Here is a 56,269-nt window from a genome sequence, read left to right as displayed (position 1 = left end):
CAATCGTCTGGCCCTGGACGAGCAGACCCGCCAGCGCCTGATCGCTGCCCTGCACGCTGACGCTGCAGCGGCGCCACGCGAACGCCTGACGCCTCCGCGCGATCAGGAGCCACCGCGCGACTACGCACCGAAGACCCCGAACTCGCCGGGCATGCTCGATGAGCATTACGGGTTGAAGAAATAATCAGTCTTCGCTGACAAACAAAAAGCCCCCGGACAGTGATGTGTCCGGGGGCTTTTTTGTGTCTGTAATCTTCGGTGTTTGTAGCGGCCCCTTCGCGAGCAGGCTCGCTCCCACAGGGGAATGCATTTCAAATGTGGGAGCGAGCCTGCTCGCGAAGGGGCCGACACAGGCCAGACATAAAAATGCCCGATCACAGGACCGGGCATTTTTTCATTCAGGCATTCAGTTACGGATACTGCTGAACCGTACCCGGCTGCTGTTGCTGCTGACCACCATACTGCTGACCCGGAATCGCTTTCAGGTTGACTTCAACGCGACGGTTCTGCGCCCGGCCATTGACGTCACCGTTGCTGGCAATCGGGTTATCCGGACCGGCGCCACGGGCCGACAGGTTGGCACCGCTGACACCTTGCGAAGTCAGGTAGGTTGCCACGCTCTGCGCACGACGCTGGGACAGGTCCATGTTGTGCTGGCGGGCGCCGGTGCTGTCGGTATAGCCAACGATTTCGATCTGGTTCTGGCTGAACTCTTTCAACGAGCCCGCGAGATTGTTCAGCGGCTGATAGAAGCTGGAGGCGATGTTCGCCGAATCAGTGGCGAACGTAATGTTGCCCGGCATGATCAGCTTGATCTGATCGCCCTGGCGCTGCACTTCAACACCAGTGTTGGCCATGCTCGCGCGCAGTTTCTTTTCCTGCTGGTCGGCGTAATAACCGTAACCGGCAGCGGAAGCACCGACCACAGCGGCGCCGATCAATGCGCCTTTGCCGCGGTTGTCGTGACCGATGGCGGCACCGGCCAGTGCGCCGGCGAGTGCACCGAGGCCACCGTATTTGGCGGTTTTGCTCATGCCTTGCGAGCCACCGTCGGCCTGGCCCTGATTGTCATATGGGTTAGGCGAGGCGCAGCCGGACAGCAAGGCCACGGCAGTAGCGACAATAATCAAACGACGCGTGGTGAACATGGAGAGCTCCTGGTTTTTCGCATTCTGTGGTGCAGCGGCCACTGGGTTAAATGGACCTGCGCGGGCGTTTGATCATGACAATGCACAAAAATTCCGCCGGGCACTCGTGACAAAATATTTAGGCGCGCACAAACGGGTTTTCGCGCATTTCATCACCCAGACGCGTATCCGGCCCATGTCCGGTCACCACGGTCGCGTCCTCGTCCAAGGTGTATAGCCGCTGCTTGATCGAACGCACGATGGTCGCCTGATCGCCGCCCCACAAATCCGTGCGCCCTACGCCGCGACGAAACAACGTGTCGCCCGCTATCAACAGCTTAGCCTCGGAAAACCAAAAGCTCATGGAACCGGGTGTATGTCCCGGCGTGTGCAGGGCAACGCCGCAACCGCAGGCCAGTTCTTCATCATCGCTCAACCAGCGATCCGGTGACGGCACCGGGGTGTACGGGACACCGAACATCTGACACTGCATTTCGAGGTTGTCCCAGAGAAACTGGTCTTCCTTGTGCAAGTGCAAGGTCGCACCGGTTTTTTCCTTCATCTGCCCGGAGGCGAGGAAGTGATCGAGATGCGCGTGGGTGTGAATGATGCTGACGACTTTCAGGCCATGCGCATCGAGACGCGCCATGATCAGGTCGGGGTTGCCGCCCGGGTCGACAACGATGGCTTTCCTGGTAACGGGATCGCCGATGATCGTGCAATTGCACTGAAGGGGACCGACGGGGAAGGTTTCGCGAATCAGCGCGGTTGTGGCAACAGACATAAACATCCTCGACAGACGGTAATTAGCGTTTGCTCAGGATTCTACTGCAAGGGCCGATAAAGAACGCCAGGCCAGATATTTGGCGCCATTAATCAGAAAATAATGGCTCAATGATATCAAACGCACAAAATCTGGTGCAAAATCGCATTTTTTGTAGCGGTCGCATTCAGGAAGGGCCGCATAGTACTCAGGAAATTCCGCATGCCAACGCCCAAGACTTACTCCTTCGCCTTCCCTGCCTCATTGACTGGCAACGCTATCGTCGACAGCCTTATTTCCGGAAAATTCTGGCTGGGATCCGGCTGGAGTCCATCCGGGGCGACTAATTTGAGCTACAGCTTCATGGCGCCGGTAACTTCTTACTTCGTCACCGACTACAGCCCAAAAAATGAATACAACGCTCTGTATGAGCTGACGGCGGCACAGAAAACCGCAATAACCGGTGCGTTGGGTGCCTGGAGCGCGGTTGCCAACCTCAACTTCACGTTGACCAGCGACACCCTGACCAACGTTGGCGACCTGCGTTTTGGCGGCTATCGGTTGATGGATGACAAAACAGCGGCCTGGGCCTATTTTCCTGAGAATCTGCCTGCGGGTGGCGATGTCTGGGTCGGCGAGGCAACCAATGACCCGAATCCCGTCAAAGGCAGTTACGACTTCATGACGTTCGTGCATGAAATCGGTCATGCGCTGGGCCTCAAGCATCCGTTCGACACCAGTGCTACCAACAAGACTCTGCTGGACCCTTCGCTCGACGATGTGCACTTCACGGTGATGAGTTACAACAGTAACTATTCCTATCAACCGACCACACCGATGGTTCTGGACATCTTGGCGATCCAGAGCCTGTACGGCGCCAATATGACGTGGCAGGCCGGTGACAACCTGTACAAATGGGCGGCGGACCAGTCGATTTTCGAAACCATCTGGGATGCCGGTGGCAACGACACGATCGATGGCAGCAATCAACTTGCGCCCGTCAGCATCAACTTGAATGAAGGCGCCTATAGCCAAATCGGAAAGGCGTTCGTCGATTACAACACTCTGACAGCGATCAACGACGGCCTGGCGATTGCCTATGGTGCCAAGATCGAGAACGCGGTCGGCTCTGTCTTCGATGACATCCTGACCGGTAACGCACTGAACAATACGCTCAATGGCAATCTTGGCGCTGACACCATGATCGGTGGCGACGGCATCGACACCTACTACGTCGACAACATCGGCGATGTCGTCATCGAAACCGATACCTCGCTGACCGCCATCGACCAGGTGTACTCCTCCATCGACTACACCCTGGGGGCCAACGTCGAGCAACTGATCCTGATCGGCAACGCCATCAACGGCACCGGCAACTGGACCAACAACACCCTCATCGGTAACGCCGGCGATAACGTGCTGGACGGCCGCCTGGGTGGCGACACCATGATTGGCGGTCTGGGCAACGACACCTATATCGTCGACAACGTCTACGACAGCACGATTGAAACCAGCACCCTGGCGGGCGAAATCGACACTGTACGCGCCTCGATTGACTGGACCCTGGGCGCCAACCTGGAAAACCTCATACTGACCGGCAATGCCAACCTCAATGGCACGGGCAACTCGGTGAACAACGGCATCATCGGCAATGATGGCGATAACGTCCTTGACGGTGGCGTGGGTGCCGATGTGCTGGTCGGCGGTCTGGGCAACGACACTTACATCGTCGACAACGTCTCCGACATCGTAAGGGAAAACAGCACCCTGATCAGTGAGATCGATACCGTGCGCTCTTCGGTGGACTGGACCCTGGGCGCCAATCTGGAAAACCTGGTGTTGACCGGCTCGGCCATCAATGGCAACGGCAACGCACTGAACAACACGCTGACCGGTAATGCACTGAACAACGTGCTCAACGGCGGCCTCGGCGCTGACACCATGATCGGTGGCGACGGCATCGACACCTACTACGTCGACAACATCGGCGATGTCGTCATCGAAACCGATACCTCGCTGACCGCCATCGACCAGGTGTACTCCTCCATCGACTACACCCTGGGGGCCAACGTCGAGCAACTGGTCCTGATCGGCAACGCTATCAACGGTACCGGCAACTGGACCAACAACACCCTCATCGGTAACGCCGGCGACAACGTGCTGGACGGCCGCATGGGTGGCGACACCATGATTGGCGGTCTGGGCAACGACACCTACATCGTCGACAACATCTACGACAGCACGATTGAAACCAGCACTCTGGCGGGCGAAATCGATACCGTGCGCTCTTCGGTCAACTGGACCCTGGGCGCCAACCTGGAAAACCTCGTACTGACCGGCAATGCCAACCTCAACGGCACGGGCAACTCGGCGAACAACGACATCGCAGGCAACGATGGCGATAACATCCTCGACGGTGGCGCGGGTGCCGACGTCCTGGTCGGCGGTCTGGGCAACGACACTTACATCGTCGACAACGTCTCCGACATCGTAAGGGAAAACAGCACCCTGATCAGTGAGATCGATACCGTGCGCTCTTCGGTGGACTGGACCCTGGGCGCCAATCTGGAAAACCTGGTGTTGACCGGCTCGGCCATCAATGGCAACGGCAACGCACTGAACAACACGCTGATCGGTAATGCACTGAACAACGTGCTCAACGGCGGCCTCGGCGCTGACACCATGATCGGTGGCGACGGCATCGACACCTACTACGTCGACAACATCGGCGATGTCGTCATCGAAACCGATACCTCGCTGACCGCCATCGACCAGGTGTACTCCTCCATCGACTACACCCTGGGGGCCAACGTCGAGCAACTGGTCCTGATCGGCAACGCTATCAACGGTACCGGCAACTGGACCAACAACACCCTCATCGGTAACGCCGGCGACAACGTGCTGGACGGCCGCATGGGTGGCGACACCATGATTGGCGGTCTGGGCAACGACACCTACATCGTCGACAACGTCTACGACAGCACGATTGAAACCAGCACTCTGGCGGACGAAATCGATACCGTGCGTTCTTCCGTCAACTGGACCCTGGGGGCCAATCTGGAAAACCTGGTGCTGACCGGCTCGGCCATCAATGGCAACGGCAATGCACTGAACAACACGCTGACCGGTAACGCACTGAACAACGTGCTCAACGGTGGCCTCGGCGCTGACACCATGATCGGTGGCGACGGCATCGACACCTACTACGTCGACAACATCGGCGATGTCGTCATCGAAACCGATACCTCGCTGACTGCCATCGACCAGGTGTACTCCTCCATCGACTACACCCTGGGGGCCAACGTCGAGCAACTGATCCTGATCGGCAACGCCATCAACGGCACCGGCAACTGGACCAACAACACCCTCATCGGTAACGCCGGCGACAACGTGCTGGACGGACGCATGGGTGGCGACACCATGATTGGCGGTCTGGGCAACGACACCTATATCGTCGACAACGTCTACGACAGCACAATTGAAACCAGCACCCTGGCGGGCGAAATCGACACTGTACGCGCCTCGATTGACTGGACCCTGGGCGCCAACCTGGAAAACCTCATACTGACCGGCAATGCCAACCTCAACGGCACGGGCAACTCGGTGAACAACGGCATCATCGGCAATGATGGCGATAACGTCCTTGACGGTGGCGTGGGTGCCGACGTGCTGGTCGGCGGTCTGGGCAACGACACTTACATCGTCGACAACGTCTCCGACATCGTAAGGGAAAACAGCACCCTGATCAGTGAGATCGATACCGTACGTTCTTCCGTCAACTGGACCCTGGGGGCCAATCTGGAAAACCTGGTGCTGACCGGCTCGGCCATCAATGGCAACGGCAACGCACTGAACAACACGCTGACCGGTAATGCACTGAACAACGTGCTCAACGGCGGCCTCGGCGCTGACACCATGATCGGTGGCGACGGCATCGACACCTACTACGTCGACAACATCGGCGATGTCGTCATCGAAACCGATACCTCGCTGACCGCCATCGACCAGGTGTACTCCTCCATCGACTACACCTTGGGGGCCAACGTCGAGCAACTGATCCTGATCGGCAACGCCATCAACGGCACCGGCAACTGGACCAACAACACCCTCATCGGTAACGCCGGCGACAACGTGCTGGACGGCCGCATGGGTGGCGACACCATGATTGGCGGTCTGGGCAACGACACCTATATCGTCGACAACGTCTACGACAGCACGATTGAAACCAGCACCCTGGCGGGCGAAATCGACACTGTACGCGCCTCCATCGACTGGGCCCTGGGCGACAATCTGGAAAACCTCGTACTCACCGGCAGCACCAACCTCAATGGCTCGGGTAACGCATTGAACAACAGCCTGACCGGCAACGACGGTAACAATTTGCTGAATGCCGGCGCGGGCAATGACCTTCTGATCGGCGGACTCGGGACAGATTCGCTGACCGGCGGCATTGGTGCGGACGTGTTCATTTTCAACGCTTGGAACGAGAGCGGCCTTGGCAGCCTGCGCGATGTCATCACGGACTTTAGCAGTGCCCAAGGTGACAAGATCGATCTGACCCACTTCGATGCCAACCTGCTGACCGCGGGCTTCAATGGTTTTTCCTTCATTGGCGCCAACGACTTCACCGGCGCAGGCCAGTTGCGCTTCGTCGACCAAGTGCTGTCGGGCAACGTCAGCGGCAACGTCGGTGCGGATTTTGAAATCCAGCTGGTCGGTGTCAACAACTTCAACGCCACTGATCTGGTGGCGTGATCTTCGTCGCGCTTGTACCGGCCGGTCTGTAGAAGAGACCGCAGCCACAAAAAACGCCCCGACTGGTTCGGGGCGTTTTTTTTATTGACTGGTACGGCGGCTAATCAAGAACACCTAGCTCCTTGGCCCGCGCGACCGCCTGAGTTCGACGCTCCACCCCCAATTTGCTGTTGATATGGCTGGCATGGGTTTTCACCGTATGAAGCGAGATGAACAATTGCTCGCTGATCTGCTGGTTCGAACAGCCTTGGGCGATCAGGCGTAGCACTGCAAGCTCCCTGCTACTGAGCTGTTCGGCGGCACCAGACTCAACGACTGGACGTCCCGCCGCAGGCGGAAAATGCTCCAGCAATTGCTGCCCTGATAATGTCGGTATCATCTGCAATTGCCCGCGCAACCAGTCCGCATGCCCCTTCACCAAGGTATCGAACGGTTGCAGCACGCCCCCCGCCGCCGCTTCCAGTGCCTGACTCAATGCTTTGCGGGCCTCAGTCTCTCGTCCACCCACCAACAGCAACGCCACTTTTTGCGTCAACGCCATCACACTGAGCAACTGCCGCCCGGTCTGCTGACCGTTTTCATGCAATACATTCAGCCGCCCTTCGGCGAGCATCGGATGCCCTTGAATCATGTCGAGCAACGCCTGTTGCAGTTCAACATGCAACGGCAACTGAGGATGAAACTCTGGCGGCGCAGCGGCGCGTTCACCCGTGTACGTCTGACCAAGCCGTGCGAGCCAGGCCTCGGCCAGATCAGTGCGCCCCTGCGCCAGCCACAGTTCACATTTGACCAGCGTGATCATCGCCAGATAGTAGATCGGCGGCACGTCCCAGATATGCATCAGGCGTTCGGCTTCGGCGAGTTCGGCAAAGGCCTTGGCGAACTCGCCACTGCTGCCGTCCAGTCGAGCGATGACGCAGTGGCCGATCAACACGCTGATATCGCGACAGGCCCGTGCCTCGCCGATCCCGGCCATCAAACGTGCGCGCGCGGCCTGAGGCTGCAAGCGCATGGCCAACAGGAAGCCCTCGTACAGGGTCAGCCGTGCGCGCACCGCGTACAGGCGTTGCGGCGATAGACCGCGCAGGCGCTCAAGACCCTGATGGACTTCATCCAGTGCGCGCAGAATTTCACCACGTGATTGCAACACCCGTGCACGGTCGTAATGGGCCAAAGCTTCGAACAGCGGATTGCCGACCCGTTGCGCCAGTTCAAGGGATTCACGGTTAAGACCGCGTGCACGCCACAGATCGCCGTCGGCGATGGCCAGATTAGACAGGGTCGATAAACACATCAGCCGCTGGCCATAACGTTTCGCCGGCAGGCTTTCCAAAGCTTCACTGCAGTATCTGAGCGTCAGCTCACGATGGCCGCGACCACGGGCAATGATTCCGCTAAGTGCCAGCCATTGCGCCAGCATCGACTTTTGCGCGGTGGCCGAAGGTGCCGGCAGGAAGCGGCTCAAGTGGCTGGACAACTCCTCGGCGGCATCGAGCTGGCAGGCCAGCCCCAGCGCCCAACTGTAGAGAACGATCAGCCGCGGCGTGCTGATCAGCAGGCTGTCGGGCAAATCCATTTTCCAACGCAGCAGCATGCCGACGTTTTGCTCGGCCAGCAGTTGCTCCTCGGAGAGGTTCTGCACCAGGTTCGCGGCGACATCGAGGTGACCGGCGCGCAACGCCTGTTCAACCGCTTCATCCAGCAGCCCCTGTGCGTTGAACCAGCGACAGGCACGCAAATGCAGCGTTGCAGTCGGCACCATCGCTTGCGCAATCGGCCGGCTGCGCAGCAGATCCGAGAACAGATGGTGATAGCGATACCAGTGACCGTGCTCGTCCAGCGGCACCAGAAAGACCTGATGCGCCAACAGGAAACGCAGGATCTCGGCGCTGTCATGAGCTTCGCGCACGGCATCGCACAGCTCACTGCAGAAGCGTTCCTGTGGCGCCGTCTCGTAGAGAAAGGCTTGCACTTCTGCTGGCAGACAGTCGATGACCTCTTCCAGCAGATAGTCGCGGATCAGCCCTTCACCGCCGTTCAGCGCTTGCGGTAACGCCGCATCGCTGCCGGCCTCAGACACCGCAAGCAGCCAGAAACGTAAACCGGCGACCCAGCCCTCGCTGCGCTGGATAAGGTTTTCCAGCGCTTCACCGCGCAGTGAGCTGCTGTGGCGATCAAGCAAGGTCAGCGCTTCGTCGTGGGTCAGGCGCAGATCCTGTTCATGCAACTCCAGCAACTGTCGGGACAGACGCAAGCGCGCCAGATGCCAGTCCGGGCGCTGGCGACTGGTGACCATCACCAGCAAGCCATCAGGCAGGTGATTGAGAAAAAATTGCAGGCAACGGTCAAGCACCGGGCCTTGGGCGAGATGATAATCGTCGAGCACCAGCAGCAGTGGTGCAGCGGAATCGAGGTGCAGCGCCAGCTCATCAAGCAAACCGTCGAGCCACTCTTCGAAGGCAAATGGCTGATGGCGTTGGCGCATTTTCAGCAGGCCGAGTGCGCGACTGCCCAGTTGCGGAAAGTAGTCCTGCAAGCCTTCGAGCAAACGCTCGAGAAAGCGGCCGGGGTCACTGTCGCGAGGACTCAGGCCGAGCCAGAGACTTTGCCATTGCGGCGGCAGACTCTGACAGAACTCCACCGCCAGAGAACTCTTGCCGAACCCGGCAGGGGCGCTGACCAGCAACAGCCGCCCACCGAGCCCGGCCTGCAGGCGCTCGCAAAGACGTGGTCGCAAGACGTAACCGTCGGGCAACGGAGGGCGAAAAAAACGCCCGTCCAATGCCGCGACAGCAACACTTGCGGGACCCGGAAGTGGGGACAGATCAGTCATGGCCGGCTCTTGTTCGAATTGCTGTTGGCGGCGTTGCAGATGTCCGCAGACTAGCCTTAAACGAACCGGTTATGAAGGTTGCTGCTACAAATGGCTACAAAAAGGCTACACGAACCTTTGAACCCAACCCCGTAGGGCTGCCGCAGGCTGCGATCTTTTGACTTTGACCTTTCAAAATCCAAAGCAAGATCAAACGATCGCAGCCTGCGGCAGCTCCTACAAAAGCGGTTCAACAGTGCGCCAGAAAAAGCAAAAAAAACGCCCCGAACCAGTCGGGGCGTTTTCACGAGGATGCGGCCTCGAATTACAGCGGGTTAGCGAACACCATCCTGACGCAGTGCGGCCGGGGTGAAGTCGCTGGTGGTGGCAGTGAAGCCGAAGTCATACGCACTCTTTTCCTCGTTCTTCATGCCCAGTGCCAGATAGCGGCCGGACTGCAGGTCGTAGAGGGTTTCCAGGGCGTACCACGGCACTTGCTTGTCGTAGTAGTTCTCGGCATGCGCTTCGGCAACGCGCCACAGTTGGCCACGACCGTCGTAGTGGTCGATCACCGCGGCTTGCCAGGTGTCTTCGTCGATGTAGAAGTCACGTTTGGCGTAGATGTGGCGCTGACCTTCCTTCAGGGTTGCTACCACATGCCACACGCGGCGCAGCTCGTAACGCGCCAGATCCTGATTGATGTGGCCGGCCTTGATGATGTCGGCGTACTTCAGTTTCGGATCGTCGAGCTTGTAGCTATCGGAGGCGATGTACATCTCTTTCTTGCCTTCGAGCTTCCAGTCGTAGCGATCCGGCGCACCGTTGAACATGTCGAGGTTGTCGGAAGTCCGCAGGCCATCCGCCGCAGTACCCGGACCGTCATAGGAGACTTGTGGCGCACGACGTACACGACGCTGGCCGGCGTTGTAGACCCACGCCGAACGTGGCTCTTTGACCTGATCGAGAGTCTCGTGCACCAGCAGCACACCACCGGCCAGACGCGCCGGCGCGGTCACTTTCTGCTTGAAGTAGAACAGGATGTTGCCCGGATTTTTCGGGTCGTAGTCCTTCATCTTGTCGCGGAACACGAACTGATCCTGGAAGTACACCAGGCTGTACGAGCCGTTCGGTTGCGGCGTGGCCTGGGTCACCAGACGGGTCACGCTGCCACCGCGATAGCGGGTGATGTGGTTCCAGATGACTTCCACACCGCTTTTCGGAATCGGGAACGGCACTGCCGTATCGAAGTTTTCCAGACCGTTGCCGCCGGACACCAGATTGGTGGTGGTGGCGTTTTTCTTGATCGCGGCGAACACGTCATCCGGCACGGTTGCGCCACGGTGGGACGGATAAACCGGCATCTTGAAGGTCTCCGGGTAACGCTTGAACATCGCGTATTGGCCCGGCGCCAGTTTGTCCTTGTACTTGTCGACATCCTTGGCGGTGATGGTGAACAGCGGTTGTTCGCTGGCGTAAGGGTTGGACAGGAAGCCCCGCGCATCGACGCTGCCGGCATTTTTCGGCAGCGGCTTCCACGCCGGGATCGAATTGTCGGCATTGCCGGCCATTTCCGCGCCCATCGGCGTCAGGCTCTTGCCCAGCTTGTCCGCTTCGGCAGCAGGCACCGCGGCCATGACGCCGGTCGCCAGCAGCGACAGGCCCAGAACACCGGCGTGGAACAGACTCTTTGTTATTTTCATAAATTCGTTCGTCCTGAATGCAGTGCTTAGAAGTTCACGCCGAAGCTGAGCGCAACGAAGTCGCGGTCATCCACAGTGGTGTACTTGCCGTCGAAGAAGTTGGTGTAAGCCAGGCTCGCGGTGTAGGTGTTCTGGTATTCGGCATCGACGCCCAGGCTGACCGCTTTGCGACCTTCCTCGAAGTTGCCGCCAGGGCCTGGCGAGTAACCGCTGACGTCGTGGGACCAGGCCACGTTCGGCTTGAGGTTCACACCGGCGAAGACGTCGTTGTATTCCCAGATGGCGCGACCGCGGTAGCCCCACGACATCGAGGTGGTGAAGCCGTCGTTATCGCAATTGCGGCTGCGGTTGTTCTGCGGCGAACCCGGTCCTGCACCGTTGATGGTGCTGGCGTTGAGAATGTTGGCGCAGGTGTTGGTGGTGCCAGTGGCCGGCAACTCGCCCGGGCCATACACCGGATCGCGGCCATAACGCTTGTCGGAACGGCTTTCCAGCCCGCCGACGTAGGTCGCGCCGACTTCACCGACGAGGGTCAGACGGCTGGCGCCCATGACCTGATCGAAGAAGTGCGTGAACGTTGTCTGGATCTGGGTGATTTCCTTGCGCTCGTAACCGTGCAGGTCTTGACCCGGCACGCCATTGAGTATCGAAGCGTTGGTCAGTGCGCCGCCGATCGGACGCACACCGGCGAACAGGATGTCGGTGGAGTTCAGTTGCACCGGCGCGTTCGGACGGTAGCTGATCTCACCGCTCCACGCCGTACCGGTAGGCAGGGTGGTGGAGAAGCTCAGACCGTAGAGGCGAATGTCTTCAGGGTATTCAATGAAGTAGTTCGAATTGCCCGCGACCAGCAGCGGTGCAAGTGCCGCAAACGGCCCCGGCAGCGCGCGCGCCGTGTTGTAGACCGATTGCGGCGCACCGGTGGCGCTGAAGATCGGCGCACGGCTGTGGTAGTTCATGAAGTAGGCGCCGAACTCGGTATCGAGCGGCTCGTACATGTACTTGAAGGACGCGCCCCACTGGCCGCTGTCACGCGCATCGCGGTCCGGGCCACGGCGCACCAGAACGCCCTCTTCGTTGACGCTGACGCCGTTGGCGGCCAATGGGCCAAGGGCCACGGCCGGGATTTGCGAACGCTTGTTCAGCACGCGCAGGTTGTCGTTGCAACCGTCGGCGACGATGTCCGGCTGCGAGAAGAACGTGCCGCAGTTATCGACGACGGTCTGGTCCCATTCCAGTTGATAGAACGCTTCGGCCGACAGGTTTTCGGTGAGGCTCTGGGACACGTAGAACATGTTGACCGGGATCAGGCCTTCCTTGATCTCGGCGCCCGGACGACGGAACGCGGAAACGTCGATCGGGTTGATCGAGTTGATGCCGCCGCCGATGAAGGTACTTTCACCCCAGCTCACCACCTGCTTGCCCAGACGCACGGAACCCGGCTGATCGGCAATCGCGTAGTTGTGGTAGACGAAGGCGTCGAGGATCTGCCCGCCGGACGACTTGGCGCCCTCTTTGCGACCCGAATCACTGATGTCCTTGAACTCGCGACTTTCATCCTTGAGTTCGAAGTCGTACCAGTACTTGCCACGGACGAACACGCCGGTGTCGCCGTATTTCAGTTCAAGGTCATGGATGCCCTTGAAGATCTTCGAAAAGGTTTCACCGCTCTTGAAGTTGGCGTGACCGTCATCGGACGTCTGCGACAGGCCGTGGCCGCCGTTGTTGACGCCAATGAGGTTCTTGTTAGGGCTCTGAGTAGACCAACTGGCACCGATCGACAGGGACGAGTCGAACTGGCCCTCGATTTCACCGACGTTGAAACTGACGCCGAATGCGGGCCCGGCGAGCGAAGAGGCAAGACTGACTGCCAGAGGCAGTTTCGCCCGGCGCCAGAACTGGTTTACTGAGGTCATCGACGCTACTCCATGTGCATTATTGTTATGGCAGTGAGTACTTTTAAAAACGCCTGAAGGACCGGGTGCCAGAGACAACCCGAAATCACTTCAAAGATGCATCGCCCCGATTTGTGCGTGTGCTCCGTTCTTAAAAATCCTTGAGCGGACTATAGCCAGCAGGTGGTACCGCTTGATCCCTCTAAAGTGTGATTTGCAGCTGCCGGCCACTCTGGAACAGTCCTTTCGCCAGACCGACGCATGTCGGCACGGCAAGGATGGCTGATTTTTTCGATTTCACAAGCCAAGCGCTTGCTTGGTGGGTCTGGCGCGCCGTTTTCGGCGCGCCAGCAGACACTTAAAGTGTCGAGAGGAAGGTGCTGTTGTTGGCCTGCCATTCGGTGATATCGAGGCGGATGCGCTTCTTGTCGAGCTTGCCGACACTGGTCTTGGGAATTTCGGTAACAAGGGCGATCTGACTCGGAATCGCCCACTTGCTCAAGTGGCCCAATTCCACGAACGGCTTGAGGTGCTCCTTGAGCTCACGTGCCCCGATCACATGCCCTTCGCGGATCACCAGCAAGGCAAACGGGCGCTCGCCCCACTGCGGGTCGGCGATGCCCACCACTGCTACTTCGCGTACCGCGACGTGACGACTGATCAGGTCTTCGAGGTCCAGCGAAGAGATCCACTCGCCGCCGGTCTTGATCACGTCCTTGATGCGGTCGCGGATGTCGATCACGCCCATGCTGTCGAGCGTGGCGACATCGCCGGTGTGCAACCAGCCGCCGGCCCAGAGCTCGGCGCCCTTCTGCGGCTCGTTGAAATAGCCTTCGGTGAGCCACGGCGCACGCAGCACCAATTCGCCTTGAGTCTCGCCATCGGCCGGGAGAAAGTTACCCTCGCCGTCGACAATCGCCGCTTCCACCAGCGGCCCCGGTACACCGGCCTTGATCCGGTAAGTGGTGCGTTCGTCTTCGGTGCCGGCCATCAACTCGTCATTGAGGTGCGCACAGGACACCAGCGGACCCGTTTCCGACATGCCATACGCGGCAGTCAGCTGAATGCCGCGCGCCTTCGCGGTTTCATACAGCGTGCGGTTGAGCGCACTGCCGCCAATGACAATTTTCCAGCCGCCGAAATCGGTGCCTTGCGCCCCTTTGGCATTGAGCAGCATCTGCAGGATGGTCGGCACGCAATGGGAGAAGGTGACCTTTTCCTTGCGCCACAGCTCCACCAGAAACTCGGGATCGTAGCGCCCCGGATAAACCTGTTTAAGGCCAAGCATGGTCGCCACGTACGGCAGGCCCCAGGCGTGGACGTGGAACATCGGCGTGATCGGCATGTACACATCGTTGGTGCCAAGCAGGCGCACGCTGTCGATCGAGCCCATGATCGTCGACACGCCCATGGTGTGCAGCACCAGTTGCCGATGGGTGAAATACACGCCCTTCGGGTTGCCGGTGGTGCCGGTGGTGTAAAACGTGGTGGCGACGGAGTTTTCGTCGAAGTCCTGGAAATCGTACTGCGGACTCGCCGCCGCCAGCAGTTGCTCGTACTCGCCGACCAGATTCGGCAGATCGGCGGTTTTCTCCGGCAGATCGGTCAGCAGCAGGGTTTTCTCGACCGTAGTCAGGTGCGGTGCGATCGCCTGGTACAGTCCGACGAACTCGCTGTTGACCAGCACAAAGCGGTCTTCGGCATGGTTCATGGTGTAGAGGATCTGCTCCGGCGACAGGCGCACGTTGATCGTGTGGATCACCGCGCCAATCATCGGAATCGCAAACATGCATTCCAGGTAACGATGGCTGTCCCAGTCCATCACCGCCACAGTGTCACCGGCCTTCACACCGGCCGTCGTCAGCACGTTGGCTAACCGCGCCACGCGCTCGATCAGGGTCGGGTAGCTATAGCGAATCTGGTCGCGGTAAATGATCTCGCGGGTTTTCTCGTAACGGGCCCCGGACATCAGCAGCCGTTTGATCAGCAATGGATACTGGTAGGCCCCATCGGCCGGGGGAATGACGCGAGTCTGCAACATAAGAATCCCTTTTCTGACTGCACGGTGTTGGCGTAGAGATTGGTACTCTAGAACCCTTATACGCCTGCCAAATCAGCCAAAGGAATGATTTGCAAAGCCGTACAAATGCTAGCTTTGCGCCAGCATTTGCCGGTTTTCGTCTTCGGTCAGGCGGTTTGTCCCACAGCCTCTTCAGAAGGCGTGCGTGGGAAAACCACCGCAGCGAGGAAGGTCAAAGCTCCGAAACCCGCAAGAATCAAGTACAGGCCTACAAAACCATGGCGCGGTTCGACATAGGAAATCAGTGGAATCGCCGTAGCACTGGCGCCGAACGATAAACAGTAACGCAGGGCGAACACCCGTGATTGCCACTGTGGGGCGACGAAGTTGGCGACCATCGCATCGTTGACGGTGACCTGCCCGAACACCACGAACATGAACGCCGCACCGAGGGCGATTACCGCCCAGCCGTCGGCATAAGCCAGCGCGAACAACAGCGGTGCCTGGCACAGCGTCAGGACAATGAACGGCCATTTCAGGCTGAGCCGATGCAACACCCGACCAATGCTCAACTGTGCAACCGCACCAAAGGCATAGGCCAGACTGACCACCACACCAAGGGTTTGCGGCGAGGCAAACAACTCATGCAAACGCTCCTGAAACAGCTTCGGATAGGTCATGGTGGTGGCGTTGAACACCACGCCGCCAGTGGCCGTCGCCAGCGCCAGCACGCCGAACACCATGAGCATGGAAATACGCTGGCCAGCGGCCCCCTTGAGTGGCGTGTGCGCACGCTTCGGAATCGGCTCTTCACGCACGTGCAAGGCGAAGCCAATCCCCAGCACAATCGCCACTGCGCCCGGCATCAGAAACGCCGAGCGCCAGCCGAACTGCGCCACCAGCAAGCCTGTGATCAGCGCCGAAAACGCCACGCCCAGATTGCCCCACATGCCGTTGATGCCGATTTCACGGCCACGGTTTTGCGCATAAGCCACCAGCATCGCCGTGCCGACCGGATGGTAAATCGCGGCAAAAATACCGATCAGGGTCAGGCCGATCACCAGCATGCTCGGACTGTTGCTCAGCCCGGTGAAGATCGCCGAAGCGCCGATACCGAAGAAAAACACCAGCATCATCTGCCGCCGGCTCCAGTGATCGCCGAGCCAACCAGCGGGTAGCGAACAGGCGCCGAAGGCAATGAAGCCGCCCAGCGACAAGCCGATCAGCGCGGCGTAATCGAGACCGAAGGCCTGAGTCATGCCGAGAACGGCGGCGGGAAAAATCAGCATGAACATGTGATCGATCACATGCGCGGCGTTGATATAGCGAATGACGTTTCTGGATTGATTCATGGCGGCACGCTTTACGTTGTTGTGTACCACCTATGCTAAGTTGGCGAAAAAGCGCATTCCTGCCACATAAGTCACTCAATCAGACATGTTGATCAGCCATTTCGAATACGGTCCGGTGAGCGCCTACCCCCGGGATTACCTGGACGGCGCGCACCAGCCGTTGCATCTGCATCGTGAGGCGCAGTTGTTGTATGCCGTCAGTGGCATCATGCGCGTGGTCACGGAATCGGTGCCTGGGTGATTCCACCGAGTCGTGCGGTGTGGATTCCGCCCGAGGTGGCGCACGAGATTTTCATGAGCGGCGACGTGCAGATGCGCTCGCTGTTCATCTCGCCCGCGCTGTCGCCGGCCGCCCTGCAACAATGCTGTGTGCTGGCGGTGACGCCGTTGCTGCGAGAGCTGATCCTGCGCGCGGTGCAAGGGCCGCCGCATGCCGACAATCCGCTGATTCAGCAATTGATGCTGGAAGAACTCGCCAGCCTGGAAAACCTGCCACTGCACATTCCGATGCCCACCGACCGGCGCCTGCAAAACATCTGTCTGGCGCTGCTGCACACGCCCGATCACCCCAATACGCTGGAAGACTGGGCGCAGCAGGTCGGCGCCAGCTCACGGACGTTAGCGCGGCTGTTTCAGCAACAAGTGCAGATGAGTTTCAACGCCTGGCGCCAGCAACTGCGCTTGATGGAAGCCCTGCCACGTCTGCTCGCCGGGGACAGCGTGCAGCGTGTGGCGCGGGATCTGGGTTACGGCAGCGCGCGGGCGTTCAGCGCGATGTTCCGCCGTTTGCTCGGGGAGAATCCCCGCGATTACCTCAACACACTGAGCAAGCTCAGCGAACTCGTGTAGGAGCTGCCGAAGGCTGCGATCTTTTGATTTTGTTGTAAAAAGACAAGATCAAAAGATCGCAGCCTTCGGCAACTCCTACAAAAGGCAATCAATGCATCTCGGTAAACGCGATTTTCACGCCGAGAGCGATCAGCACCGCGCCCATGGTGCGATCGAACCAGTGACCCATGCGGGCGAAACCGGCACGCACGCGTTGCTGGCTGAACAGCATCGCCACCAGGCAAAACCAGATGGCCGTCGCAACGGCGAGATAAACGCCATAACCGGCCTGCACCGCCAGCGGCGTGTGCGGGTTGATCACCACCGTGAACAGCGACAGGAAGAACAGCGTGGCTTTCGGATTCAGACCGTTGGTCACAAAGCCCGAGGTGAACGCGCCGCGAGCGGTGCGCACACCGGCCTCCTTGTGCAGATCATCGGTCACGGTTTTTGCTGGTTGCGCACGCAAGGCTTTGAAACCGATGTACAGCAAGTAAGCCGCCGCTGCCCATTTCAACGCGTTGAACAACACGATCGATTGCGACACGATCAGGCCGATGCCGAGCAGCGAATAACCGACGTGCAGGAAAATCGCCGTGCCTACGCCCAGCGCGGTCCAGGTACCGGCGCGACGACCATGGGTCACGCTCTCGCGCACCACCACGGCAAAGTCCGGGCCAGGGCTGGCGACGGCCAGCAAGTGGATCAGTGCAACGGTCAAGAACTCGGTCCAGTACATGGGGGCTCCTTTCGGCCAAGCGTATCAATTTGTTTCATCTGGTAGGCTCGGCAGATTACGCCCAACGCTCACAGCACAAAAGGTACAGTTGATGACGAACACGCGCCGCGCGGTATTCCTTGATCACCCTTCGCTGGATCTCGGCGATCTGGACCTCAGTCCGTTGCGCGAGTGTTTCAGCGATCTGCAGCTATTCGCCCAGACCTTGCCCGAGCAAGTTGCCGAGCGCCTGCAAGGTGCCAGCGTGGCGATCAGCAACAAGATCCTGATCGACGCCGCCGCGATGGCCGCCAATCCCGATCTGAAACTGATCCTGATCACCGCCACCGGCACCAACAACGTCGACCTTGCTGCCGCCCGCGCTCAGGGCATCACCGTGTGCAACTGTCAGGGTTACGGCACGCCGTCGGTGGCGCAGCACACGATCATGTTGCTGCTCAACCTCGCCACGCGTCTGGCCGATTATCAGAAAGCTGTCGGCGAAGGTCGTTGGCAGCAGGCCAAACAGTTCTGCCTGCTCGACTACCCGATTGTCGAACTGGAGGGCAAAACCCTCGGTTTGCTCGGTCATGGCGAACTCGGCGGCGCTGTGGCGCGGCTGGCCGAAGCGTTCGGCATGCGCGTGTTGCTCGGGCAGATTCCGGGCCGCCCTGCTCGCCCGGATCGTTTGCCGCTGAATGAACTGCTACCGCAAATCGACGCCCTCACCCTGCACTGTCCGCTCAACGAACACACTCGCCATTTCATCGGCGCCCGCGAACTGGCTTCGATGAAGCCAGGCGCGTTCGTGGTCAACACCGCCCGTGGCGGTCTGATCGATGAACAGGCGCTGGCCGATGCCTTGCGCAATGGCCACCTCGGCGGCGCGGCTACCGATGTGTTGAGTGTCGAGCCGCCGACCCAAGGCAATCCGTTGCTCGCGGCGGACATCCCACGCCTGATCGTTACACCCCACAACGCCTGGGGTAGTCGCGAAGCACGGCAACGCATCGTCGGCCAATTGACCGAAAACGCTCAGGCGTTCTTCAGCGGTAAGGCGCTGCGGGTCGTCAGTTGATAAACTGCGGCACTTTTTTTTGAGGAGCAGTTATGGATCCGCGCAGTGAAGTACTGCTTCGTCAGCCCGAGTTGTTTCAAGGTTCGCTGTTGCTGGCCGGTTTGCCCGCCGACGATTTGCTTGGGCGCCTGCCCAACGCATTCGGCTGGTGCTGGCATGCCGGCGACCAGGCCGCGCTGGACGCCCGTTTCGAAGGCCGCAGCCATTTCGGCGTGAACGTGCCGGAGCGCGAGTTCGACAGCGTCGTGGTGTTCCTGCCCAAGTCCAAAGACCTGACCGATTACATCCTCAATGCCGTGGCCTCGCGTCTGGCCGGGCGTGAAGTATTTCTGGTCGGGGAAAAGCGCAGCGGCATCGAAGGCGCATCCAAGCAGCTCAACCCGTTCGGCAAGCCGCGCAAACTCGACAGCGCGCGGCACTGCCAGCTCTGGCAGGTCACCGTGGCAAGCGCACCGGAAGCGAAATCCCTGGAGAGCCTGGCGCAGACCTATGAATTGCCACTGGCCGAAGGCCCGCTGAAAGTCATCAGTCTGCCGGGCGTGTTCAGCCACGGTCGACTGGATCGCGGCAGTGCCCTGCTGCTGGAGCATCTGGACAAACTGCCGAGCGGCCATCTGCTCGACTTCGGCTGCGGTGCAGGGGTTCTGGGCGCTGCGGTCAAACGTCGCTACCCGCACAATCAGGTGACCCTGCTCGATGTCGATGCCTTCGCCGCCGCCAGCAGCCGCCTGACATTGGCGGCCAACGGTTTGGAAGCTGAAGTGCTGACTGGTGATGGTATCGATGCCGCGCCGATGGGTTTGAGTGCGATTCTGAGCAATCCACCGTTCCATGTCGGCGTGCACACCGATTACTTCGCAACCGAGAACCTGCTGCGAAAAGCAGCCAAACATCTGAAAAATGGCGGCGAACTGCGCTTGGTGGCGAACAGCTTCCTCAAGTATCAACCGCTGATCGAAGAGCATCTGGGCGTCTGTGCAATCAAGGCCGAAGGCAATGGTTTCCGGATTTACCGAGCCAAGCGCGGCTGAAACCTCTTTTAAAAAAGAGGCTTGCTCAATCGGATTTGCCTAGGCAGAATCCGCTCCGTCCTAGGGGAGTAGTCTCCCACGAGCGCCATGCTCGTCCGGCATACGTCAACATACTTGATCCTCAGATCATGGCGTATGCGACCCAAGCGTCCGCAGCAGACGGATCGCAGGGTTTGACAAGACCTATGACACGCACACCTTACCCGGGGCGGGAAGGCTGTACGTGTCATAGCCGTGTCGACCCGCCCCTTAGGAAATCCTGATGCTGGACTCGTTACTCGTTCCCACCGCAATCGTTGCCTTGGCCGAAATCGGCGACAAGACGCAACTGCTCGCGCTGATTCTCGCCGCTCGCTTCCGCAAACCCTGGCCGATCATTGCCGGCATTGTCGCTGCGACCCTGGCCAACCACGCAGCAGCCGGTGCGGTAGGCGCCTGGTTCGGCAGTTTCTTCTCGAATGCGACACTGCACTGGATCCTCGCGGCGAGCTTCACAGCCACGGCGTTGTGGACGCTGGTCCCGGACAAAATGGATGACGATGAAACCAGCACCGCGCGCAAGTTCGGGCCGTTCCTGACCACGCTGATTGCGTTCTTCCTGGCGGAGATGGGCGACAAGACTCAGGTCGCGACGGTGATGCTCGCGGCGCAATACCCGGATCTGTGGCTGGTAATTATCGGTACCACTGCGGGCATGTTGATTGCCAACGTGCCGGTGGTGCTGGCGGGTAATTTTGCTGCGGACAAATTGCCCCTGACCTTGATCCGTCGCCTTGCGGCTTCGGCGTTCATGATTCTGGCAATCGTTGCGGTGTACAAGGCGATGCAGAGCAGCGGATGGGTTGGATAACGCTAACCGACGATACAAACTACCTATCAATATAAGGCGATCGATAGCTGTCAGAGTTGACAGCTATCGTCACCGTATTAACGGGCCTACATTCATGACTTCTGATCTCATTGAACTTCACAAGGATCGTAATCATGAGCAAGCCCAAGCATTACTCCAAACTAAGCAAGTCCGGCATCATCATTCCCTACATGCCTTTCAGCCATTCTTGCGCGTACAAGATAACCGTCGATGAATTTGATCCGAAGCGGGTGCATTTCCTGCTGACAGGGCTCACTGAAAACGGTCTGAAAGAATTGGCATTCCTGGACGGGAGAGCTGACCTGCTCGCTCAAAACTTTGGTGGTTACAGGAGTCGTGCTACTGAATACGGGAGTGACTCATCCGACAGTTACTATTGGACGTTTCCTGCCGCAGGCACGCCGACCCACTTCACAATTTCAGACGGTGCGGGAAACCCGTTCAGGATCAACTTCACAAAGAAAAACGCTCGAGAGTTCAAGTTCGAGTGCGAGTTCTTCCTCGTGTTTGGGAAAGATCATGACTACGACCCGCGCGGTAACTACATCTTCATCGATTATCTACTGCCCTCACCAGGCTCCGTGCTAAGAGACAACTTTGCCAAATGCATAGCCCGGCAAATAAAACGGGTCAAGGCGCTCTCGCTGTGAGAGCACCTTTTTTACTCAGGATTTCGGCGCCTGTTCGTACAACGGCATAACCTTCGGAATCGCCGCCTGCAACGAGGCGATCCGGCTGGTCGAAGCCGGGTGAGTGCTCATGAACTCCGGCGGCGAACCTTCCGACGCCTTGCTCATCTTGTTCCACAGAGTGATCGCGGCATTCGGGTTGTAGCCCGCACGAGCGGCCAGCTCCAGACCAATCAGATCAGCTTCGTTTTCGTTGGCACGACTGTTCGGCAGGGTCATGCCGTAGTTGGCCACGGTGTCGGCCAGCGCCAGGCTGTCCTGACCCAGACCGAGCAACGCACCCGCACCCTGCTTGGCCATTTCAATCCCGTAGGCTTTGGACATCGCTTCACGACCGTGCTCGCGCAAGGCGTGGGCGATTTCATGGCCCATGACCGCGGCAATTTCATCGTCGGTGAGTTTCAGGCTGTCGATCAGCCCGGTGTAGAAAATGATCTTGCCGCCAGGCCCGCAATTGGCGTTGAGTTCATCGCTCTTGATCAGATTGACTTCCCATTGCCATTGCGCCGCATCCGGACGGAAGTTCGGCGCCTGGGCGATCAGGCGGTTGGCAATCGCCTGAACCCGCTTGGCCTCGGGACTGGTCTTGTCCAGCACACCTTTGCTGGAGGCCTCGCCGACGGTCTTCTGATACGACTGGGCATACATCTGGTCGACCTCTTGCGAGGACAGCATGCTGAACATGTACTGCTTGCGCTCCACACCCACGGCACCGCCGCTGGTGGTGTTGACCGACTGACAACCGGCCAGCAACAGCGCTGCGCTCAGTGCACTTACAACCAATGTCTTGTTCATTCAAAAGCTCCCTGAAAACCTGCGCGTATCCTAGGCGGGTAATTGTATCGACGCCAGATACAACGGACGTGTTGCAGCGACTTTCAGACGTTTCCCGCCAAAACTGTCGTAAAAAATTCACAGCGTTCACCAAGCCCGCAGCAACTGCGTCGTGCACGGACCCATTTGCGACATCGGCTTGCAATTGCACCGGCTCGCACTCATGGCCCAATCCCGCCTGCCGATACATCAGCGCAGACGTCCTCTTGCGTGCGGAGCTCCCATGAAGTTCAAGTCGATCCAGTTTTCCGTCGCCGCCCTGGCCGGCGCCATCGTGCTTAGCGTGGTGGCCGCGCTGGTGCTGTATGCGCTGTTTTCCGGCGCCCGTACTCAAGAGATGGTGCAACAGCGCACCCAGGCGCAGTTCGAGCAAGTCATCGAACAGCGCCTGACTTCGCTGGCACAAACCCAGGTCAGCCAGATCCAGCGCGAACTCGAAGCACCGCTGCTGATTGCCGGCGGACTGGTACGGGTCAACGCCCTGCTCGGCACGCCGGGCACCGATGGCCAGCCGCGCCTGAGCGTCAGCCGCGAGCAACTGATCAGCCTGATCAAAGAGAACGTCGAGCAGAACCCGAAAATTCTCGGCACCTACATCGGCTGGGAGAAGAACGCCCTCGATCACAATGACGCAGCTTATGTGGGCACCAGCGTGGTTGGCATCGACGCGGCCAACGGGCGCTTCCTGCCGTGGTGGTTCCGCAACGATGACGGCACCCTCGGCCTGGACAAACTGGTTGACGTCGACGACCAGAAAACCCTGTCCACCGGTGTGCGCGCCAGCGAGTACTACCTGTGCTCGAAAGAGAGCAAAAAATCCTGCGTGATCGATCCGGCGCCCTACAAGGTCGGCGACAAGATCGTCATGCTCGCCTCCTTTATTGAACCGATCATGCTCAACGGCGCCTTCCAGGGCATCGTCGGCGCCGACCTGTCGGTGAACTTCATCCAGGAAATGCTCCTCGCTGCCAACCAGAAGCTCTACAGCGGCGCCGGGCAAATGGCTCTGATCGGCGGCAATGGCCGCATAGTTGCCTACACCAAAGACACCAGCAAATTCGGCGAAAAAGTCAGCGATATCCTCGATGCCGAGCAGATTGCCAACATGGCCAATCTCAAGCGCGGTGAAGTGACTTACTCGGTCAACAAGGACAAGGGGCGCATCGAGTTGTACCTGCCGTTCGGCATCGGTCAGACCGACGCGCGCTGGACGCTGATGCTGCAACTGCCGCTCAACGCCGTGATGGCGGATCTGCAAAAACTGCAGGCCGACCTCGATGCGCAACGCAAATCCGACACCTTCGGCATGGCCATGGTCGGTCTACTGATCGCCGGCCTCGGCCTGCTGGTGATCTGGCTGGTCGGCCACGGCATCGCCCGACCACTGAAGCAGATGGTAGCCATGCTCAATGACATCGCGCAGGGCGAAGGTGATCTGACCCGACGCCTGAGCAGCGATCGCAGTGATGAACTGGGCTCGATCGCCAAGGGCTTCAACACCTTTTTGGCCAAGTTGCAGGCGATGATCACGCAGGTGGTGACGTCGGTGCAGAGCGTCAGCGATTCCTCGGAGCACACCGCTGACATCGCGATTCGCACCAACATCGGTATCCAGAAACAAATGGCCGAGATCGATCAGGTGGCCACGGCGGTGCAGGAAATGACCGCCACCGCACAGGATGTCGCGCGTAATGCGACTCAGGCTGCGCAAGCGGCCAACCATGCCGATCAGGCGGCGAGTCAGGGCATGCAGATTGTTCGTGACACCTCGAACTCGATTGGCATGCTGGCGGTGGAAATCGGCAAGGCCGTAGACGTGGTGCAGACGCTGGCCAAGGACAGCGAGAACATCAATGCGATTCTCACGGCGATTCGCGGGATTGCCGAGCAGACTAACCTGTTGGCGCTGAACGCGGCGATTGAAGCGGCACGTGCCGGTGAGCAAGGTCGCGGTTTTGCCGTAGTGGCCGACGAGGTGCGCAATCTGGCGCAGAAAACCCAGAAAGCCACCGAAGAAATCCAGAGCATGATCCAGCAGCTGCAGCAGGGCACGCGCGATGTGGTGCGGGTCATGGAAGACAGCCAGAACCGCACTGATGAAAGCGTGCAGCACGCGGCGAAAGCGGCTGAGGCTCTGGAGACCATTACGCAGGCGGTGTCGGTGATCAACGACATGAATACGCAGATCGCCAGTGCGGCGGAAGAGCAGAGCGCGGTAGCCGATGACATCAACCGCAACGTGATCAATATCGGCCAAGTAGCGAATGAAGTGGCGGGCGGCGCGGATGAGTCGAGTTCGGCGAGTGCGGATTTGACCAAACTGGCGGAGCAACAGCGGCGGTTGATCAATCAGTTCAAGGTCTGAAAAGCCAAGAGCCCCCTCACCCTAGCCCTCTCCCAGAGGGAGAGGGCTAGGGTGAGGGGCTTTTGATCTACAGGCTTTAACCCGGGGTCAAACACTCCGGCCCATTGAGTTTCGGATCATTGATCAGATTCGCCAACACCCGCTCGCGCAACGCACCCGGCTCACTGGCCAGCAACCCCTGCAACACATGCAAAGGCGTTTCGGGATCCAGCCACGCCGCCTGCCCCACCTCATCAAGAATTAGCGGCCGCCGCTGACTCGACGCCGGTTGAGTAATCACCGCCGTGCTCAACCAGACCTGCTCCTGCACCGGATACGCCTCCCAGATCGCCGCAAAAAACAGTGACGAGCCCTCCCCCGGCGTCAGCCAGTACGGCCGCTTGCGCTGGGTCCCGCGCCACTCGTAAAAACCATTGGCCGGCAACAGGCAGCGACGCTGACGCAGCGCCTCACGAAACATCGGCTGTTCCGCAACGGTTTCCGCACGGGCATGCGCCGGCGTCTTCGACAGATCAGTCAGCCACGGCGGTGTCAGCCCCCAACGAGCGCGAGCCAGGGTGCGCTGGCCATCTTCACCGGCACGCAGCATCAACACCGAATCATTGGGGGAAATGTTCCACTGCGCCTGCTGATCGGCGGGAAAACCTGGCAGGGCCGCGAAATCGCGGTTCCAGCGAAACAGGGCATAACGTCCACACATGGGGCAACACGACTCTGAAGTAAAACGAAGCTCAGCCTAACAGACCAGCGTCCCGGGGAAGCTCTCCGGTTCATCGCCGGGCAGCGGCAGCGCGGCATTGTACGCGGTGATCAGCTCGCGGGCGTATTCGGCCTGATCGTTATCGACGGACAGTCCCAGCAGACCGAAAATCGGTAACTCGCCCGTGCCACCGAGCAAATCGCGGCCGATCAAGTGCGCTTCTATGCCTTCACTGGCGAGCATGCCCTTGAGCATTTCACCTTCCATCAGGTTTTCCGGCTCATAGATTCGCTGCATACGCGGCCCTCACTCGTTTTCGCTGAAAACTTCCAGAAACCAATCCTCTTCGTGGACCTGCAACACGAACGTTATCGGGCAGCAACACACCTGACAATCTTCGATATAGGTCTGATCACCGCCGGACAGGTCCACTGACGTCTCGACCGTTTCCCCACAATAAGGACATTCGTATTCAGCGGTTTCCAGCATCGCGGTCTCCCAAGTGACTTGTGCGTATAATCGCCGGTCTATTTGCAGGGCTATTTTTGTCTGGCTACTTTTTCAGACCGTGCCCCGCGGGTTTTCGATCAAAACCTTTACTTACCCTAGCCGTTTCCAACAAGAGAGCATGATGGGCGAATTCGATGCCATCCGACCTTACGACGACAGCGAAGTACCTGTGGTACTGGCAAGACTGCTCGGCGACAAGGCGTTTCTAGATATCCTCACCCACTTCCGCTTCCCGCGTTTTGCCGGTGCCTTCGGCTGGATGCTCAAACCACTTATAGCCCATCGGCTGCGTCGTGAGTTCGCCGACGTGACGTCGGTGGCGACGTTGCAGGACAAGGTCGAGTCCTACGTCGACCACACCATCGAGCGCGCCACCGACGGCGTGACCTACACCGGTGTCGAGCAATTCAAGTCCGGCAGCGCCTATCTGTTCATCGCCAACCATCGCGATATCGTGATGGACCCGGCCTTCGTCAACTACGCCGTGTACCACGCCGGCCTGCCGACGCCGCGCATCGCGATTGGCGACAACCTGCTGCAAAAACCGTTTGTCAGCGACCTCATGCGCTTGAACAAGAGCTTCATCGTCCACCGTTCGATCACCGGCCGTCGCGAAAAAATGGCCGCGTATCAACTGTTGTCGGCGTACATCAACCACTCGATCCGCAACGATTGCGCCTCGATCTGGATCGCTCAGGCAGAAGGTCGGGCGAAGGATGGCGATGACCGTACCGAGTCGGCGATTCTCAAGATGTTCCACATGAGCCGCAAGGACGAGCCGTTCGATGAAGTGATCCGCTCGCTGAATGTCACCCCGGTGTCGATCAGCTACGAATACGACCCGTGCGACCAGGCCAAGGCCCGCGAGTTGTACATCCGCGCCACCACCGGCACTTACGCGAAAGCGCCGGGCGAGGACGATGTGAGCATCGCCAAGGGCATCACCGGCTACAAGGGCCGCGTGCACGTGAACTTTGCCGCGCCGATCACCGAGCTGTTCGAAGACACCAAGCAATTGGCGATCGAGATGGACAAGCAGATTCTCGGCGGCTACCGGTTATTTCCGGTGCATTACCTGGCGTACGCGCAGTGGGCCGATGCCGATCCGCAATTGAATGTGCCTAAGGCTGTCGAAGTGTTCCCGGCGGATGAATTGGCCAAGGCGCAGGAAGAATGGCAGAGCCGGCTGGATGCGTGCCCTGCAGAGCACCGTCCGTATCTGGTGCTGCAATATGCGACGCCGGTGCGCAATCAGTACCGGGTCAAGGCTGGGTTGCCGCTGTAAGCGGTTTCCACCTGACGCAAAAACGGCGCCTTCGGGCGCCGTTTTTTATGCCTGAAGCTTTTAGAAGCGCGTGCTGATCCAGGAAACGACCAGGGCCAGAGCGAGGCAAGCAAAACCGAAGCGATAGAAAAACCGGTTCATGCGCAAAGTCGCCCAATCCAGTATCGGCTCGGCATTCGGCTGCGCCTGACGCTGGGCGGCAATGCTAGCCATCGCGCGCTGCTCACGGCGGCGAGTGGCGTGCAGCAGCCAGCTGCCCGGAAACGCCAACAACAGCGCCAGCAGGTTGATCAACTTGGCGGGATGGGCGGTAAACAGCGTCATCAAGTGCAGCGACATCACAGACCTCTATCTGAACCGGTATGGCAGACGCCAGATCGACGACTGCGGCGCGGATTCTACCCAAACCTTGCTCCCCTGCCCCAGCCTTTGCGACAAATTACCTGACAATCGACCGATGGCTGTCCTGTGTCACGGCATCGTCATGTGGATAGGCCACCCTGCGCGCCTCGAAACACACATGGAACGCGACATGCTTCACGCTGAAAACCAGGATCGTCTGTACCTCATCACCCCTTACGACGAACAACAGAGCCTCGTCGGCAGCCTTGCCTTCAATGTTCAGGATCGCCATTGGCTGGTGTATTGCGCGCTGGGCGGGCATCAGCATGCGGATTTGCCAGAGACGGATTTGCTGACGGGTGTCAGCGTTCTCGACTTCTACTCCCAGGCTGCCTGAGCAAAAAGCCCCTCACCCTAGCCCTCTCCCGGAGGAAGAGGGGACTGACCGGGTTGTTTGGTCGAGGTACATCGACCTGAAAAACTCGAGTGAACTCCGGTTCTGAAAAACCGCCGATCGGCTCCCTTTCCCCCTCGCCCCCCTGGGGGAGAGGGCTGGGGTGAGGGGGTACGATTTCATGCCCGACAAAAAAGCCCGAGGCCATAACTGATCCCGGGCTATTTCACATCCGCCGAAAACTTACTCAGCCAGAACCTGACCCACCGTCGGATCCTTGAACAGACGCGTCAGCGCATCGCTCAATACATCGCTGACCAGTTTGGTGTTGGTTTCCTGATTCGGCGCCATGCCGAAACGCTGGTCCAGCGACGCACCATAACGGCCGCTGTAGCGACGGTTGGCGTTCTGCACGTCGGAGCGGAAGGTCGCGCCGATGGTCGCTTCAGTCACGTACATGCCTTCTTTCGGCGACTGATACTTCAGCTCGGCCAGAGTCACGGTCAGCTGCGGAGCATTCGGTGCGTTGCTGGTCGGGGTGAAACCCAAGAGGCGCACGGCAGCTTCGGCCTGAGCCTGCAGCTTGGGCAGGATCTGCTCGCGCTGCACGGTGATGGCGCTGGTTTCCGGGTACAGGCCGCCGCGGGTACCGAGGGTTGGCGACGGCCGACCGTCGACCACACGCACGACCACTGGCTGGCCACGGCCGACCGCTGGCAGCTGGGTGGTCAGCTTCGGCTCCGGGTTCAGTTGTTGCGGGCTGTGGGCGCAGCCGGCCAGGGTCAAACCGGCCACAGTGATCAATCCGAACAACAGGCGTTGCAACATGCTCTTCTCTCCAGAATCAGGCACAAACAGGCCGGCAGTATAGCGGTGGGCCACTGCGGGTAACCAGCGCCCGGCAGTGAATACTGAAATGTCTGACAAACCCTTGGGAAAGCGGTTCCTGTCACAGATTATTCACCCGCCATACACGTTCACGTCACGGCACCTTGGCAACCTTGCAATCAGTCCCCCACAAGGTACTCAACCATGCGTTATCTGATCTCGTTGTTCGCACCGCGCCCGCTGCACCGCAGCTTCGCCCTGCTCGATCGCAACGGCCATTGCCAGGCATTCAAGCAGTGCAGCCTGCAACCAATGGGCGACGGTTGGGTGGAAATCGAAGAAATCCGCCTCAACTGGTTGCACCAGCCACTGCCCGCCAGCGCCCGCGTCATAGCGTCGCAGCCCCGTGCACGGGTGCAAGCGATGTTGAGCATCTGACCGGATGCCTAATAAAAGTCATTAAACACGAGCAACTGCCCGCATTTCTTCGATACAATCTCCCCCCGATTATAAGGACGTCTCCTGATCGGGCCCCGCAACAGCGTCAATGCGCATGCATTTGACATCAAAATCGCCCACAGAGAGCCGCCCACACAGATCGAGTGAAGTTGGCGCGCTTGCCTGTTCTTCCGGCAAAAACCCCGCTTTTCGCGAATCTGCAGAGCTGTCATGACGCTCGGCCACCGCGTTGTTTTTGCCCTCGGGCAAGGTGCCAGGCCTGGACAGCCCTTTTTTGAGGTTCACGTCTTCAAAAGAGCGTGAAAAAAACGGGTTTTCACAACTTCACAAGAGTGTGGCGAGCAAATGAAAAGTTTTGCGTCTGAACATGCACCATTAGCGTCTGAAACAGCCCAACGACACAGGACCGGGTATACCTCGAATATCGGAGCCTGAAGCCTGTCCGCTACGGATTTGGTTGCACAAAAATGGATGTCTCGACCATAAGTCGAATTGCCAGCTGTGCGCTGAAATGAGTTCATGGAGCTCTTGAAAGCCAAGCCGCATACATCCGTCGAAGTTGCGAAAAATTGCGAAGATTCGGACATGGCGACCTGACCACGGATAGCTGGGGCATAACTGATCTGTCCCGGAACGCCTGGCAGCCATGCCGACAATTTGGTGCTGCAGATTTTGGAGACGCGTTAAATGGCGCATAACGAAGCAGTCGACGTAGTTCTGGTTGGGGCGGGCATCATGAGTGCCACCCTGGCCGTGCTGCTCAAAGAGCTCGACCCCGCGATCAAGCTGGAAGTCGTCGAGCTGATGGATTCCGGTGCTGCGGAGAGTTCCAATCCATGGAACAACGCCGGTACCGGTCACGCCGGCCTGTGCGAGCTGAACTACACGCCGCAAGCCGCCGATGGCACCGTCGACATCAAGAAAGCCGTGCACATCAACACCCAGTTCGAGGTGTCGAAGCAGTTCTGGTCGTACCTGACCAAGCAAGGCACCTTCGGCTCGTGCAAATCCTTCATCAGCCCGGTGCCGCACCTGAGTTTCGTCCAGGGCGACAGCGGCGTGTCTTTCCTCAAATCGCGCTTCGACGTGTTGAGCAAGCACCACGCCTTCGCGGACATGGAGTACACCGAAGACAAGGCCAAGATGGTCGAGTGGATGCCGCTGATGATGCCGGGCCGCTCGCCGGACGAAGTCCTCGCTGCCACTCGCGTGATGAACGGCACCGACGTCAACTTCGGCGCCCTGACCAATCAGTTGCTCAAGCACCTGACCAGCGCCCCGGACACTCAAGTCAAATACTGCAAGCGCGTCACTGGCCTCAAGCGTAACGGCGCCGGCTGGACCGTCAGCATCAAGGACGTCAACAACGGCAACACCCGTGAAGTCGATGCCAAATTCGTCTTCCTCGGCGCTGGCGGTGCGGCGCTGCCGCTGCTGCAAGCCTCGGGCATCGAAGAAAGCAAAGGCTTCGGCGGCTTCCCGATCAGCGGCCAGTGGCTGCGTTGCGACAACCCGGAAGTGGTCAAGCACCACCAAGCCAAGGTTTATAGCCAGGCTGCCGTAGGTTCGCCACCGATGTCGGTGCCGCACCTGGACACACGCGTGGTCGACGGCAAGAAATCCCTGCTGTTCGGGCCATACGCCGGTTTCACCACCAAGTTCCTCAAGCACGGCTCCTTCATGGACCTGCCGCTGTCGGTTCGCGCCGGTAACATCGGGCCGATGCTGGCCGTGGCGAAAAACAACATGGACCTGACCAAGTACCTGGTCAGCGAAGTGATGCAATCGATGGAACAGCGTCTGGATTCCCTGCGCCGTTTCTACCCGGAGGCGAAAGCCGACGACTGGCGCCTGGAAGTGGCCGGCCAACGGGTGCAGATCATCAAGAAAGACCCGAAAAAGGGCGGCATCCTGCAGTTCGGTACCGAACTGGTGTCGGCCAAGGACGGTTCCCTCGCCGCCCTGCTCGGTGCTTCGCCAGGCGCGTCGGTAACCGTTTCGATCATGCTCGAACTGATCGAGAAGTGCTTCCCGGCCAAGGCCAAGGGTGAGTGGGCCGGCAAACTGGCGGAAATCTTCCCGGCCCGTGAAAAGGTCCTGGAAACCGATGCTGCGCTGTATCGCAAGATCAACACGCAGAACAACATCGCGCTGGAACTGGTTGAAGAAAGCAGCGAGACCCCAAGCTACGCTTGATCTTGCCGCATAAAAAACGCCCCGTACTCAGTGAGCGCGGGGCGTTTTTTTATGCCTGGGAAAAGCCTCAGGTGCGGGACTTTTCGATCAGCTCAATGTATTCCGGGGCGTTGCGCTGATCGGCTATCACCTCAACGAAGGTCTTGCCCTGCTCGTCCTTGCCATCCACGTCATAACCAGCTGCAACGAAGAAACCCAGAAAGCGTTCGAAGTCGTCGATACGCAGGCCACGGTAGGCCTTGATCAGTTTGTGCAGCGACGGCGAAGTGGCGTCGACCGGCTCAAAATCGAGGAACAGCTTGATCTGCTCATCGCCGATCTCGTCACCAATCACTTGTTTCTTATCTTTACGCATTGCCGACTCCAGCTCGCAGACATTACACGGGGCGGGCAGTTTACCCCTGCGCGGCCGCCCGGCTCAACGCGATCGCACCGCCCCGGTGTGCAAATCGGCCCAGATGTGGCCGTTGGCGTAACTGAGGAACTGCACATACACGGTGTCATTGCGCAGCAGATCGATGATCACGCGGTATTGGGCCTGTGGATAAAACAACGTCAGGGTTTTGCTCTTGTCGTCGTAGATCGGCTTTTTCAGGCTTTTGCTTTCGCCGTCGAAATTGACCAGCACCTGGGTGATCGTCGCGCCCTTGTTCAGGGATTTACCTTTGAGGCGGATCATCAGCGGCGAGGTGACCGGGATCGGCTGCTGATTGGACTGGCGTTGCGCGCCGACCACCACGGAGTAATCGGTGACCTGCAGCAGTTGCTGCTGCTCGGGTTCGGCATCGCGCACGGTCAGATCATCCGGCGGCAGGAACTGGCTGTGCATCGGCGCGGCGGACAGCGGCAGGCTGAGGGCCAGCAACAGGGCGGCAAAGCTGCGGATCAAGAGGCGCATGACAGGCTCCGGAGGGCGGGGCCGAGCACTCTAGCATGGGATTAAAAGCAAAAGATCGCAGCGTTCCGCAGCTCCAGGGTGGACATCAATCCCATGTAGGAGCTGCCGAAGGCTGCGATCTTTTGATCTTGCTTACATGCCTTTAACGGCAAAGATCCCGTTGGCATTGCGCCAGTAGCCTTTGTAGTCCATGCCATAACCGAAGATGTAGCGGTCGATGCACGGCAGGCCGACGAAATCGGCTTTCAGGTCAGGACGCGCCTTGCGGTCGTGGTCCTTGTCGATCAGCACGGCGGTGTGCACTTTGCGTGCGCCGGCATGTTTGCAGAAGTCGATGATCGCGCCGAGGGTGTGACCTTCGTCGAGGATGTCGTCGATGATCAGCACGTCGCGGTCGATGAACGAGACTTCCGGCTTGGCTTTCCAGAACAGGTCGCCGCCGCTGGTTTCGTTGCGATAACGGGTCGCGTGCAGGTAGGACGCTTCCAGCGGGAAGTGCAGATGGGTCAGCAGTTTGCCGGAGAAGATCAGGCCGCCGTTCATCACGCAGAACACCACCGGGTTGCTGTCAGCCAGTTGTTCGTTGATTTGTGCACCGACACGGGCGATGGCCGCTTCGACTTCAGCTTCGGTGTACAGGCAGTCAGCCTCTCGCATGATTTGACGGATATGCTCGAGATCAGCGGACATGGCGCTCTCCAGGGGTGGCGGAATTGGAAAAGCGGGCAAAGGTACGCATCCATTGAGGCCGAATCAAGCCTTTATGGACTAACGTACAGAATGTCCTATAGGACATCACCCTCGGATAGATTAATCTAGGCCGGTTTTTTTGCCCGCCGCCGGAGTTTTTCCATGCCCATCCTCGAGATCCGCCATCCGCTGATCCGTCATAAACTCGGCCTGATGCGCCGCGCCGATATCAGCACCAAGAACTTCCGTGAGCTCGCTCAGGAAGTCGGCGCCCTGTTGACCTATGAAGCTACAAAAGATTTGCCGCTGGAGTCCTACGATATTGCGGGCTGGTGCGGCACCGTGTCGGTCGAGAAGATCGCCGGCAAGAAGATCACCGTCGTGCCGATCCTGCGCGCCGGTATCGGCATGCTTGAAGGCGTACTGAGCCTGATCCCGGGTGCCAAGGTTTCCGCTGTGGGCGTCGCCCGTAACGAAGAAACCCTGCAAGCGCACACCTATCTGGAAAAACTGGTTCCGGAAATCGACGAACGGTTGGCGATGATCATCGACCCGATGCTCGCCACCGGCAGCTCGATGGTTGCGACCATTGACCTGTTGAAAAAAGCCGGCTGCAAAGACATCCGTGCGATGGTGCTGGTTGCCGCGCCGGAAGGCATTGCTGCAGTAGAAAAAGCTCACCCGGACGTGACCATCTACACCGCGTCTATCGATGAGCGCTTGAACGAGCACGGTTACATCATCCCTGGACTTGGCGACGCCGGTGACAAGATCTTCGGCACCAAGCAGAAGGACGCGTAACCATGCAGCAAGAGTTCAACGATCCGCTCTGGCGCACGGTGCTGTCCGGCGCCCAGATGCTGTTCGTGGCTTTCGGCGCCCTGGTGCTGATGCCGCTGATCACGGGCCTGGACCCGAACGTGGCACTGTTTACCGCAGGTCTTGGGACGATCCTGTTCCAGATCGTCACCGGGCGTCAGGTGCCGGTGTTTCTGGCGTCGAGCTTCGCTTTCATCACCCCGATCATTCTCGCCAAGGGCCAGTTCGGCCTCGCCGCGACCATGGGCGGTGTGATGGCGGCCGGTTTCGTCTACACCTTCCTCGGCCTTGCCGTGAAGATCAAAGGCACCGGGTTCATCGACCGTCTGCTGCCGCCGGTGGTGATTGGTCCGGTGATCATTTCCATCGGCCTGGCCATGGCGCCGATTGCCGCGAACATGGCGATGGGCAAGGCTGGCGACGGTTCTGAACTGATCCATTACCAGACCGCAATGCTGATCTCGATGCCGGCGCTGCTGACCACGTTGATCGTGGCGGTGTTCGGTAAAGGCATCTTCCGCCTGGTGCCGATCATTTCCGGTGTGCTGGTCGGTTTTGCCATGGCGTTCTATTTCGGCGTGGTCGATACGGCGAAGATTGCCGCTGCGCCATGGTTTGCGATTCCGCATTTCACCGCGCCGGAGTTCAACTGGCAGGCGATTCTGTTCATCGTTCCGGTGGCATTGGCCCCGGCGATTGAGCACATCGGTGGCGTGATTGCCGTCGGCAGCGTGACCGGTCGCGACTATCTGAAAAAGCCTGGCCTGCATCGCACCTTGCTCGGTGACGGCATTGCCACCACTGCAGCCGGTCTGTTCGGCGGTCCACCAAACACCACCTACGCCGAAGTGACGGGCGCGGTGATGCTGACCAAGAACTACAACCCGAAAATCATGACCTGGGCGGCGATCTTCGCCATCAGCCTGGCGTTCATCGGCAAGTTCGGCGCGCTGCTGCAGAGCATTCCGGTGCCGGTGATGGGCGGGATTCTGTGCCTGTTGTTCGGTTCGATCGCGGCGGTGGGCATGAACACCCTGATCCGGCACAAGATCGATCTGGGCGAGGCGCGCAATCTGGTGATCGTGTCGGTAACGCTGGTGTTCGGGATTGGCGGTGTGCTGGTCGGCACCGGGACTGGCCCGGATGATTTCGGCCTCAAAGGCATCGCGCTGTGCGCGGTGGTGGCGATTGCGCTGAACCTGATTCTGCCGGGCAATGATGGCTGGAAGAACAAGAAGGCGGATGAGCCGCTGATCTAAGCCTTTAGATCGTCGCTGCCTGAAAAATAGCTTTCGCGAGCAGGCTCGCTCCCATATTGGAATGCATTCAAATGTGGGAGTGAGCCTGCTCGCGATTTGCTTTTAGAGCGCCAGCGGTGCTCTTTCGCAGAGGGTCGCCAAGGCCTTGGCCCATTGCGGGTCATCATTCAGGCATGGCACCAGCACCAACTCCTCGCCCCCCGCTTCGCGGAACTGTTCCTTGCCGCGATCACCAATCTCCTCCAGCGTCTCGATGCAATCGGCGACAAACGCCGGGCACATCACCAGAATCTTCTTCACGCCGCTTTTCGCCAGCTCATCCAGCCGTGCCTCGGTGTAGGGTTCGATCCACTTGGTCCGGCCCAGACGCGACTGAAACGACACCGACCATTTGCCCTCCGGCAGGCCCATGCGCTCGGCGAACAACGCCGCTGTCCGCAGGCATTGCGCGCGATAACAGGTCGCCAATACCGCAGGCGAAGCGTTTTTGCAGCAGTCATCATTCTTGAAGCAGTGATTGCCGGTCGGATCGAGTTTGGTCAGGTGCCGCTCAGGCAAACCGTGGAAGCTCAGCAGCAAATGATCGTAGTCCTGCTGCAGATGCGGCCGGGCGCTTTCGACCAGCGCCTCGAGGTATTCCCGCTGATCGTAGAACGGTTGCAGCACCGACAATTGCACGTCGAGTTTCTTCTGCCGGATCACCCGTTTCGCTTCTTCGATCACCGTGGTGGTCGTGCTGTCGGCGAACTGCGGGTATAGCGGCGCCAGCGTGATGCGCTTGTGCCCCGCCGCGACCAGCTTGAGCAAACAGGTTTCAATCGACGGTTCGCCGTAACGCATGGCCAGTTCTACCGGGCCGTGGGTCCATTGCGTGGTCATCTGCTGCTGCAGACGACGGCTGAGCACCACCAGCGGCGAACCCTCGTCCCACCAGATCGAGGCATAGGCATGAGCCGATTGCTCGGGGCGTTTGACCAGGATCAGCGACACCAGCAAACGCCGCACCGGCCATGGCAGGTCGATCACATACGGGTCCATCAGGAATTGATTGAGGTAGCTGCGTACATCGGCCACCGAGGTGGAAGCCGGGGAACCCAGGTTGACCAGAAGCAAGGCGTGATCGGTCATGCAACGTCCTATTTCAAAGGCGGCTGGAGAGATCATCCAGGGCCGCGCGTAAATCCGTGAACTGGAAAGTGAAACCCGCTTCCAGCAAGCGTGTCGGTATGGCCTTCTGGCCGCCGAGCAACAATAAAGACATCTCGCCGAGGCCGACCTTTAGCGCCAGCGTCGGCATCGGCATGAACGCCGGGCGGTGTAAAACGCTGCCCAGCGTCTTGGCAAATTCGCGATTGCGCACCGGTTGCGGCGCGCAGGCATTATAAGGACCAGTGGCCTGCTCGCGGTGCAGAAGAAAATCAATCAGGGCGATTTGATCGTTGATATGAATCCACGGCATCCACTGCCGACCATTGCCCAAAGGCCCGCCCAATCCGAGTTTGAATGGCAACAGCAAGCGCGACAAAAAGCCGCCCTCAGCCGACAGCACCAGCCCGGTGCGCACCAGCACTACACGAATGCCCTGCGCTTCGGCGCGCAGTGCGGTCTCTTCCCAAGCGATGCACAACTGACTGGCGAAGTCGTCGATCACCGGCGGCGAATCTTCGGTCAATTCGCGCTCACCACCGTCGCCGTACCAGCCGATCGCCGATCCGGAGATCAGTAGCGCCGGTTTTTTTGATCGCGTTTCCAGCCAGGCCAACAGGGTTTCCGTCAGGGTGATACGGCTGCTCCACAGCAACGCTTTGCGGCGATGGGTCCACGGCCGATCGGCAATCGGCGCGCCAGCCAGATTGATGATCGCCTCCACAGGCTCTTCGCCAAGATCTTCCAGACGCGCAATACCACGCACCTGCGCACCACAGATTTTCGCGACTTTCTCCGGCTTGCGGCTCCACACTGTCAAGCGATGTCCCAGCCCCAACCAGTGTCGGCAGAGCTGACGTCCTATCAAACCAGTACCGCCGGTCAGCAATATGTGCATGACATCTTCCTCGCGTGGCGTTTAACCCGGATCACTAGTCTATTTTTATAAACAGGGATCTTTTCTATCGGGCAGGCTCTATTGTTTAACCATAGGCCAAGCTGTCAGAACGAGAATGCTAGAAGTTATACCAAAAAACAAAATTGTACAGGTTTCATCCACGGCGTAGTCTGTACAGAAAGGTAAACGAGGCCCCTATGACTGTACCTATCGCAATCATCGGCACCGGCATCGCCGGACTCTCCGCCGCCCAGGCTCTGACAGAGAGCGGGCACACCGTCCAGTTGTTCGACAAGAGTCGCGGTAGCGGCGGGCGCATGTCGAGCAAGCGCAGCGACGCCGGTTCACTGGACATGGGCGCGCAATATTTCACCGCGCGCGACCGCCGCTTCGTCACCGAAGTGCAGCGTTGGCAAAGCTTGGGCTGGGTCGCCGAGTGGACGCCGCAGCTCTACACCTATCAGGGCGGGCAGCTGAATCTGTCGCCGGACGAGCAGACTCGCTGGGTCGGTGCGCCGCGCATGAGCGCCATCACCCGTGGCCTGCTTGACGGTCTGGAAGTGCACTTTGCCTGCCGCATCACCGAGGTCTATCGCGGTGAAGAACATTGGCATTTGCAGGACGCCGAAGGTTTCACTCACGGGCCGTTCAGCCATGTCGTGATCGCCACCCCGGCACCGCAAGCGACTGCCTTGCTGGCCGCCGCACCGAAGCTTGCCGGGGCGGCTGCCGGGGTGAAAATGGACCCGACCTGGGCCGTCGCCCTCGCCTTCGACACCCCGCTGGACACGCCCATCGAAGGTTGCTTTGTGCAGGACAGCCCGCTCGACTGGCTGGCGCGTAACCGCAGTAAACCGGGGCGCGACAACACTCTCGACACTTGGGTGTTGCATGCCACCAGCGCGTGGAGCCGGCAGCACATCGACCTGTCCAAGGAAGCGGTGATCGAGCAACTGCACGGCGCCTTTGCCGAGTTGCTGCACAGCGCCATGCCGGCGCCGAGCTTCAGCCTCGCCCATCGCTGGCTCTACGCGCGCCCGGCGACGGGCCACGAGTGGGGCACATTGGCCGATGCCGATCTGGGCCTTTATGCCTGCGGCGACTGGTGCTTGTCCGGGCGTGTCGAAGGCGCCTGGCTCAGTGGCCAGGAAGCCGCGCGCCGCTTGCACGAACATCTGCAATGAACCGCCTCAATCCGCGTAAATTGCTGCTGTCGAAATGGACAGCAGCTCACCCGCAAAACCGTGAAAAACACTTTCTGGTGACCGAACTGTTCCGCGACGAGGAAGGCACGGTGCTGGAAGTCGAGTTGCAGGCGGTGTTGACCAAACGCGCCGAACGCCTCGATTGGCAAGCCCTCAAGAACAACGATCACTGGTTATTGGGTTGGCAATAAAGCCCCTGTAGGCCTTCGCCTGCTCGCGATGGCGGTGGACCATTCAACATTTTTATTGAATGACATACCGCTATCGCGAGCAGGCTCACTCCTACAGGAATCGCATCAACCGAAAAAGTTATACAAATAATTTGACTTGTACACCCACGAATCTATGCTGAAGAAAGTTGTACAGAGATCTACCTCTGTACAGGTACAGATTCGAGGTGCCCATGTCAGATCCTTGCCTAGCCAAGCCAAAAATCGCCATCAGCGCCTGCCTGCTGGGTGCCGAGGTGCGCTACAACGGTGGGCACAAGGAATCACGCCTGTGCAGCCGCACCCTCACCGAGCATTTCGATTTCGTCCCGGTTTGCCCGGAGGTCGCCATCGGCCTCGGCATCCCGCGCGAACCGATCCGCCTCGTCGGCGATGCCGAGCATCCACAAGCGGTCGGTACGGTGAACCGGGCGATCAATGTCACTCAGCCATTGGCTGAATACGGCGAGAAAATGGCTGCCGAACTCGATGACCTCTGCGGCTACATCTTCATGCAGCAATCACCGTCCTGCGGCCTGGAAAGGGTCAAGGTCTACCACGCCAACGGCGCCCCGGTGAACGGCGGTGGTCGCGGGATTTACGCCCAGGCGTTTTGCGCACAGCACCCGGATCTACCCGTGGAAGAAGCCGGGCGTCTCAACGACCCGGTGCTGCGAGAAAACTTCATCACCCGTGTGTTCGCCTACAGCGAATGGCAACAAGTCCTCGCTGGCGGCCTGAGCCGTCGCGCCCTCACCGAATTTCATTCGCGCTACAAATATTTGCTGATGGCGCACAACCCGCCGCAATACAAAGCGCTGGGCAAACTGCTCGGCAACATGGCCGACACCGATCCCGTCGAACTCGGCCCACGCTACTTCAGCGAACTGATGGCGGCGCTGAAAAAATGCGCCACCCGTGGCACGCACTGCAACGTGCTGCTGCACATCAGCGGTTATCTGAAACAGGTAATCAGCGCTGAAGACAAACAGGAAATGCAACACGTCATCGGCCAGTACCGCCAAGGCATCGTGCCGCTGGTGGTGCCGTTGACGCTGCTCAAGCATCACTTTCGCCTCCATCCGGATTCGTACATCGCGCAACAGGTTTACCTGCAGCCGCACCCGGAAAACCTCAGCCTGCGAAACGCAATCTAATGAACGAGAAAATGGATACCAGCGCCCAGGAAGACCTCGGCGCGGATTTTAAAAAAGCCCTCGACGAGGGCTGGCTGCCGATTCGCGAAGTCGCCCGGCAGACCGGCGTCAATGCAATCACCCTGCGTGCGTGGGAACGCCGCTACGGGCTGGTCGTCCCGCAACGCACGCCCAAGGGGCACCGGCTGTATTCAGCCGAGCATGTGCAGCAAATTCTGACCATCCTTACCTGGCTCAACCGTGGCGTCGCAGTCAGCCAAGTCAAACCGCTGCTCGACGCACCACAGGCGTTCAGCGAATCGGTGGAAAACGACTGGCAGCGCTTGCGCCAAACCCTGCTTGCCGCCGTCACCCAACTCAATGAACGCAGCCTCGACGACAGCGTCAATCAGGCCATGGCGCTCTACCCGCCACGCACCTTGTGCGAGCAATTGCTGATGCCGTTGCTGGCGGAACTGGAGCAGCGCTGGCAGGGCCAATTTGGCGCGCAGATGGAGCGGGTGTTCTTTTATTCGTGGTTACGCAGCAAATTCGGCACACGCATCTACCATAACAATCGTCAGTTACATGGCGCCCCGCTGTTATTGATCAATCATTCCGACCTGCCACTGGAACCTCATCTGTGGCTGTGCGCGTGGCTGATCAGTAGCGCTGATTGTCCGGTGCAAGTGTTTGACTGGCCGCTGCCGGCCGCTGAACTGGCGCTGGCGGTCGAACATCTGCAAGCCCGTGGCGTACTGCTGTATTCCAGCAAAGCCATGAACCTTGCGCAGTTGCCGAAACTATTGAACGGAGTCAGTTGCCCGAAAATGCTGGTCGGACCAACGGTATGCATCCACCACGCCGAGTTGTCCGTAAGAACTTCCGAGATGGCTGATGTGTTCCTGGCTGAAGACGCGCTTGTAGCGCACCAGGTGCTCGTTCAGCGTGGGCTGATCTAATGGACGCAGTGGGTTCCGACATGCAATTGATCTGGCTGCGCAGCGATTTGCGCCAACATGACAACACCGCTCTCGCGGCCGCCGCAGCGCGCGGCCCGACGGTCGCCGTGTATCTGTTGAGTCCGCAGCAATGGCTTGAGCATGACGATGCCGCCTGCAAGGTCGATTTCTGGCTGCGCAACCTGCGTGAGCTGAGCGCAAGCCTTGGCAAACTCAACATCCCTTTGCTGATTCGCACTGCAACCCATTGGGATCAGGCCCCGGCAGAACTGCTCAAACTCTGCCGGCAACTGAAGATAGCGGCGGTGCACGTCAATGAAGAATATGGCGTCCATGAAAGTCGTCGCGATGCAGCGGTAGGCGCAGCCCTGAAGGCCGAGGACATCGATTTCCACAGCTATCTTGATCAACTGTTGTTCAAACCCGGCACGGTGCTGACCAAGACCGACAGTTACTTCAAGGTATTCAGCCAGTTCAGAAAGTTTTGCTACGAACGCCTGCACCGCTCGATGCCTGCCCTGGTCAAAGCCCCCGGCAAACAGGAAAAACTTGAGGTCGACAGCGACCCGATTCCCGACTCGGTCACGGGCTTCTCGACGCCGAGCCAGACCTTGCGCGATCTGTGGCCGGCCGGTGAACAGGAAGCCCGACGCCGCCTCGACACCTTCACCGACGCGCAGATCGATTACTACCAGAGCGAACGCGACTTCCCGGCCAAGCCTGGCACCAGTCAGCTTTCGGCGTATCTCGCTGCCGGTGTAATTTCGCCGCGGCAATGCCTGCACGCCGCCCTGCAAAGCAATCAGGGCGAATTCGAAAGCGGCAAGGTCGGTGCGGTCACCTGGATCAACGAGCTGTTGTGGCGCGAGTTCTACAAACACATTCTGGTCGGTTATCCCCGCGTTTCCCGCCATCGCGCTTTCCGCCCGGAAACCGAGGCGCTGGCCTGGCGTGACGCGCCGGACGATCTCGCCGCGTGGCAAGAGGCGCGCACCGGTCTGCCGATCATCGACGCGGCCATGCGCCAATTGCTCGAAACCGGCTGGATGCACAATCGCCTGCGCATGGTCGTGGCGATGTTCCTGACCAAAAACCTGTTGATCGACTGGCGCGAAGGCGAACGCTTTTTCATGCGTCACCTGATTGATGGCGATCTGGCGGCGAACAACGGTGGCTGGCAATGGAGTTCGTCGACGGGCACCGATTCGGCGCCGTACTTCCGCATCTTCAACCCGTTGAGCCAGTCGGAAAAATTCGACAGCGAAGGCCTGTTCATCAAGCACTGGCTGCCGGAACTGGCCGACCTCAACAAAAAAGAGGTGCACAACCCGGCCAACCTCGGTGGATTGTTCGGCGCGGTGGATTATCCGTCGCCGATCGTCAACCTCAGCGACTCACGCCAACGGGCACTGGCCGCGTTCAAGAATCTGCCATCGCGTACGTCTTCAGGAGGTGATGATGAGTGAATTCCTGCGCCGCTTCGCCCGGCAATTTTCAGCGTTGAACAAAGACAACCTGCAAAGCCTGGGCGAGCTGTACAGCGATGACATTCACTTCACCGACCCGCTGCACGAGGTGCAGGGGCTGGCGCAGCTACGCGACTATTTCGGCGAGTTGTACGCCAACGTTAGTGAACTGCGGTTCGACTTTCATGGTTTCGACCAGATCGGCGACTGCGAAGGCTACCTGCGCTGGGTCATGAGTTATCGCCACCCGCGCCTGGCGGGTGGCCGCGTCATTCGCGTCAGCGGCTGCTCGCATCTGTTGTGGCACGACAAGGTTTATCGCCACCGGGATTATTTCGATGCCGGGGCGCTGCTGTATGAACACTTGCCAGTATTGGGCCGGGTCATCGCCTGGCTGAAAAGGAGAATGGGATGAGTCGTACACCTCCAAGGCGTTATTGGTTGACCGGGGCCAGCAGTGGCATCGGCGCGGCACTGGCTGAGGAAATTCTGAAAACCGGCGCACACTTGGCGGTCAGTTCCCGCCAGATCGCCCCGCTCAAGGTCTTGTCGCAACGCTATCCGGGGCAGGTTTTGGTGGTGCCCGGAGATCTGACCAACAGCCAGACTGTGCGCGAAATCGGCGAGCAGATCGCGGCGGACTGGGGTTCGCTGGACTCGGTGATTCTCAACGCTGGCACCTGCGAATACGTCGATGCCAAGCAGTTCGACTCATCGATCATCGAACATGTGGTGCGCACCAACCTGCTCGCCAGCAGTTATTGCATCGAGGCCGCGCTGCCGCTGCTGCGCAAAGGCACCGCGCCACATCTGATCGGTGTAGCCAGTTCGGTGACCTACCTGCCGCTGCCACGGGCCGAAGCCTATGGCGCGTCGAAAGCCGGTTTGCGTTACCTGTTCGAATCGCTGCGTATAGACCTGGCCGATGAAGGCATTGAAGTCACCGTGGTCAGCCCGGGGTTCGTGGAAACACCGCTGACCGCCAAGAATGATTTCCCCATGCCGTTGAGCTGGCCGGTGGATAAAGCCGCGCGGCACATCTTCGCCAAGCTCAAGGAACGGCCGCTGGAGATCGCCTTCCCGGCGCTGTTCATGGCAGCGTTGTGGCCGCTGTCGAAACTGCCGGCGCGGGTGCAACTGGCGATCGGCAAGCGCATGGTGCGCAAGTCCCCTCCGTTGACGGATCCGACATGAAAATCGCCATCGTCGGCAGCGGGATCGCCGGGCTGACCTGCGCCTACCTGCTCAATCGCCGCCATGACGTGACGGTGTTCGAGGCGGGCGACTGGGTCGGCGGCCACACGCACACCGTGCCAGTGACCGTCGATGGCCGCCAGTACGCCGTGGACACCGGTTTCATCGTGTTCAACGACTGGACCTACCCGAATTTCATCCGTCTGCTTGGCCAGCTTGGCGTAGCGTTCAAACCGACGGAAATGAGTTTCTCGGTGACCGACCCGGACACCGGCCTGGAATACAACGGCAACAACCTCAACAGCCTCTTCGCCCAGCGCAGCAACCTGTTTTCGCCCGGGTTCTGGGGCATGTTGCGCGATATTCTGCGTTTCAATAAAGAAGCCCAGCGCGACCTCGTCGAGCTGCGCATCGCCGCCGACACCACCCTCGACGAATACCTCAAGGCCGGCGGTTACGGTGAACGCTTCATCCTGCATTACATCGTGCCGATGGGCTCGGCGATCTGGTCGATGCCGATGGCGGAAATGCTCAATTTCCCGCTGCAGTTTTTTGTGCGGTTCTTCAAGAATCATGGCTTGTTGTCGGTCAGTGATCGGCCGCAATGGCAAGTCATCGAAGGCGGTTCCAGCGCCTATATCACGCCGCTGACAGCTGGGTTCAAGGACAGGATTCGTCTCAATTGCCCGGTGACACGGGTTGATCGTGACGTGCATGGCGTGGTTATCCACAGCCCGGCAGGCCTCGAACACTTCGACCAGGTGGTGTTCGCCTGCCACAGCGATCAAGCGTTGCAACTGCTGGCGGTGCCGAGCGATGCCGAACGCGCGATCCTCGGCGCCCTGCCCTACGCCGACAACGAAGTGGTGCTGCACACCGACACGCGCCTGTTGCCGACACGCAAACTGGCCTGGGCGAGCTGGAACTATCGGCTGAGCGGCGCCGGCCACACCCACGCCGCCGTCACCTACGACATGAACATTCTGCAGGGCATTCAGAGCGATACCACGTTCTGCGTCAGCCTCAATCAAAGCGCCGGCATCAGCCCGGAGAAAGTGCTTGCCCGTTACACCTACGCCCACCCGCAATTCAGCCTCGCAGCGGTGGCGGCACAGAATCGCTGGGGCGAACTGGATGGTGCGCAGCACACCCATTATTGCGGCGCCTATTGGGCCAACGGTTTTCATGAAGACGGTGTGGTCAGCGCCTTGCGCGTGGCCGCCGCGTTCGGGGAAACCTTATGAACAGCGCCCTGTACAGCGGCTGGATCGGCCATCGGCGTTTCTCGCCGCGCCGCCATGAATTCCGCTACAGGATCGGTTTGCTCTACCTCGACCTCAGCGAACAGGACGCCGTACTTGGACTGTCGCCGCTGGCCGGGCGCAGTCGCTTTGCGCCCTTTTCATTTCGCGAGACCGACTACCTGAAGACCTTTACCGGCCGAGGCATGCGCCTGATCGACGCCGTACGTCAGCAGGTCGGCATCGCCATCGGCCATGAACCGCAAGGCTCGATCTGCCTGCTGACCCAAGCGCGCAGTTGGGGGTTGTCGTTCAACCCGGTGAGTTTTTTTTATTGCCATGAGGCCGACGGGCAACTGGCGGCGATTGTCTGCGAAGTGACCAACACGCCGTGGCGCGAGCGCTATCACTACGTGCTGCCGGCGCGTGCGCCCGCCAATCTGCAGGATTTTCACCAGCACTTCGCCGTGGCCAAGGCCTTTCACGTTTCGCCGTTTTTGCCGCGCGATCTCGAATACCGCATGAGCTTCAGTCCCGCCGCGCAAGCCCTCGGTGTGCACATGGCCGACTGGCAAGGCGAGCACAAACTGTTCGACGCCACACTCAATCTGCAACGCGAAAGTCTCGACCGTCGCAGCCTGCACCGCTACTTGCGGCGCTTTCCGTGGATGACCGCAAAAACTGCCTTGGCGATTTACTGGCAGGCCCTGCGACTGCTGCTCAAACGCGCACCGATCTTTGCTCATCAGGCTGCCAACGGCAGCTTTCAAACCGCCACTGTGCCTCCCAAGGAGCACCGCCATGAAATCCTTTAGTCTGTCGGTCAGTCGGTTCAGCGCCAACGGTCTGACCGGATCGCTGCTGCGCCGTGGCGTGTTGCGCCAATTGGCGCAACTCAAACACGGGCAACTGCTGGTGATCGAGGATGGCGAACGGCTGATGTTCGGTACTCCGGGCAGTGCCTTGCTCGGGGAAATCCATGTGTTGGATCCGGCCGTCTGGGGCATGGTTGCCGGCAACGGTTCGATTGGTGCCGGCGAGGCGTTTATTCACGGCTATTGGAGTTCACCGGATCTGACGGCCGTGGTACGCGTATTCGTCAGCAATCTCGACGTGCTCGATGCCATGGAGGGTGGTCTGGCCCGACTCGGTCGGCCGTTGGTGCAAGGCCTGCATTGGCTCAACCGCAATACGCGTAAGGGTTCGCAGAAGAACATTGCTGCTCACTACGACCTGGGCAACGATCTGTTCGAGCAGTTTCTCGACCCGACCATGATGTATTCGGCGGCGCAGTTCCTTACGCCCGAAGACAGCCTGGAGCAGGCGCAGTTGAATAAGCTGGAGCGGATCTGTCAAAAGCTCGCGCTCAAGGACAGCGACCATTTGCTGGAAATCGGCACAGGTTGGGGCAGCATGGCGCTCTACGCGGCGCAGAACTACGGTTGCCGCGTCACTACCACGACGCTGTCAAAAGAGCAGTATGCGTTTACCGCGCAACGCATCGAACAACTGGGCTTGCAGGATCAGGTCACACTGCTACTCAAGGACTACCGCGACCTCACTGGCGAATACGACAAACTGGTGTCGATCGAGATGATCGAGGCGGTCGGTCACCGGTTCCTGCCGACCTACTTCAAACAATGCGCGCACCTGCTTAAGAGCAACGGTTTGATGCTGATCCAGGCGATCACCATTCGCGAACAACGCTATGAACAAGCCAAGCGTGGCGTCGACTTTATCCAGCGTTACATCTTCCCCGGCGGCGCCCTGCCCTGCGTGCAGAAAATGCTCGAAGTGGTCAGCCGCGACACCGACATGAACCTGCTGCACATGGAAGATTTTGGCCTGCATTACGCAAAAACCCTACGCCTGTGGCACGAGAACTTCCGCCGTGCCCATGGCCGTTTGACCGAGCTGGGTTATGACGATTACTTCCTGCGGCTGTGGGAGTTTTACTTGTGTTACTGCGAAGGTGGATTCCTCGAACGCACCATTGGCACCGCGCAATTGCTGCTGGCCAAACCGGCCGCAATGACCGCACCGCTGCTCGGACGCTTCGATGCTTGAGCGTGTCGCCAATGCCTTGTTGTTCCAGATCGGCTGGCTGACCTGCGTGCTCGGCGGCAACAGTTTGTGGTTGCTGGTCGCGTTGGCGGTGCTGGTGATTCATCTGCGCTGGATCAGCAGTTGGGCGGCTGAAGGCCGTTTGATTTTGAGCGTGGTGATTGTCGGCACAGCCGTGGACAGTGTGTTGCGTGGTGTCGGGGTGTTCGAGTTTGAGGATCAGTCGCCGCTGATTCCGCTGTGGCTGATGCTGCTCTGGGCGCTGCTAGCGACCACATTGCGCCATTGCCTGCAATGGAGCGCCAGGCCGTGGTGGCTGGCCAGCGTGCTGGGCGCGGTCGGCGGCGCGTTGTCGTATTACGCTGGCGGGCGACTGGCCGGGGTGCAATTTCCCTATGGTGAACTGCCGACATTGATCGGCATCGGACTGCTCTGGGCACTGCTGTTTCCGCTGCTGCACTCCATGGCGCGGCGGTTGGTGCACTGAGCGTCTGTCAGAGCTTTCACACGCACGGCGGCGACTGCCTTACACTGCCGCCATGAAAACCATTCCCCACCAGCAAATCACCGAGCCTGCAGTCACCTGCTCGACCTGCGCGGCGTGCTGCTGCCAGCTCGAAGTGATGCTGATCACCGACACCGGCGTGCCTGATCGCTTTATCGATACCGATGAATGGGGCGGCGAAGTGATGCTGCGTCTTGACGACGGCTGGTGCGCGGCGCTGGATCGCGACACGATGATGTGCACGATTTACGAAAAGCGTCCGCTGATTTGCCGCGAGTTCGAGATGGGCGCGCCAGAGTGCATTGAAGAGCGCAAAGGCATCACGACTGCCTACCGCTGATTTAAAGCAAAAGATCGCAGCCTTCGGCAGCTCCTACAGGAGAAATCATTCCCATGTAGGAGCTGCCGAAGGCTGCGATCTTTTGATCTTTTTTAGAGCGGCATCGTGTAATGCAGCGAGTAACTTTCTACACCGTCGTTGTCACTGGCCAGGCCGGCGTTGGAATAGTGTGTCGCACGAATCCCGACTTCATGCCCGCCATTGAAACGCAGGCCAAACCCGAAACGGTCTTCGAACTGGAAAGAGCCGCCGAGGTTATTCGACTCGTACTTGGTGTTGGAGAACGCCGCGACGCCAATCCCCGCCTCGATATACGGTTTGACCGACTGACCGGCAAACTCGTAAACAAACACCGGCGAGAACGACAGGCTGTTGTTGCTCGACGTCTTGTCACCTTCCCAGTAGGTATAGGCGCCGCTCCAGTAACCGGTCAGACGACCGACATCACTTTGCAGCCAGCTCTTGTCCCAGTCGAAATTCATGCCCAGGCGGTACGTCATGGTCGAGTCGCTGGTGGCCCCCACTGCGAACTCAACACCTGCCGCTTGTGCAGTAAAACTTTGCCCCATCAGTGCGGCCGCAATCGCGGCCAAGCAGAATAGTCGCTTCACGTTGAAACTTCCTTTTCCGGAACGATCGTTTGGTTTTCTAGATAACTCTTCGCTATAGAAGCTAGCGCCTGCTTAGAAGTTCAGCTGATTTTTTAGTTATTTCACAATTTTTTTACAAGTCAAAGTTTTGCACTTCGCCGGCACTCTGACCCAGTAGCGGCAGGATGTTTGTGAAGTACGCAGGATCAGCGCTGGTCCAGAATCTGACCGGCTGGTTCGGGCCGGCAGCGAGCAAATCGCGCTCCGCCAAAAGGCGCTGAAGTTGCCGCGCTACAGCAGCACCGGTATCGATCAGGCTGATCTCCACAGGGATCATCGACTTGAGCATCGGCTTGAGAAAGGGGTAGTGGGTGCAGCCCAGAATGATCGTGTCGCAACCGCTGGCCAACAGCGGGTCGACATAACTTTGCAGCAATGCGCGCAACTCGGCGCTGTGCAGATCGCCGCATTCAATCAACTCGACCAGGCCGGGGCATGGCTGGGTGATCACGCGTACGTCAGCGGCAAAGCGATCCAGTAACGCGGCAAACTTGGCGCTCTGCAACGTGCCGGTGGTGGCAAGCACGCCGACAACACCGCTGCGGGTCGCGGCGGCGGCAGGTTTGACCGCAGGCTCCATGCCGACAATCGGCCAGTCGGGAAAATCACGTCGTAAATCGGCAACGCCTGCGACCGTCGCCGTGTTGCAGGCCAGCACCAAGGCCTTGGCGCCTTGCTCACGGAAAAAACCGGCCATCACGCTGCAACGCTGACGGATGAATTCCGGGGTTTTCTCACCGTAGGGAATGTGCCCGCAATCGGCGACATAGAGTAGCGATTCGTTGGGCAGCAAACGCTGGACTTCCGCCAGCACCGACAGGCCGCCGACGCCGGAGTCGAACACGCCGATCGGCGCTTCACGCATGGCGCGAACCACAGACGCTGCAACCCGGATCGCGCTTGACGCGCAACTCGCGGAAACGCGAACCCAAAGCATCGATCAACAGCAAACGGCCCACCAGCGGCTCACCGAAACCGACCAGTACTTTCAACGCTTCCAGCGCCTGAAGACTACCGACCAGGCCGACCAGCGGCCCGACCACACCGGCCTCGCTGCAAGTCAGTTCGGCTTCGCTGCCGTGCCCGTATAAACAGTGGTAGCACGGGCTCTCGGCACGACGCGGGTCGAACACCGACAACTGCCCTTCGAGTCGAATCGCCGCGCCGCTGACCAACGGTTTACACGCAGCTACACACGCAGCGTTGACCGCTTCGCGCGTGGAAAAGTTATCGGAGCAATCGAGCACCAGATCCACCGCCGCCACGGCAGCCGCGAGAGAATCCTCGTCGAGCGCCTGACGATGAGGGATCAGTTGGATTTCTGGATTGATCGCGGTCAGACGCTTGAGCGCCGAGTCGACCTTGCTCATGCCGACGCTGTCGGTGTCATGGATGATCTGGCGTTGCAGGTTGGTCAGGTCGACGGTATCGAAATCCGCCAAATGCAACTCGCCGACACCGGCCGCGGCCAGATACAGCGCAACCGGCGCACCGAGACCGCCGAGACCAACGATCAGCACGCGACTGTCCTTGAGCTTCAATTGCCCGTCGATGTCGATGTGTTGCAGCAGAATCTGCCGGCTGTAGCGCAGCAATTCCTGATCATTCAGCACGGCAGGCGCCCCAGACTGATGCGTTGATGGCCGCCCAGATCGGTGCGGCTGTGGACGTCTTCAAAACCGCGCGTCAGCAACAGATCACGCACGGCTTCGGCTTGATCATAGCCGTGTTCGAGCATCAGCCAGCCAGCGGCCTGCAGATGCTCCGGGGCCTGCGCAACGATCAGACGCAGATCGTCGAGCCCGTCTTCACCGGCGACCAATGCGCTGGCCGGTTCGAAACGCACATCGCCTTCAACCAGATGCGGATCGGCGGCGGCAATGTACGGCGGGTTGCTGATGATCAACTGAAAACGCTGACCTTCCAGCGCGCTGAACCAATGACTGCTCAGCACCGTGGCGTTGTTCAAATGCAGACGCTGGCGATTGCGTTCAGCGAGGGCCACGGCTTCGAGCACGCGATCCACTGCAGTAACTTTCCATGCAGAACGCTCGCTGGCCAAGGCCAAAGCAATCGCGCCGCTGCCGGTGCCGAGGTCGAGCACTTTGGCCGGCGTCGCGGGCAGCAATTCCAGCGCCGCTTCCACCAGCAATTCAGTGTCCGGACGCGGAATCAGCGTGTGCGGTGCGACTTCCAGATCGAGTTTCCAAAACCCCTGCTGCCCGAGAATGTAGGCCACCGGCTCGCCGCCACGACGCCGTTGCAGGTATTGGGCAAAGGTCAGCGCCGCTTCACTCGGCACGATGCGCTCGGGCCAGGTGTGCAGAAAGCTGCGCGACTTGCCCAGTGCGGCGGCAAGCAGCAACTCGGCATCCAGACGCGCAGTCGGTGAATCCGGCAATTCAGCGGCACGCAACAGGCTGGCAATGATGGTCATTTATTCACCTATCGCTGCGAGTTGGTCAGCCTGGTATTCGGCCAGCAATGGCTCGATCACCGCTTCAACGCCACCGGCAAGAATTTCGTCAAGGGAGTACAGGGTCAGGTTGACGCGATGGTCAGTGACCCGGCCCTGAGCAAAGTTGTAGGTGCGGATGCGCTCGGAACGGTCGCCGGAACCGACCAGCAATTTACGCTCGCTGGCGATCGCATTGGCCGCCGCTGCGGTCTGCTGATCGTTGAGTTTCGCCGACAGCCAGGCCATCGCCCGCGCACGGTTCTTGTGCTGGGAACGTTCTTCCTGACACTCGACGACGGTGCCGGTCGGGATGTGTGTGATGCGGATCGCCGAGTCGGTGGTGTTGACGTGCTGACCACCGGCCCCGGAGGAGCGGAACGTATCAACACGCAAATCCGCCGGGTTGATCTCGATCGCTTCGCGCTCGTCCGGCTCGGGCAATACCGCCACGGTACAGGCCGAAGTGTGGATACGGCCCTGGGATTCGGTGGCGGGTACACGCTGAACGCGGTGCGCGCCGGATTCGAATTTCAGCTTGCCGTAAACGTTGTCGCCTTCGATGCGCGCGATGACTTCTTTATAGCCGCCGTGTTCGCCTTCGTTTTCCGAGAGGATCTCCACGCGCCAGCCGCGACGCTCGGCGTAACGCGAGTACATGCGGAACAGGTCGCCGGAGAAAATCGCCGCCTCGTCGCCACCGGTGCCGGCGCGGATTTCGAGAAAGACGTTGCGGCCGTCATTCGGATCCTTGGGCAGCAACATGCGTTGCAGGTCGGCTTCCAGGGTGATCAGCAACTCCTTGGCTTCGCGGACTTCTTCCACGGCCATTTCACGCATGTCCGGGTCGTTGTCCTTGAGCAGCGCCTGGGCGCCTTCAAGATCGCTTTGTACGCTGAGCAACTTTTTATAGCCTTGCACGACCGGCTCGAGTTCAGCGTATTCCTTGGAATAAGCGCGGAATTTGGCCTGGTCGGCAATGACTTCGCCGTCGCCGAGCAGCGCGGTCAGTTCCTCGAAACGGTCCTGGAGAACATCCAGCTTATTGAGCAGTGACGCTTTCATTGCGGTTTTTTATCCGAAAAGCTATCCGGTGAGCCCTCAAGGGCAAAGAGTTCCTGAGCCATGGCCAGCGCATCGAGGCGGCCTTCGGCAGAAAGCTTTTTCAATTGCACGCTAGGCGCATGCAACAGTTTATTGGTCAGGCCACGGGCCAGTTGCCCGAGCACGTCTTCGGCGTTGCCACCGTTGGCGAGCAGGCGCAGGGCTTTTTGCAGCTCCTCATCACGCAGGCGTTCGCTCTGTTGACGATAGGCCTTGAGCACATCGACCGCCGCCAGCTCACGCAGGCGCACCATGAAATCATCGGCGCCGACCGAAACCATCTCTTCAGCGGCTTGCGCTGCACCCTGACGACTCTTGAGATTCTCGGCGACCACTTCGTGGAGATCATCGACGCTATAAAGGTAAACGTCGTCCAACTCGCCGACTTCCGGCTCGATATCGCGGGGAACGGCGATGTCGACCATAAAGATCGGTTTGTGCTTGCGCAGCTTCAATGCGCTTTCCACCGCGCCTTTGCCGAGGATCGGCAACTGACTGGCAGTCGAACTGATGACGATATCGCTGCGCACCAGTTCTGCCGGGATGTCCGACAGCAACACCGCGTGGGCGCCGAACTGTTCGGCCAGCAGACTGGCGCGTTCCAGCGTGCGATTGGCAACGACGATGCGCTTGACCCCCAGCTCGTGCAAATGGCGGGCGACCAAAGTAATGGTCTCGCCGGCGCCAATCAGCAGGGCCTGGCTGCGCTGCAAATCACTGAAAATCTGTTTGGCCAGGCTGACGGCGGCAAACGCCACCGATACCGGATTTTCACCGATGGCGGTGTCGGTGCGCACCTGCTTGGCCGCGTTGAATGTCGCTTGAAACAGTCGTCCCAGCAGCGGACCGATGGTGCCGGCCTCGCGGGCCACGGCGTAGGCCGATTTCATCTGACCGAGAATCTGCGGTTCGCCCAACACCAGCGAGTCGAGCCCGGAGGCGACGCGCATCATGTGACGAACTGCCGCATCATCTTCATGCACATAAGCACTCGCGCGCAGCTCATCGAGACTTAAATGGTGATAGTCGGCCAGCCAGCGCAGCACGATATCGGCAGAAAGCTGATCCTGTTCTATATAAAGCTCACTGCGATTGCAGGTCGAGAGGATCGCAGCTTCGCGGCTGTCGGTCAGTCGGCAAAGCTGCTGCAAAGCTTCCACCAGTTGCTCAGGGGTAAAGGCCACGCGCTCGCGGACGTCTACTGAAGCAGTCTTGTGGTTGATACCGAGTGCAAGGAAGGCCATTCAAAGTCGCTGATGGTGACGTGAAGCCAGCAATTGTCCTACTTCGAAAGATTCAGAACAACTACCGCTGACTATTGTCCCAATCGTCAGCCCCTATAATGGGCACAACTGAGACTCGGTTATGTTTGGCCGAAGGCTTGTGTCATGATGATCCGACCGCAGGTTAGTCGTCCTCTTCCTATATGAATAGATCTTCCGCGTTGCTCCTCGCTTTTGTCTTCCTCAGCGGCTGCCAGGCTTTGGCTCCCGTGTCGACGGACGGTACGCCGTCGGTTGAAGACACCACGCCCGCGCCTGAAAAGCCCAAGGTTTACAGCTCGTTCAGCGAGGAAACCGTTTTCAGCCTGTTGAGCGCTGAACTCGCCGGCCAGCGCAATCGTTTCGACATTGCCCTGGATAACTACGTGACCCAGGCCATCAATACGCAGGATCCGGGCGTCTCCGAACGTGCATTCCGTATCGCCGAATATCTGGGCGCCGATCAACCGGCCCTCGATACCGCGCTGATCTGGGCGAAAAATGCGCCGGACGACCTCGAAGCGCAACGCGCCGCCGCCGTGCAACTGGCACGCGCCGGGCGCTATGACGACTCGATGGTCTATATGGAGAAAGTCCTGCAGGGCAAGGGCGATACCCATTTCGACTTCCTCGCGCTGTCGGCCGCCGATACCGATCAGGAAACCCGCAACGGCCTGATGAAAAGTTTTGACCGTTTGTTGCAGCGTCATCCGAACAACAGCCAGCTGATTTTCGGCAAGGCCCTGCTGTTGCAGCAGGATGGCGACAACAAAGCGGCACTGGCACTACTGGAAGACAATCCGCCGGAAGATGGCGAAATCGCTCCGATTCTGCTGCGCGCGCGCCTGCTTCAGTTGCTGAACCGTGGCGATGAAGCGCTGCCCCTGCTGCAAAAAAGCATCAAGAAATACCCGGACGACAAACGCCTGCGCCTGACTTACGCACGCATGCTGGTCGAACAAGACCGCATGGACGACGCCAAAGCCGAGTTCTCCAGCCTTGTGCAGCAATACCCGGAAGATGACGAACTGCGTTACTCGCTGGCCCTGGTCTGCCTGGAAGCCAAAGCCTGGGACGAAGCCAAGGGTTATCTGGAAGACCTGATCGCTCGTGAAAGCCACGTCGATTCGGCGCATCTGAACCTCGGTCGCATCGCAGAAGAGCGCAACGACCCGCAAGGCGCCCTCATCGAGTACGCCCAGGTCGGCCCGGGCAACGACTATCTGCCTGCGCAATTGCGTCAGGCCGATATTTTGATGAACAACGGCAAAACCGCTGAAGCGCAAAGCAAACTCGCCGCCCAGCGCGACGAGCAACCGGACTACGCGATTCAGTTGTACCTGATCGAATCGGAAACCCTGTCTGCCAACAAGCAGGACGACAAGGCCTGGAAAGTCTTGCAGACAGCCTTGCAGCAGTATCCGGACGATCTGAATCTGCTGTACACCCGGGCCATGCTCGCGGAAAAACGCAATGACCTGGCGCAAATGGAAAAAGACCTGCGCCTGATCATCAAGCGTGATCCGGACAACGCCATGGCGCTCAACGCACTCGGCTACACCCTGTCCGATCGCACCACGCGCTACGCTGAAGCCAAAGTGCTGATCGAGCAGGCGCACCAGATCAACCCGGAAGACCCCGCCGTACTCGACAGCCTCGGCTGGGTGAATTACCGCTTGGGCAATCTGGATGACGCCGAGAAATATCTGCGTCAGGCGCTGGAGCGTTTCCCGGATCACGAAGTCGCCGCGCACCTCGGTGAAGTGTTGTGGACCAAGGGCAACCAGCGTGAAGCCAAACAAATCTGGGGCAAATTCCTCAAAGATCAGCCCGACAGCACCATTCTGCGCAGCACCATCAAGCGCCTGACCGGATCCGAGACTCTTTAACTCATGTTTTTGCGCCACGTTATTGTTTTCAGCTTCATCGCCCTGCTCGCCGGTTGCTCCGGTTTTGGCACTCGCGAATCGGTCGAGGGCCACGGCAGTCCAGCTCAATGGGCCGCGAACAAACAACAGCTGACCGGCCTCGACGGCTGGCAGATCGACGGCAAGATCGGCATCCGCGCACCGAAAGATTCCGGTAGCGGCACGCTGTTCTGGCTGCAACGTCAGGATTATTACGACATTCGCCTGTCCGGCCCGCTGGGTCGTGGCGCGGCACGCCTGACCGGGCGTCCGGGCAAGGTCTCGCTGGAAGTCGCCAACCAGGGCCGCTACGAATCGCAATCCCCGGAAGCCCTGCTTGAAGAGCAGTTGGGCTGGAAACTGCCGGTGTCGAATCTGGCCTGGTGGGTGCGTGGCCTGCCGGCTCCGGACACTAAAAGCCGTTTGAATCTGGACGCCGACAGTCGTTTGGCCAGCCTTGAACAGGATGGCTGGAAAGTCGAATACACCGCCTACACCGAACAAAACGGTTACTGGTTGCCGGAGCGCATCAAGCTGCACGGCACTGACCTCGACGTGACGCTGGTGATCAAGACCTGGCAGCCGCGCAAGTTGGGGCAATAACCCATGACCGCTGCACGCCTGACTTTGCCCTCGCCGGCCAAACTCAACCTGATGCTGCATATTCTCGGGCGCCGCGACGACGGGTATCACGAGTTGCAGACGCTGTTCCAGTTTGTCGATTACGGCGATGAAATCACGTTTGCCGTGCGTGATGACGGCGTGATTCAGTTGCACACCGAATTCGCTGGCGTGCCGCATGACAGCAACCTGATCGTGCGCGCGGCAAAAATGCTCCAGCAACAATCGGGCTGTACGCTGGGTATCGACATCTGGATCGACAAAGTGCTGCCCATGGGCGGTGGCATTGGTGGGGGCAGTTCAAATGCGGCGACCACGTTGCTCGGCCTCAATCATCTCTGGCAACTGGGTTGGGATGAAGATCGCCTGGCTACTCTGGGCCTGACGCTGGGTGCCGACGTGCCGGTTTTCGTCCGTGGCCATGCGGCATTTGCCGAGGGTGTGGGTGAGAAACTGACCCCGGTCGATCCCGAAGAACCTTGGTATCTGGTGCTCGTACCGCAAGTCTCTGTTAGTACGGCAGAAATTTTTTCCGATCCTTTGTTGACACGTAACACGCCGCCCATTAAAGTGCGCCCCGTTCCCGAGGGAAACAGTCGAAATGACTGCTTGCCGGTGGTTGCAAGGCGTTATCCAGAGGTACGTAACGCATTGGATTTGTTAGGTAAATTTACCGAAGCAAAGCT

The 56,269-nt window shown here is 59.4% G+C and carries 53 protein-coding genes, 2 pseudogenes and 1 riboswitch (2 of these 56 cut by a window edge); of the genes and pseudogenes, 30 read left to right on the top strand and 25 right to left on the bottom strand.

Translation table 11 applies throughout. From position 1 onward, the window contains the following. On the top strand, positions 1–184 hold the end of the coding sequence (locus ACOYXE_RS27830; protein WP_160059360.1) for a Z-ring associated ZapG family protein. It extends 251 nt beyond the left edge of the window; 184 of the gene's 435 nt are visible here — the last part of the coding sequence; the start codon falls outside the window, past its left edge; it ends in the stop codon at positions 182–184. Between the two features lie 226 nt (positions 185–410). Here the strand turns inward: ACOYXE_RS27830 and ACOYXE_RS27825 are convergent, their stop codons facing one another. Beyond that, on the bottom strand, positions 411–1,148 hold the full coding sequence (locus ACOYXE_RS27825; protein ID WP_160059361.1) for an OmpA family protein: 738 nt from the start codon (positions 1,146–1,148) through the stop codon (positions 411–413). A 118-nt stretch (positions 1,149–1,266) separates the two neighbouring features. Next, positions 1,267–1,911: an MBL fold metallo-hydrolase gene (locus ACOYXE_RS27820; RefSeq protein WP_460927038.1), complete on the bottom strand. Its 645-nt coding sequence runs from the start codon at positions 1,909–1,911 to the stop codon at positions 1,267–1,269. A 201-nt stretch (positions 1,912–2,112) separates the two neighbouring features. Between ACOYXE_RS27820 and ACOYXE_RS27815 the strand changes: the two genes are divergently transcribed. Continuing rightward, the gene (locus ACOYXE_RS27815; RefSeq protein WP_460927036.1) at positions 2,113–6,645 is read left to right on the top strand and encodes a M10 family metallopeptidase C-terminal domain-containing protein; all 4,533 of its coding nucleotides are present in this window, start codon (positions 2,113–2,115) and stop codon (positions 6,643–6,645) included. 100 nt (positions 6,646–6,745) lie between these two features. Here ACOYXE_RS27815 and ACOYXE_RS27810 read toward each other — a convergent pair whose 3' ends face one another. From ACOYXE_RS27810 to ACOYXE_RS27790, 5 genes are all read right to left on the bottom strand, one after another. Beyond that, positions 6,746–9,478 (bottom strand): LuxR C-terminal-related transcriptional regulator, encoded by a 2,733-nt coding sequence (locus ACOYXE_RS27810; protein WP_160059364.1) that lies wholly within the window; start codon positions 9,476–9,478, stop codon positions 6,746–6,748. A gap of 314 nt (positions 9,479–9,792) precedes the next feature. Then, entirely contained in the window at positions 9,793–11,157 is a 1,365-nt protein-coding gene (locus tag ACOYXE_RS27805) for a DUF1329 domain-containing protein (RefSeq protein ID WP_160059365.1), read from the bottom strand. Between the two features lie 26 nt (positions 11,158–11,183). Next, positions 11,184–13,073 carry a DUF1302 domain-containing protein gene (locus tag ACOYXE_RS27800; protein ID WP_160059366.1) on the bottom strand — a complete coding sequence of 630 codons (1,890 nt, stop codon included), beginning with the start codon at positions 13,071–13,073 and terminating at the stop codon, positions 11,184–11,186. Positions 13,074–13,410: 337 nt separating this feature from the next. Next, positions 13,411–15,093 carry a fatty acid--CoA ligase gene (locus ACOYXE_RS27795; protein WP_160059367.1) on the bottom strand — a complete coding sequence of 561 codons (1,683 nt, stop codon included), beginning with the start codon at positions 15,091–15,093 and terminating at the stop codon, positions 13,411–13,413. 146 nt (positions 15,094–15,239) lie between these two features. Continuing rightward, positions 15,240–16,424: an MFS transporter gene (locus ACOYXE_RS27790; RefSeq protein WP_460927033.1), complete on the bottom strand. Its 1,185-nt coding sequence runs from the start codon at positions 16,422–16,424 to the stop codon at positions 15,240–15,242. Positions 16,425–16,509: 85 nt separating this feature from the next. On the opposite strand from ACOYXE_RS27790, the pseudogene ACOYXE_RS27785 reads away from it, so the two are divergent. Next, positions 16,510–17,273, top strand: a pseudogene (locus tag ACOYXE_RS27785) (AraC family transcriptional regulator). An 88-nt stretch (positions 17,274–17,361) separates the two neighbouring features. On the opposite strand, the gene ACOYXE_RS27780 reads toward ACOYXE_RS27785, so the two are convergent. After that, positions 17,362–17,991 (bottom strand): LysE family translocator, encoded by a 630-nt coding sequence (locus ACOYXE_RS27780; RefSeq protein WP_129395456.1) that lies wholly within the window; start codon positions 17,989–17,991, stop codon positions 17,362–17,364. Between the two features lie 91 nt (positions 17,992–18,082). On the opposite strand from ACOYXE_RS27780, the gene ACOYXE_RS27775 reads away from it, so the two are divergent. The 4 genes from ACOYXE_RS27775 to ACOYXE_RS27760 all read left to right on the top strand — a co-directional run bounded on the left by ACOYXE_RS27775 (position 18,083) and on the right by ACOYXE_RS27760 (position 21,600). Then, complete coding sequence (locus ACOYXE_RS27775) at positions 18,083–19,048, top strand: 2-hydroxyacid dehydrogenase (RefSeq protein WP_160059370.1); 966 nt, start codon at positions 18,083–18,085, stop codon at positions 19,046–19,048. Positions 19,049–19,080: 32 nt separating this feature from the next. Further along, complete coding sequence (locus ACOYXE_RS27770) at positions 19,081–20,079, top strand: methyltransferase (RefSeq protein WP_460927030.1); 999 nt, start codon at positions 19,081–19,083, stop codon at positions 20,077–20,079. A gap of 50 nt (positions 20,080–20,129) precedes the next feature. Next, positions 20,130–20,254: riboswitch (yybP-ykoY riboswitch) on the top strand. Positions 20,255–20,341: 87 nt separating this feature from the next. Next, on the top strand, positions 20,342–20,929 hold the full coding sequence (locus ACOYXE_RS27765) for a TMEM165/GDT1 family protein (RefSeq protein ID WP_160059372.1): 588 nt from the start codon (positions 20,342–20,344) through the stop codon (positions 20,927–20,929). 134 nt (positions 20,930–21,063) lie between these two features. Continuing rightward, positions 21,064–21,600, top strand: coding sequence for a hypothetical protein (locus ACOYXE_RS27760; protein WP_160059373.1), 537 nt, complete (start codon positions 21,064–21,066; stop codon positions 21,598–21,600). A 15-nt stretch (positions 21,601–21,615) separates the two neighbouring features. Here ACOYXE_RS27760 and ACOYXE_RS27755 read toward each other — a convergent pair whose 3' ends face one another. After that, the gene (locus ACOYXE_RS27755) at positions 21,616–22,434 is read right to left on the bottom strand and encodes a M48 family metallopeptidase (RefSeq protein ID WP_007912815.1); all 819 of its coding nucleotides are present in this window, start codon (positions 22,432–22,434) and stop codon (positions 21,616–21,618) included. 202 nt (positions 22,435–22,636) lie between these two features. Between ACOYXE_RS27755 and ACOYXE_RS27750 the strand changes: the two are divergent. Both ACOYXE_RS27750 and ACOYXE_RS27745 read left to right on the top strand, forming a co-directional pair. Continuing rightward, a pseudogene (locus ACOYXE_RS27750) lies at positions 22,637–23,935 on the top strand (cache domain-containing protein); the annotation flags it as partial. 60 nt (positions 23,936–23,995) lie between these two features. Then, positions 23,996–24,838 carry a methyl-accepting chemotaxis protein gene (locus ACOYXE_RS27745; RefSeq protein WP_405124183.1) on the top strand — a complete coding sequence of 281 codons (843 nt, stop codon included), beginning with the start codon at positions 23,996–23,998 and terminating at the stop codon, positions 24,836–24,838. A gap of 76 nt (positions 24,839–24,914) precedes the next feature. On the opposite strand, the gene ACOYXE_RS27740 is transcribed toward ACOYXE_RS27745, so the two are convergent. Genes ACOYXE_RS27740 through ACOYXE_RS27730 form a run of 3 tightly spaced genes read right to left on the bottom strand, consistent with a single transcriptional unit; the run spans position 24,915 to position 26,027 of the window. After that, positions 24,915–25,538, bottom strand: a complete 624-nt coding sequence (locus ACOYXE_RS27740; RefSeq protein ID WP_160059375.1) for an SOS response-associated peptidase — start codon at positions 25,536–25,538, stop codon at positions 24,915–24,917. A gap of 36 nt (positions 25,539–25,574) precedes the next feature. After that, positions 25,575–25,835 carry a putative signal transducing protein gene (locus ACOYXE_RS27735; RefSeq protein WP_007912819.1) on the bottom strand — a complete coding sequence of 87 codons (261 nt, stop codon included), beginning with the start codon at positions 25,833–25,835 and terminating at the stop codon, positions 25,575–25,577. A 9-nt stretch (positions 25,836–25,844) separates the two neighbouring features. Next, on the bottom strand, positions 25,845–26,027 hold the full coding sequence (locus tag ACOYXE_RS27730; protein WP_160059376.1) for a CPXCG motif-containing cysteine-rich protein: 183 nt from the start codon (positions 26,025–26,027) through the stop codon (positions 25,845–25,847). 142 nt (positions 26,028–26,169) lie between these two features. Between ACOYXE_RS27730 and ACOYXE_RS27725 the strand changes: the two genes are divergently transcribed. Next, the gene (locus ACOYXE_RS27725; protein WP_460927026.1) at positions 26,170–27,333 is read left to right on the top strand and encodes a 1-acyl-sn-glycerol-3-phosphate acyltransferase; all 1,164 of its coding nucleotides are present in this window, start codon (positions 26,170–26,172) and stop codon (positions 27,331–27,333) included. 60 nt (positions 27,334–27,393) lie between these two features. Here ACOYXE_RS27725 and ACOYXE_RS27720 read toward each other — a convergent pair whose 3' ends face one another. Next, positions 27,394–27,672, bottom strand: a complete 279-nt coding sequence (locus tag ACOYXE_RS27720) for a hypothetical protein (RefSeq protein WP_077574500.1) — start codon at positions 27,670–27,672, stop codon at positions 27,394–27,396. 193 nt (positions 27,673–27,865) lie between these two features. Here ACOYXE_RS27720 and ACOYXE_RS27715 point away from each other — a divergent pair, with 193 nt between their 5' ends. Further along, positions 27,866–28,072, top strand: coding sequence for a hypothetical protein (locus tag ACOYXE_RS27715; RefSeq protein ID WP_008083982.1), 207 nt, complete (start codon positions 27,866–27,868; stop codon positions 28,070–28,072). A 240-nt stretch (positions 28,073–28,312) separates the two neighbouring features. On the opposite strand, the gene ACOYXE_RS27710 is transcribed toward ACOYXE_RS27715, so the two are convergent. Beyond that, positions 28,313–28,897 (bottom strand): YajG family lipoprotein, encoded by a 585-nt coding sequence (locus tag ACOYXE_RS27710; RefSeq protein ID WP_160059378.1) that lies wholly within the window; start codon positions 28,895–28,897, stop codon positions 28,313–28,315. A gap of 204 nt (positions 28,898–29,101) precedes the next feature. Between ACOYXE_RS27710 and ACOYXE_RS27705 the strand changes: the two genes are divergently transcribed. Both ACOYXE_RS27705 and mqo read left to right on the top strand, forming a co-directional pair. After that, positions 29,102–29,335 carry a hypothetical protein gene (locus tag ACOYXE_RS27705; RefSeq protein WP_007912834.1) on the top strand — a complete coding sequence of 78 codons (234 nt, stop codon included), beginning with the start codon at positions 29,102–29,104 and terminating at the stop codon, positions 29,333–29,335. A gap of 708 nt (positions 29,336–30,043) precedes the next feature. Next, positions 30,044–31,552 carry a malate dehydrogenase (quinone) gene (gene mqo, locus ACOYXE_RS27700; RefSeq protein WP_460927023.1) on the top strand — a complete coding sequence of 503 codons (1,509 nt, stop codon included), beginning with the start codon at positions 30,044–30,046 and terminating at the stop codon, positions 31,550–31,552. 67 nt (positions 31,553–31,619) lie between these two features. Here mqo and ACOYXE_RS27695 read toward each other — a convergent pair whose 3' ends face one another. The 3 genes from ACOYXE_RS27695 to ACOYXE_RS27685 all read right to left on the bottom strand — a co-directional run bounded on the left by ACOYXE_RS27695 (position 31,620) and on the right by ACOYXE_RS27685 (position 33,140). After that, on the bottom strand, positions 31,620–31,907 hold the full coding sequence (locus ACOYXE_RS27695) for a PA4642 family protein (protein ID WP_127929737.1): 288 nt from the start codon (positions 31,905–31,907) through the stop codon (positions 31,620–31,622). 63 nt (positions 31,908–31,970) lie between these two features. Then, positions 31,971–32,450: a hypothetical protein gene (locus ACOYXE_RS27690; RefSeq protein ID WP_137219522.1), complete on the bottom strand. Its 480-nt coding sequence runs from the start codon at positions 32,448–32,450 to the stop codon at positions 31,971–31,973. A gap of 132 nt (positions 32,451–32,582) precedes the next feature. Beyond that, complete coding sequence (locus ACOYXE_RS27685; RefSeq protein ID WP_064387625.1) at positions 32,583–33,140, bottom strand: hypoxanthine-guanine phosphoribosyltransferase; 558 nt, start codon at positions 33,138–33,140, stop codon at positions 32,583–32,585. Between the two features lie 162 nt (positions 33,141–33,302). On the opposite strand from ACOYXE_RS27685, the gene upp reads away from it, so the two are divergent. Continuing rightward, positions 33,303–33,941, top strand: coding sequence for a uracil phosphoribosyltransferase (upp, locus tag ACOYXE_RS27680; protein ID WP_007912842.1), 639 nt, complete (start codon positions 33,303–33,305; stop codon positions 33,939–33,941). A 2-nt stretch (positions 33,942–33,943) separates the two neighbouring features. After that, positions 33,944–35,218 (top strand): uracil-xanthine permease family protein, encoded by a 1,275-nt coding sequence (locus ACOYXE_RS27675; RefSeq protein ID WP_077574503.1) that lies wholly within the window; start codon positions 33,944–33,946, stop codon positions 35,216–35,218. 102 nt (positions 35,219–35,320) lie between these two features. Here the strand turns inward: ACOYXE_RS27675 and hemH are convergent, their stop codons facing one another. After that, entirely contained in the window at positions 35,321–36,346 is a 1,026-nt protein-coding gene (gene hemH, locus ACOYXE_RS27670; protein ID WP_460927019.1) for a ferrochelatase, read from the bottom strand. Between the two features lie 13 nt (positions 36,347–36,359). After that, entirely contained in the window at positions 36,360–37,262 is a 903-nt protein-coding gene (locus ACOYXE_RS27665; RefSeq protein WP_460927017.1) for a TIGR01777 family oxidoreductase, read from the bottom strand. A 197-nt stretch (positions 37,263–37,459) separates the two neighbouring features. Between ACOYXE_RS27665 and ACOYXE_RS27660 the strand changes: the two genes are divergently transcribed. The 12 genes from ACOYXE_RS27660 (at position 37,460) to ACOYXE_RS27605 (ending at position 47,584) form a co-directional block, all read left to right on the top strand. Then, positions 37,460–38,446 carry an NAD(P)/FAD-dependent oxidoreductase gene (locus tag ACOYXE_RS27660; protein WP_160059382.1) on the top strand — a complete coding sequence of 329 codons (987 nt, stop codon included), beginning with the start codon at positions 37,460–37,462 and terminating at the stop codon, positions 38,444–38,446. Beyond that, positions 38,443–38,658, top strand: coding sequence for a TIGR02450 family Trp-rich protein (locus tag ACOYXE_RS27655; protein WP_460927015.1), 216 nt, complete (start codon positions 38,443–38,445; stop codon positions 38,656–38,658). Before ACOYXE_RS27660 ends, ACOYXE_RS27655 begins: the two co-directional genes overlap by 4 nt. 212 nt (positions 38,659–38,870) lie before the next feature. Beyond that, positions 38,871–39,833 carry a YbgA family protein gene (locus tag ACOYXE_RS27650; protein WP_160059384.1) on the top strand — a complete coding sequence of 321 codons (963 nt, stop codon included), beginning with the start codon at positions 38,871–38,873 and terminating at the stop codon, positions 39,831–39,833. Then, on the top strand, positions 39,833–40,774 hold the full coding sequence (locus ACOYXE_RS27645) for a MerR family transcriptional regulator (RefSeq protein WP_460927013.1): 942 nt from the start codon (positions 39,833–39,835) through the stop codon (positions 40,772–40,774). Before ACOYXE_RS27650 ends, ACOYXE_RS27645 begins: the two co-directional genes overlap by 1 nt. 20 nt (positions 40,775–40,794) lie before the next feature. Continuing rightward, positions 40,795–42,240 carry a deoxyribodipyrimidine photo-lyase gene (phrB, locus tag ACOYXE_RS27640; RefSeq protein WP_460927011.1) on the top strand — a complete coding sequence of 482 codons (1,446 nt, stop codon included), beginning with the start codon at positions 40,795–40,797 and terminating at the stop codon, positions 42,238–42,240. Next, positions 42,233–42,655 carry a nuclear transport factor 2 family protein gene (locus ACOYXE_RS27635; RefSeq protein WP_016987206.1) on the top strand — a complete coding sequence of 141 codons (423 nt, stop codon included), beginning with the start codon at positions 42,233–42,235 and terminating at the stop codon, positions 42,653–42,655. Before phrB ends, ACOYXE_RS27635 begins: the two co-directional genes overlap by 8 nt. After that, positions 42,652–43,434, top strand: a complete 783-nt coding sequence (locus ACOYXE_RS27630) for an SDR family NAD(P)-dependent oxidoreductase (RefSeq protein ID WP_160059387.1) — start codon at positions 42,652–42,654, stop codon at positions 43,432–43,434. Before ACOYXE_RS27635 ends, ACOYXE_RS27630 begins: the two co-directional genes overlap by 4 nt. Then, a complete protein-coding gene (locus ACOYXE_RS27625) occupies positions 43,431–44,678 on the top strand; it encodes an NAD(P)/FAD-dependent oxidoreductase (protein WP_160059388.1) in 1,248 nt (415 codons plus the stop codon). The genes ACOYXE_RS27630 and ACOYXE_RS27625 overlap by 4 nt, the downstream gene beginning before the upstream one ends. Then, on the top strand, positions 44,675–45,490 hold the full coding sequence (locus tag ACOYXE_RS27620; protein WP_460927008.1) for a DUF1365 domain-containing protein: 816 nt from the start codon (positions 44,675–44,677) through the stop codon (positions 45,488–45,490). The genes ACOYXE_RS27625 and ACOYXE_RS27620 overlap by 4 nt, the downstream gene beginning before the upstream one ends. Next, positions 45,477–46,742 (top strand): class I SAM-dependent methyltransferase, encoded by a 1,266-nt coding sequence (locus ACOYXE_RS27615; RefSeq protein WP_460927006.1) that lies wholly within the window; start codon positions 45,477–45,479, stop codon positions 46,740–46,742. The genes ACOYXE_RS27620 and ACOYXE_RS27615 overlap by 14 nt, the downstream gene beginning before the upstream one ends. Further along, on the top strand, positions 46,735–47,226 hold the full coding sequence (locus ACOYXE_RS27610) for a DUF2878 domain-containing protein (RefSeq protein ID WP_160059391.1): 492 nt from the start codon (positions 46,735–46,737) through the stop codon (positions 47,224–47,226). Before ACOYXE_RS27615 ends, ACOYXE_RS27610 begins: the two co-directional genes overlap by 8 nt. Positions 47,227–47,278: 52 nt before the next feature. Beyond that, the gene (locus tag ACOYXE_RS27605; protein WP_077574517.1) at positions 47,279–47,584 is read left to right on the top strand and encodes a YkgJ family cysteine cluster protein; all 306 of its coding nucleotides are present in this window, start codon (positions 47,279–47,281) and stop codon (positions 47,582–47,584) included. Between the two features lie 92 nt (positions 47,585–47,676). Here the strand turns inward: ACOYXE_RS27605 and ACOYXE_RS27600 are convergent, their stop codons facing one another. From ACOYXE_RS27600 to hemA, 6 genes are all read right to left on the bottom strand, one after another. Further along, complete coding sequence (locus ACOYXE_RS27600) at positions 47,677–48,195, bottom strand: acyloxyacyl hydrolase (RefSeq protein ID WP_141127540.1); 519 nt, start codon at positions 48,193–48,195, stop codon at positions 47,677–47,679. Positions 48,196–48,307: 112 nt separating this feature from the next. Further along, positions 48,308–49,099 (bottom strand): glutamate racemase, encoded by a 792-nt coding sequence (gene murI / locus ACOYXE_RS27595; RefSeq protein WP_160059392.1) that lies wholly within the window; start codon positions 49,097–49,099, stop codon positions 48,308–48,310. Next, positions 49,092–49,847 carry a molybdopterin-synthase adenylyltransferase MoeB gene (locus ACOYXE_RS27590; RefSeq protein WP_405122878.1) on the bottom strand — a complete coding sequence of 252 codons (756 nt, stop codon included), beginning with the start codon at positions 49,845–49,847 and terminating at the stop codon, positions 49,092–49,094. The genes murI and ACOYXE_RS27590 overlap by 8 nt, the downstream gene beginning before the upstream one ends. Then, positions 49,841–50,671: a peptide chain release factor N(5)-glutamine methyltransferase gene (prmC, locus tag ACOYXE_RS27585; protein ID WP_160059394.1), complete on the bottom strand. Its 831-nt coding sequence runs from the start codon at positions 50,669–50,671 to the stop codon at positions 49,841–49,843. Before prmC ends, ACOYXE_RS27590 begins: the two co-directional genes overlap by 7 nt. Continuing rightward, positions 50,672–51,754, bottom strand: coding sequence for a peptide chain release factor 1 (gene prfA, locus ACOYXE_RS27580; RefSeq protein ID WP_160059395.1), 1,083 nt, complete (start codon positions 51,752–51,754; stop codon positions 50,672–50,674). It abuts the gene before it with no gap. Then, the gene (gene hemA, locus ACOYXE_RS27575; protein ID WP_007951716.1) at positions 51,751–53,037 is read right to left on the bottom strand and encodes a glutamyl-tRNA reductase; all 1,287 of its coding nucleotides are present in this window, start codon (positions 53,035–53,037) and stop codon (positions 51,751–51,753) included. The genes prfA and hemA overlap by 4 nt, the downstream gene beginning before the upstream one ends. A 182-nt stretch (positions 53,038–53,219) precedes the next feature. Here hemA and ACOYXE_RS27570 point away from each other — a divergent pair, with 182 nt between their 5' ends. The 3 genes in view from ACOYXE_RS27570 to ispE are tightly spaced (at most 3 nt apart) and all read left to right on the top strand, a layout consistent with a single transcriptional unit that may run on beyond the window. Then, a complete protein-coding gene (locus ACOYXE_RS27570) occupies positions 53,220–54,944 on the top strand; it encodes a tetratricopeptide repeat protein (protein ID WP_160059396.1) in 1,725 nt (574 codons plus the stop codon). 3 nt (positions 54,945–54,947) lie between these two features. Next, the gene (gene lolB / locus ACOYXE_RS27565) at positions 54,948–55,565 is read left to right on the top strand and encodes a lipoprotein insertase outer membrane protein LolB (protein ID WP_053123767.1); all 618 of its coding nucleotides are present in this window, start codon (positions 54,948–54,950) and stop codon (positions 55,563–55,565) included. 3 nt (positions 55,566–55,568) lie between these two features. Continuing rightward, positions 55,569–56,269: the 5' portion of a 4-(cytidine 5'-diphospho)-2-C-methyl-D-erythritol kinase gene (ispE, locus tag ACOYXE_RS27560; RefSeq protein WP_160059397.1), read on the top strand. 151 nt of this gene lie beyond the right edge of the window; 701 of the gene's 852 nt are visible here — the first part of the coding sequence; the start codon lies at positions 55,569–55,571; the stop codon falls past the right edge of the window.

The sequence above is a fragment of the Pseudomonas sp. MC6 genome (genome assembly GCF_054790575.1).
This window is presented reverse-complemented; position numbering and strand designations above follow the sequence as displayed.

Excerpts from the sequence above, each read along its gene's own strand:
- ACOYXE_RS27725 (WP_460927026.1), top strand. The coding sequence starts at position 26,170 with ATGGGCGAATTCGATGCCATCCGACCTTACGACGACAGCGAAGTACCT.
- prmC (WP_160059394.1), bottom strand. The coding sequence starts at position 50,671 with ATGACCATCATTGCCAGCCTGTTGCGTGCCGCTGAATTGCCGGATTCA.
- ACOYXE_RS27760 (WP_160059373.1), top strand. The coding sequence starts at position 21,064 with ATGAGCAAGCCCAAGCATTACTCCAAACTAAGCAAGTCCGGCATCATC.
- lolB (WP_053123767.1), top strand. The coding sequence starts at position 54,948 with ATGTTTTTGCGCCACGTTATTGTTTTCAGCTTCATCGCCCTGCTCGCC.
- ACOYXE_RS27710 (WP_160059378.1), bottom strand. The coding sequence starts at position 28,897 with ATGTTGCAACGCCTGTTGTTCGGATTGATCACTGTGGCCGGTTTGACC.
- ACOYXE_RS27685 (WP_064387625.1), bottom strand. The coding sequence starts at position 33,140 with ATGTCCGCTGATCTCGAGCATATCCGTCAAATCATGCGAGAGGCTGAC.
- ACOYXE_RS27805 (WP_160059365.1), bottom strand. The coding sequence starts at position 11,157 with ATGAAAATAACAAAGAGTCTGTTCCACGCCGGTGTTCTGGGCCTGTCG.
- ACOYXE_RS27625 (WP_160059388.1), top strand. The coding sequence starts at position 43,431 with ATGAAAATCGCCATCGTCGGCAGCGGGATCGCCGGGCTGACCTGCGCC.
- ACOYXE_RS27730 (WP_160059376.1), bottom strand. The coding sequence starts at position 26,027 with ATGCTGGAAACCGCTGAATACGAATGTCCTTATTGTGGGGAAACGGTC.
- ACOYXE_RS27810 (WP_160059364.1), bottom strand. The coding sequence starts at position 9,478 with ATGACTGATCTGTCCCCACTTCCGGGTCCCGCAAGTGTTGCTGTCGCG.
- hemA (WP_007951716.1), bottom strand. The coding sequence starts at position 53,037 with ATGGCCTTCCTTGCACTCGGTATCAACCACAAGACTGCTTCAGTAGAC.
- ACOYXE_RS27705 (WP_007912834.1), top strand. The coding sequence starts at position 29,102 with ATGCGTTATCTGATCTCGTTGTTCGCACCGCGCCCGCTGCACCGCAGC.
- ACOYXE_RS27775 (WP_160059370.1), top strand. The coding sequence starts at position 18,083 with ATGACGAACACGCGCCGCGCGGTATTCCTTGATCACCCTTCGCTGGAT.
- ACOYXE_RS27790 (WP_460927033.1), bottom strand. The coding sequence starts at position 16,424 with ATGAATCAATCCAGAAACGTCATTCGCTATATCAACGCCGCGCATGTG.
- ACOYXE_RS27620 (WP_460927008.1), top strand. The coding sequence starts at position 44,675 with ATGAACAGCGCCCTGTACAGCGGCTGGATCGGCCATCGGCGTTTCTCG.
- ACOYXE_RS27795 (WP_160059367.1), bottom strand. The coding sequence starts at position 15,093 with ATGTTGCAGACTCGCGTCATTCCCCCGGCCGATGGGGCCTACCAGTAT.
- ACOYXE_RS27635 (WP_016987206.1), top strand. The coding sequence starts at position 42,233 with ATGAGTGAATTCCTGCGCCGCTTCGCCCGGCAATTTTCAGCGTTGAAC.
- ACOYXE_RS27820 (WP_460927038.1), bottom strand. The coding sequence starts at position 1,911 with ATGTCTGTTGCCACAACCGCGCTGATTCGCGAAACCTTCCCCGTCGGT.
- ACOYXE_RS27815 (WP_460927036.1), top strand. The coding sequence starts at position 2,113 with ATGCCAACGCCCAAGACTTACTCCTTCGCCTTCCCTGCCTCATTGACT.
- ACOYXE_RS27735 (WP_007912819.1), bottom strand. The coding sequence starts at position 25,835 with ATGCAGCGAATCTATGAGCCGGAAAACCTGATGGAAGGTGAAATGCTC.
- ACOYXE_RS27630 (WP_160059387.1), top strand. The coding sequence starts at position 42,652 with ATGAGTCGTACACCTCCAAGGCGTTATTGGTTGACCGGGGCCAGCAGT.
- ACOYXE_RS27605 (WP_077574517.1), top strand. The coding sequence starts at position 47,279 with ATGAAAACCATTCCCCACCAGCAAATCACCGAGCCTGCAGTCACCTGC.
- mqo (WP_460927023.1), top strand. The coding sequence starts at position 30,044 with ATGGCGCATAACGAAGCAGTCGACGTAGTTCTGGTTGGGGCGGGCATC.
- ACOYXE_RS27755 (WP_007912815.1), bottom strand. The coding sequence starts at position 22,434 with ATGAACAAGACATTGGTTGTAAGTGCACTGAGCGCAGCGCTGTTGCTG.
- ACOYXE_RS27770 (WP_460927030.1), top strand. The coding sequence starts at position 19,081 with ATGGATCCGCGCAGTGAAGTACTGCTTCGTCAGCCCGAGTTGTTTCAA.
- ACOYXE_RS27570 (WP_160059396.1), top strand. The coding sequence starts at position 53,220 with ATGAATAGATCTTCCGCGTTGCTCCTCGCTTTTGTCTTCCTCAGCGGC.
- ACOYXE_RS27655 (WP_460927015.1), top strand. The coding sequence starts at position 38,443 with ATGAACCGCCTCAATCCGCGTAAATTGCTGCTGTCGAAATGGACAGCA.
- ACOYXE_RS27660 (WP_160059382.1), top strand. The coding sequence starts at position 37,460 with ATGACTGTACCTATCGCAATCATCGGCACCGGCATCGCCGGACTCTCC.
- phrB (WP_460927011.1), top strand. The coding sequence starts at position 40,795 with ATGCAATTGATCTGGCTGCGCAGCGATTTGCGCCAACATGACAACACC.
- upp (WP_007912842.1), top strand. The coding sequence starts at position 33,303 with ATGCCCATCCTCGAGATCCGCCATCCGCTGATCCGTCATAAACTCGGC.
- ACOYXE_RS27825 (WP_160059361.1), bottom strand. The coding sequence starts at position 1,148 with ATGTTCACCACGCGTCGTTTGATTATTGTCGCTACTGCCGTGGCCTTG.
- hemH (WP_460927019.1), bottom strand. The coding sequence starts at position 36,346 with ATGACCGATCACGCCTTGCTTCTGGTCAACCTGGGTTCCCCGGCTTCC.
- ACOYXE_RS27780 (WP_129395456.1), bottom strand. The coding sequence starts at position 17,991 with ATGTACTGGACCGAGTTCTTGACCGTTGCACTGATCCACTTGCTGGCC.
- ACOYXE_RS27740 (WP_160059375.1), bottom strand. The coding sequence starts at position 25,538 with ATGTGTGGACGTTATGCCCTGTTTCGCTGGAACCGCGATTTCGCGGCC.
- murI (WP_160059392.1), bottom strand. The coding sequence starts at position 49,099 with ATGCGTGAAGCGCCGATCGGCGTGTTCGACTCCGGCGTCGGCGGCCTG.
- ACOYXE_RS27675 (WP_077574503.1), top strand. The coding sequence starts at position 33,944 with ATGCAGCAAGAGTTCAACGATCCGCTCTGGCGCACGGTGCTGTCCGGC.
- ACOYXE_RS27610 (WP_160059391.1), top strand. The coding sequence starts at position 46,735 with ATGCTTGAGCGTGTCGCCAATGCCTTGTTGTTCCAGATCGGCTGGCTG.
- ACOYXE_RS27695 (WP_127929737.1), bottom strand. The coding sequence starts at position 31,907 with ATGCGTAAAGATAAGAAACAAGTGATTGGTGACGAGATCGGCGATGAG.
- ACOYXE_RS27650 (WP_160059384.1), top strand. The coding sequence starts at position 38,871 with ATGTCAGATCCTTGCCTAGCCAAGCCAAAAATCGCCATCAGCGCCTGC.
- ACOYXE_RS27665 (WP_460927017.1), bottom strand. The coding sequence starts at position 37,262 with ATGCACATATTGCTGACCGGCGGTACTGGTTTGATAGGACGTCAGCTC.
- prfA (WP_160059395.1), bottom strand. The coding sequence starts at position 51,754 with ATGAAAGCGTCACTGCTCAATAAGCTGGATGTTCTCCAGGACCGTTTC.
- ACOYXE_RS27745 (WP_405124183.1), top strand. The coding sequence starts at position 23,996 with ATGATCACGCAGGTGGTGACGTCGGTGCAGAGCGTCAGCGATTCCTCG.
- ACOYXE_RS27645 (WP_460927013.1), top strand. The coding sequence starts at position 39,833 with ATGAACGAGAAAATGGATACCAGCGCCCAGGAAGACCTCGGCGCGGAT.
- ACOYXE_RS27615 (WP_460927006.1), top strand. The coding sequence starts at position 45,477 with ATGAAATCCTTTAGTCTGTCGGTCAGTCGGTTCAGCGCCAACGGTCTG.
- ACOYXE_RS27720 (WP_077574500.1), bottom strand. The coding sequence starts at position 27,672 with ATGTCGCTGCACTTGATGACGCTGTTTACCGCCCATCCCGCCAAGTTG.
- ACOYXE_RS27765 (WP_160059372.1), top strand. The coding sequence starts at position 20,342 with ATGCTGGACTCGTTACTCGTTCCCACCGCAATCGTTGCCTTGGCCGAA.
- ACOYXE_RS27715 (WP_008083982.1), top strand. The coding sequence starts at position 27,866 with ATGCTTCACGCTGAAAACCAGGATCGTCTGTACCTCATCACCCCTTAC.
- ACOYXE_RS27800 (WP_160059366.1), bottom strand. The coding sequence starts at position 13,073 with ATGACCTCAGTAAACCAGTTCTGGCGCCGGGCGAAACTGCCTCTGGCA.
- ACOYXE_RS27690 (WP_137219522.1), bottom strand. The coding sequence starts at position 32,450 with ATGCGCCTCTTGATCCGCAGCTTTGCCGCCCTGTTGCTGGCCCTCAGC.